Raw genomic sequence first — 55,097 nt, 5'->3', positions numbered from 1 at the left:
CTTCAAACAGGAACTGACCGGCAAGGTTGAAGAAACCAGCCAGGCATTTTCCGCCCTGAAAACCACCCTCGATAAAACCGAAAGTTTCAGCCAGCCGCGACGCACGAAAGCCAGCGGCGGTGGTGGCGATGAGCTGCTGACCGACTGCTGATAAGCCGCAAACCCGAAACCGGGCGGCAACCCCGCCCGATGCAGTGACTAACCGATAAATTCAAACAGGAAATACTATGCGCCCGGAAACCCGTTTTAAGTTCAATGCCTATCTGACCCGCGTCGCTGAGCTGAACGGCATCAGCACTGATGATGTCAGTAAAAAATTCACCGTCGAGCCGTCCGTCACGCAAACGCTGATGAACAAAGTGCAGGAGTCATCCGCGTTTCTGCAGACGATTAATATCCTGCCGGTCGCAGAAATGAAAGGTGAGAAAATCGGCGTTGGTGTGACCGGTACTATCGCCAGCACGACCGACACTTCGGGTGATGATGAGCGTAAGACCGCAGACTTTACCGCGCTTGAGTCCAACAAGTACGAGTGCGACCAGATTAACTTTGACTTCCATCTGAAATATAAAACCCTCGACCTGTGGGCGCGTTTTCAGGACTTCCAGCGCCGTATCCGTGACGCCATCGTCAAGCGTCAGGCGCTCGATTTCATCATGGCCGGTTTTAACGGTACCACCCGCGCCGCCACCTCTGACCGCACCAAAAATCCGATGCTGCAGGATGTGGCCGTCGGCTGGCTGCAGAAATACCGCAATGAAGCCCCGACGCGCGTGATGAGCAACATCACCGACGCTGACGGTAAGGTCGTTTCAGCAGTGATTCGTGTCGGTCGAAACGGCGACTATGAGAACCTCGACGCGCTGGTGATGGATGCGACCAACAACCTGATTGACGAGGTTTATCAGGATGACCCGAAACTCGTTGCCATCGTTGGCCGTAAGCTGCTGGCCGACAAATATTTCCCGCTGGTGAACAAGCCGCAGGAAAACAGCGAAGCGCTCGCGGCAGATATCATCATCAGCCAGAAGCGAATCGGCAACCTGCCTGCTGTGCGTGTGCCGTACTTCCCGGCGAATGCCGTGTTAGTGACCACGCTGGAAAACCTCTCTATCTATTTCATGGATGAGAGCCACCGCCGCAGCATTGATGAAAACCCGAAAAAAGACCGCGTTGAAAACTACGAGTCGATGAATATCGACTATGTGGTCGAGGCGTATGCTGCCGGGTGCCTGCTGGAAAACATCACCCTGGGCGATTTCACCGCACCTGCAGCACCGGAAAGCGGAGCCTAAACCATGACGAGCCCCGCACAGCGTCACATGATGCGGGTCTCGGCCTCTCAAACCGCGCAGCGGGAGCAAGCCCCGCTGCGCCATGCAACCGCCTATGAGCAGATGCTGGTTAAGCTGGCCGATGACCGCCGCACGTTAAAAAACATCCGTTCAAACGAACGTAAAGCCGAGAAAAAGCGCGAGCTGCTGCCGTTCTATGCGCCGTGGGTCGCCGGTGTGCTGGCTGATGGCCGTGGTGCGCAGGATGACATTGTCATGACCGTCATGCTGTGGCGTCTCGATGCCGGTGATATCGCTGGCGCGCTGGAAATTGCCCCCTACGCGCTGAAATACGGCCTCACCTCTGACCATCGCCGCACAACACCTTACATGCTGGTTGAGGAAGTGGCGCTTGCCGCGCAGCGTCTGCGCGATGCCGGTGAGTCTGTCGACCTTTCCTGGCTGCAGACCACTATCGATCTGACCGACGGCGCTGACGTTCCCGATATGGTGCGTGCCCGTCTGCATAAGGTGACTGGCCTGACCCTGCGTGATGCCGGTATGAATGCCGAGGCGCTGGCGCAGTTTCAGCGCGCGATGCAGCTCGACCGCAATGCCGGTGTGCGCAAGGAGATTGAGCGACTGGAACGGGCATTGAAGCCAAAGCCAGAGGCCGCACCCCGTAAAACGACTAAACCGCGCACGCGCAAACCTGCCAGCAAACCGGCAGCAAAGCGCGGGCGTCCACCAAAGGCGGCAAAACCGCCGGTTAACTGAACGCTCCCCGAGCCGGGCGGCACGCCGGTCAAAGCAGGCAAAGACCTGACGGCGACCGGCGTCCACCGCCCAACCTGATGAGGTTGTCATGACGACAGTGATACTGAACCAGCCCGATGAACCGCAGGACGTACCGGGCGTGGTGATTCCCGCACCGGAGACGGGCGGTGCAGTGATTAAAAACACGTTCTTTTTCCCTGATGTGGATCCGAAGCGCGTGCGCGAACTGATGCGCCTTGAGCAGACGGTTTCCGATGCGCGCCTGCGCAATGCCATCAAGACCGGCATGGCCGAGACCAATGCGGAGCTTTACGACTACCGGCTGCGCCAGACTGCCGCCGGGTTTAAGCAACTGGCCGACGTGCCTGCCGAGGAAATCGACGGCGAGAATGTGCGCGTTTTCCACTACCTCAGCGCCGTGACGGCGATGGCGACCGCCACCCTGTATGAGCGTTATCGCGGCGTTGAGGCCACCGGCAAGGGTGACAAAAAAGCCGACAGTGTGGAAACCACCATTGATGACCTGTGGCGGGATATGCGCTGGTCAGTTGCGCGTCTGCAGGACAAGCCGCGCTGCATAGTGGGTCAGCTCTGATGAAAGTCAGGGCAATGCAGGGCGACACCCTCGATGCGATTTGCGCCCGGTATTACGGGCGCACTGAGGGCGTGGTCGAGACGGTGCTGCAGGCTAATCCGGGTCTGTCTGAGCTGGGAGTCATTCTGCCGCATGGTACCGAGATTGACCTGCCCCATGTGCCGTCTTCACCAGTAACTAACACTATCAATCTTTGGGAGTAAACCATGACAGAAGGGGAAAAAGGCGTCCTGTCACTGTTTGTGATTGGCGTGATGATTGTTGTCGGGAAAGTGCTGGCAGGTGGTGAGCCCATCACCCCGCGCCTGTTTGTCGGACGCATGCTGCTCGGCGGTTTCGTTTCGATGGTCGCCGGTGTTGTTCTGGTGCAGTTTCCTGATATGTCACTGCCTGCCGTGTGCGGGATTGGATCCATGCTCGGTATTGCCGGTTATCAGGTGGTGGAAATCGCCATACAGCGCCGCTTTAAGTCACAGAAAGGGGAAGACGATGCCGGTCATTAATACTCACCAGAATATCGCCGCCTTTCTGGACATGCTGGCGTATTCCGAAGGAACAGCGAACCATCCGCTGACGAAAAACCGTGGCTATGACGTCATTGTCACCGGTCTTGATGGTAAGCCAGAGATTTTCACCGATTACAGCGACCACCCTTTCGCACATGGCCGACCACCGAAAGTGTTTAATCGCCGTGGTGAGAAATCCACGGCATCGGGGCGTTACCAGCAGCTTTATCTGTTCTGGCCGCACTATAAAAAACAGCTCTCGTTACCTGATTTCAGTCCACTGTCGCAGGACAAGCTCGCGATCCAGTTAATCCGGGAGCGCGGTGCTATTGACGATATCCGGGCGGGGCGTATTGAGCGTGCTGTTTCCCGTTGTCGCAATATCTGGGCGTCATTACCGGGTGCCGGTTACGGCCAGCGCGAGCACAGTCTCGAAAAGCTGGTCACTGTCTGGCGCACGGCTGGCGGGGTGGTGGCATGAAAGTCCTGATAACGCTGCTTGTGCTGGCTGTGCTCGGGTTGCTGTGGTTGCGCCATGAGAACGGCAATTTATCCCGCTCTTTTGAGGCGGCAAACCGTGTCGCGAGCGAGCAAAAGGCGACGATTGGCATGCTGAAAAATCAGCTCAGTGTTGCCGGTCAGCTCGCCCGACGTAATGAATCCGCGCAGGTGGCACTGCGCGAGCAGCTCGCAAAGGCAAGTGCAGAAGCCAGCCGCCGTGAGCAGACGATAACGAGGTTACTTAATGAAAATGAAGCCTTTCGCCGCTGGTATAACGCTGCTCTGCCTGATGTTGTGCGTCGGTTGCACTCCCGCCCCGCCTGCGCCAGCGCCGGTGATTGTGGTCAACGGATGCCCGAAGGTGAGCCTTTGCCCGATGCCGGGAAGTGACCCGAAAACAAATGGTGACCTGAGCGCGGATATTCGCCGTCTTGAGGGCGCGCTGACTGCCTGTGCGCTGCAGGTCAAAACCGTCAAACACTGTCAGGATGAACTCGATGCAAAAGCACAAAAGCCTGCGCAAAGCGCTGATTAACGCCGTGCCGCAGCTCCGAAATAACCCCGATATGCTGCGCCTGTTTGCCGACAACGGCCATACCGATTCCCGACTGGCGAGCTCGCTGTCGTTTGAAAAGGTGTACGTGCTTAACGTGGTGGTGACTGACTTCACCGGCGACCTCGACTTGATATTTGTGCCGGTGCAGGCGTGGCTGCGTGAGCATCAGCCGGACATTATGACCACCGACGCAGGGAGGGAGAAAGGATTCACCTGGATGATTGATATCAATAACGACGATTCGCTCGATATCAGTATCAGCCTGAGGCTGACCGAGCGCACGCTCGTCAAAGAGGTCGACGGCGCGCTGCATGTCAGCTATGCCCATGAGCCGCCGCTGCCTGAGCCGGTGACGCGTCCGGTCGAGCTGTACGTTAACGGCGAACTGGTGAGTAAGTGGGATGAGTGACTTAACCGCGCTGCAGGAACGTCTTGCCGGTCTGATTGCCAGCCTGTCACCGGCGGCGCGTCGGCAAATGGCGGCTGAGATTGCGAAAAAGCTGCGTACCAGTCAGCAACAGCGTATCAAGCGCCAGCAGGCTCCCGACGGCACCCCGTATGCGGCGCGAAAGCGCCAGCCAGTGCGAAGCAAGAAAGGCCGCATTAAGCGCGAAATGTTCACCAGACTGCGCACCAGTCGCTTTATGAAAGCCAAAGGCAGCGACAGTGCGGCGGTGGTGGAGTTTACCGGCAAGGTACAGCGCATGGCACGGGTGCATCAGTACGGCCTCAAAGACCGGCCAAACCGCAACAGCCGGGATGTGCAGTACGATGCGCGCCCGTTGCTCGGTTTCACCCACGACGATGAGCTGATGATTGAAGACGTCATTATCAGGCGCCTCGGCAAATAAATATTGTGTGAGCCATCACCGGAGCCGCGCGAATTGGCGCGGCTCCAGACCAGAGGCATCCTTGCACTATGAATACGTTATCCACTTTACAGGAGCTCGCGCGCGCAATTCGCAATCTCATCCGCTCAGGTGTGGTGACTGAGGTCGATATTGTGCAGGGGCTGTGCCGCGTACAAAGCGGCGGGATCCAGACTACATGGCTGAACTGGCTGACTACCCGCGCAGGTCGTTCGCGTACATGGTGGGCTCCCTCGGTCGGTGAGCAGGTACTGCTGCTGGCGATTGGTGGCGAGCTTGATACCGCTTTCGTTCTGCCGGGGATTTTCTCAGACGATAACCCCGCCCCGTCTGCCTCGGCGGATGCGTGGCATGTGGTGTTCCCTGATGGCGCGGTTATGGAGTATGAGCCGGAAACCGGTGCGCTGACGGTCAGCGGCATCAAGACTGCCGACGTGACGGCATCGGAGTCCATCACCGCCACCGTGCCGGTGGTGCTGGTCAAAGCGGCAGAACGTATCACCCTCGACACCCCGGAGGTGGTCTGCACCAACAAACTGACGACGGCGACGCTTGAGGTGCAGAAAGGCGGCACCATGCGGGGAAACATCGAACATACAGACGGCACGTTGAAATCAAACGGTGTGCAGGTTGATGACCACGGTCACGGCGGCGTGCAACGGGGCGGGAGCTGGACGGAGGGAACCAAGTGACGGCGCGCTATATGGGGATGAACCGCAATTCCGGCCTCGCTATCCGTGACAGTGAGCATATCAGCCAGAGCATGCGCGACATTCTGCTGACGCCGGTCGGCTCGCGGGTAATGCGTCGTGAATATGGCTCGCTCCTGTCTGCGTTGATTGATATGCCGCAAACCCCGGCGCTAAGGCTGCAAATCATGGTGGCGTGCTATTCCGCGATCCAGAAGTGGGAACCACGCATCAGGCTTACATCCATCAGTTTTGAGCGCGGCGACACTGGCGAAATGTATGTCGATATTACCGGGATGCGTACCGATACCGGTGCGTCAGTTTCAACCACTGTTTCACTGAGTTAAATCACTATGGCAACTGTTGACCTGAGTCTGCTACCTGTTCCCGATGTGGTCGAGGAACTGGACTATGAAACTATCCTTGCGGAGCGCATTGCGACGCTGATTTCGCTCTATCCAGAAGACCAGCAGGAAGCCGTCGCCCGGACGCTCGCGCTTGAGTCTGAGCCGGTTGTTAAGCTACTGCAGGAAAACGCCTACCGTGAGGTTATCTGGCGTCAGCGTGTCAATGAGGCTGCGCGCGCAGTCATGCTGGCTTATGCCATAGACAGTGACCTCGATAATATCGGGGCGAATTTCAATGTTGAGCGCCTTGTCGTCACGCCTGCTGACGACACCACTATTCCACCCACCCCGGCAGAGATGGAACTCGACGCCGATTATCGTCTGCGCATACAACAGGCTTTCGAAGGAATGAGCGTGGCAGGCTCTACGGGTGCCTATGAATTTCATGGCCGCAGTGCTGATGGACGTGTCGCTGATATTTCTGTTATCAGCCCATCCCCTGCGTGCGTCACGATATCTGTGCTCTCGCGTGAGAATAACGGCGCGGCATCTGATGAGCTTCTGAGCATTGTGCGCAATGCGCTTAATGCTGAGGATGTGAGGCCGGTCGCTGACCGCGTGACAGTACAATCAGCTCAGATTGTCGATTATCAGATTAGTGCGACGCTTTTTATCTATCCGGGGCCGGAAAGTGAGCCTGTCAGAGCTGCTGCTGAGGCAAAGCTCAAAACCTATATCAGCGCGCAGCACCGGTTAGGGCGGGATATTCGCCTGTCAGCCATCTATGCCGCGTTACATGTTGAGGGGGTGCAGCGTGTCGAGCTGGCGGCGCCAGTGGCTGACATTGTGCTTGATAAAACGCAGGCCTCCTTTTGCACTGACTATCAGATAGTGATTGGTGGCTCGGATGAGTGATGCGCGCCTGTTGCCTGTAGGCTCATCACCTCTTGAGGTGGCTGCTGCCCGTGCCTGCGCCGATATTGAAAATACACCCATTCCGTTACGCCGCCTGTGGAGTCCTGACGCCTGTCCTGCAAACCTTTTGCCGTGGCTGGCGTGGGCGTTTTCCGTTGACCGCTGGGATGAGAACTGGCCGGAAGAAACCAAACGTGACGTTATTCGCAGTGCGTATTTCATTCACTGCCACAAAGGCACGATAGGCGCAGTCAGGCGAGTTATTGAGCCGCTCGGTTACATCATCAACGTTACGGAATGGTGGGAGACAGGCGACCCGGCAGGCACATTTCGTCTTGATATTGGTGTACTGGAAAGCGGTATTACTGAGGAAATGTATTTAGAAATGGAGCGGCTCATTGCGGATGCAAAGCCAGCCAGCCGCCATCTTATCGGCCTCAATATTATTCAGGATGTACCTGGCTATCTGTACACCGGCGCGTTGACGTATGACGGCGACATCATCACGGTTTACCCGGATAAGTGAGAGGACAATGACAGTAAAATATAAAACGGTCATCACCAAAGCCGGTGCAATCAAGCTGGCTGCAGCGACCGTCCCGAACGGGAAAAAAGTGAATTTTACGGCGATGGCAATCGGCGACGGTGGCGGTACATTGCCGGTACCTGATGCCAACCAGACAAAGCTCGTCAATGAAGTCTGGCGCTATAAACTGAACAAAATCAGCCAGGACAATAAGCATCAAAATTATGTGGTCGCGGAGCTACTTATCCCGCCTGAAACCGGTGGTTTCTGGATGCGCGAAATGGGGCTCTATGACGACACTGGCACGCTGATTGCCGTCGGTAACATGGCGGAAAGCTATAAACCTAAACTTGATGAGGGGTCAGGCCGCGCACAGACCGTGCGTATGGTCATCATGGTAAGCGATATCGAGTCAGTCGAGCTGACGATTGATACCTCAACGGTGATGGCAACGCAGGACTATGTCGACGATAAGCTCGCTGAGCATGAGCAGTCCCGCCGTCATCCTGACGCCACGCTCACTGAAAAGGGTTTCACGCAGCTCAGCAGTGCGACCGACAGCGCGTCTGAGGCGCTCGCAGCAACGCCGAAAGCGGTTAAGGCGGCGTATGACCTTGCTAATGGTAAATATACGGCTCAGGACGCAACCACGGCGCAAAAGGGTATCGTCCAGCTCAGCAGTGCAACCGATAGTACGTCTGAGACGCTCGCAGCGACCCCGAAAGCGGTGAAAATCGCAATGGAGAATGCCAGTGCGCGACTCGCAAAAGAAAGGAATGGCGCTGATATTCCTGATAAGCCTCTGTTTGTTCAGAATATTGGGCTGGGAAATGTGCTTTTCAAAGGTGACGGACGGTTCCTCGCGGGAACATTCGTCAGTGATGCCGTTGACCGGGTCTCTATCGGTGCGCGGGCGGCTACAGGCTGTCAGTTTATGCGAGCGCATCAGTCACCTGATGCACCAGACCAGGTAAGTTTCTGGCAAATTATCACGCTTACGGAGGTTGCAAGCCCTACATCTGTTGTTGACGTACTGGCCATCAGCGGAAATCTCGTGTTGTTTGGTCACGGCACGGGTGCAGGTATTACCTCATGGCGTCATGTGGCGATGCTGGAGGGGGCTGACTTTACGGGAGATATTACTACACCAAATGTGCGCGGAAAAAACTCTGTTACCGTGGGTGATGGTACAGGGGGTATGACTTTAGGAAATAAAGATGGCGCAGGTTTTGATGGTAATAACCTGAATATTAAATCGTGGAATGGTATCGGGTTTCAGGACGCCAGCGATGATGCTATTCGGGCTTATATCAGTACCCGTCTCGGTATTATCGCTGCAAGTGAAAGCGTTTATGCCGGTAGCGCCAATATGTATAAAAACGGCGATATATACGGTGATAAGTGGAGTACGGGGAATGGAGCAAACTGGCTGAGTCTGTATCTTGAGCAACTTGACTCACAAATCAGAAATAACCTCACTTCGTGGACATCTAATAACTTTCCAACAAAGTCAGATGTTTCAGTGGCTCTGTCTGGTAAGCCAGGGCGTCAGTATATCAAAGAGGTCGGCGTATATCAGAATGACAAAACTAAGCCGTTCATGCTTCATGACGATAATTCAGGGATATTTCTGGCGACAACCGGGATGTTACCTACAGCGGGTTTAGGGATTAATGGCTGGCACCGGGATAATGCGACCGGACTGATTACACAGTGGGGGTCTGGAGGTTTTACCAGTGGTCAGCGTATTAATTTCCCGGCGGTATTCCCGAACGTCTGCACTGCTGTTGTGGGTAATGATACCGGCACGGGAACGCTGGCAATTTCAATGACAGCGACCGATACACATGGGTTTACTGTGCGCGGTTCGTCGTCGACTTTCGGTCTGAACTGGATTGCAAAGGGGTACTGAATGACCGGTAATTATTCGTATATTTATGATGCTTCCACGAACGCCTTTTATGCGCTGGCGCTCATGAGCGAATATAAAAAATCAGGGATTTGGCCTGATAATGGGGTGAGGGTTACAAGCGAACAGCACCGGCGCTTAATGGCTGGTCAGTCCGAGGGAAATGTAATTTCAGCAGACGCAGAAGGTAATCCGGTTCTGACACCCGCACTAATTGACTATGTAGCCATTGCGGCGGATGAACGTGACAAACTCATGGCATCGGCTACAGCAAGAATCAATCAGCTTGTAGAAGCTCAGGATGATGACGACATAACGGCTGACGAATTGTCCGAACTCACTGCGTTACGTGAATACCGAACAAAGCTGCGCCGACTGGATTTGCGTTATGCCCCTGATGTTGAGTGGCCACCTTTGCCAGAATAATTCAGGCGGGCACCTGCCCGCTTTTTCTTTATCCATCTGTTGTGTCAGTCCGCAGACAATCCTGATAAATAGCCCCTCACTGAACCAGCCAGGACAATAACACTCGCCCACTAACCACGGAGTTAACCGGATGAGTGATTTTCACCACGGCGTGCAGGTGCTTGAAATTAACGACGGCACCCGCGTCATTTCCACTGTTTCGACCGCTATCATCGGCATGGTCTGTACGGCCAGTGATGCGGATGCGAAGCTATTCCCCCTCAATGAGCCCGTACTGATTAACAATGTGCAAAGCGCCATTGCGAAAGCCGGTAAAAAAGGCACGCTGGCAGCCTCCCTGCAGGCCATCGCCGACCAGGCGAAGCCCGTCATTATCGTTGTACGCGTTGCCGAAGGTACCGGCGACGACGCAGAAGCGCAGACCGTTACCAACATCATCGGCGGCACGGATGAGAACGGAAAATACACCGGCATTAAAGCACTGTTGACTGCCGAAGCGGTTACCGGCGTTAAGCCGCGCATTCTCGGTGTGCCGGGTCTCGATACGCAGGAGGTGGCGGTCGCGCTTGCGTCAGCCGCTATCAAACTACGCGCATTTTGTTATGTCAGCGCGTGGGGCTGTAAAACCATTTCCGAGGCGATGGCCTATCGCGAGAATTTCAGCCAGCGCGAACTGATGGTCATCTGGCCTGACTTCCTCGCATGGGATACCACCGCAAACGCCACTGCCACGGCATACGCCACCGCCCGCGCACTCGGTCTGCGTGCCTACATCGACCAGACTATCGGCTGGCACAAAACGCTGTCTAACGTTGGCGTACAGGGCGTCACCGGCATCAGTGCCTCAGTCTTTTGGGATTTGCAGGCATCCGGCACCGATGCTGACCTGCTCAACGAGGCCGGGGTCACAACGCTGGTGCGCAAGGATGGTTTCCGTTTTTGGGGGAACCGCACCTGCTCTGATGACCCGCTTTTTCTGTTTGAGAACTACACCCGCACCGCGCAGGTACTGGCCGATACGATGGCTGAGGCGCACATGTGGGCGGTCGATAAGCCCATCACCGCATCGCTCATCCGTGACATTGTCGACGGCATTAATGCCAAATTCCGCGAGCTGAAATCTAACGGCTATATCGTGGATGGTGAATGCTGGTTCGATGAGGAATCGAACGACAAGGAAACCCTCAAGGCCGGGAAACTGTATATCGACTACGACTATACACCGGTTCCCCCACTGGAAAGCCTGACCCTGCGCCAGCGCATCACCGGTAAATATCTGGTGAATCTGGCCGAATCGGTCAACAGCTAAGGAGCCTGAAACAACATGGCACTACCCCGCAAACTTAAATATCTGAACATGTTCAATGACGGCCTTAGCTATATGGGCGTTGTTGAATCCGTGACACTGCCGAAGCTGACCCGCAAGCTCGAAAACTATCGCGGCGGCGGCATGAATGGCGCGGCAGCGATTGACCTCGGTCTCGATGATGATGCCCTCACCGTTGAATGGTCTGTCGGTGGCCTGCCTGATGTGGCGCTGTGGGCGCAGTATGCCGCGCCGGGCGCTGATGCCGTGCCGCTGCGTTTTGCTGGTTCTTACCAGCGTGACGACACTGGCGAAATCGTTGCGGTCGAGGTGGTCATGCGTGGCCGTCATAAAGAAATCGACGGCGGCGAAAATAAGCAGGGTGAAAACACCTCGACCAAACTGTCGACCGTTTGCACCTATTACCGCCTCACGATTGATGGTAGCGACATTATCGAAATCGACACCGTCAACATGGTCGAGAAGGTGAACGGCGTCGACCGTCTGGAGCAGCACCGCCGCGCAATCGGGTTGCTGTAATTCCCTGACCGGTCAGCACCGCTGGCCGGTTATTACTCCTATTCAAAGCAGAGAAAAACATCATGGCAAAAGCACCACGCAAAACCCCTGAATTTGTTGATACGGCTGGCAATGAAATTGACACCGTAAACCCGAACGTCGTGACCCTCGACAAGCCGATTAAGCGCGCCGGTCAGACGATTGAAAAGGTCACCCTGATTGAACCGAACGCAGGTACCCTGCGTGGCGTCAGTCTGGCGGCGGTGGCGCAGTCCGAGGTCGATGCGCTGATTAAGGTGCTGCCCCGCATGACCTATCCGGCACTCACCACGCAGGAACTCACCGCGATGAACCTGCCCGATATGCTGTCGCTGGCCGCTAAGGTGATTGGTTTTTTGTCACCGGCTTCGGCGGAATAGATTTCCCGCCCGGCCTGTCGACCGATGACCTGATGGCGGATATCGCAGTGATATTCCACTGGCCGCCATCAGAGCTCTATTCCCTGAGCCTGAGCGAGCTCATCACATGGCGCGAAAAGGCGCTGCAGCGTAGTGGAAACCACAATGAGTAATAACCTGAGGCTTGAGGTATTGCTGAAAGCGGTCGACCAGGCGACCCGACCGCTTAAATCTATCCAGACCGCGAGTAAAACCCTGTCGGGTGATATTCGCACCACACAAAAAGGGCTGCGTGACCTGAATGGTCAGGCGTCGAAAATCGACGGCTTTCGTAAGGCAAGCGCGCAACTGGCCGTAACCAGTCAGGCGCTTGATAAGGCGAAGCGTGAAGCCGGTGAGCTGGCTGTGCAGTTTAAAAACACCACCAGTCCGACCCGTGCGCAGGCGCAGGCACTCGAAGCGGCAAAGCGTGCCGCTTCTGAACTGCAGGCGAAATACAACAGCCTGAGAACATCGGTACAGCGTCAGCGCTCCGAACTGATGCAGGCCGGTATCAATACCCGCACTCTGTCTGCCGATGAACGTCGGCTCAAAACATCCATCAGCGAAACAACAGCGCAGCTTAACCGCCAGCGCGAGGCACTGGCGCGCGTCAGTGCGCAGCAGGCGAAATTAAGCCGGGTGAAAGAGCGATATAAATCAGGTAAAGAGCTTGCCGGTAACATGGCCGCAGCAGGCGCTGCCGGGGTGGGTATTGCGACAGCGGGAACGATGGCCGGGGTTAAATTGCTGATGCCCGGTTATGACTTTGCGCAGAAAAATTCCGAGCTGCAGGCTGTGCTCGGGGTCGATAAGCAGTCGCCAGAAATGGAGGCGTTACGCAAACAGGCTCGCCAGCTCGGCGACAATACTGCAGCCTCTGCAGATGACGCAGCGAGCGCGCAAATCATCATTGCGAAAAGCGGCGGTGACGCTGCTGCTATTCAGGCGGCGACGCCGGTCACACTGAATATGGCACTGTCAAACCGACGCTCGATGGAGGAAAACGCTGCGCTGCTGACCGGGATGAAATCAGCATTTCAGCTTTCAAACGACAAGATTGCGCACATTGGCGATGTTCTCTCGATGACGATGAACAAAACCGCCGCCGATTTTGACGGACTGAGCGACGCGTTGACCTATGCCGCGCCGGTGGCAAAAAATGCCGGGGTGAGCATCGAACAAACCGCCGCAATGGTCGGTGCGCTGCACGACGCCAAAATCACCGGGTCAATGGCGGGCACGGGTAGCCGCGCCATTCTCAGCCGCCTGCAGGCTCCCACCGGAAAAGCGTTTGAGGCCATTAAGGAGCTCGGCGTCAAAACGTCCGACAGCAAGGGGAACACGCGCCCGATATTCTCCATCCTGAAAGAAATGCAGCGCAGCTTTGAGAAAAATAACCTCGGGACAAGCCAGCGCGGCGAGTACATGAAAACCATTTTCGGCGAAGAGGCCAGCTCGGCGGCGGCGGTACTGATGGAAGCAGCCTCAAGCGGCAAACTTGACCGGCTCACCGAAGCGTTTAAAGCCTCGGACGGTAAAACCGAGGAACTGGTTAAGGTCATGCAGGATAACCTCGGCGGCGACTTTAAAGAGTTCCAGTCTGCTTATGAGGCAGTCGGTACCGACCTGTTTGACCAGCAAGAGGGCTCGCTGCGTAAACTCACCCAAACCGCCACGCAATACGTGTTAAAGCTCGACGGCTGGATCCAGAAGAACAAAGGGCTGGCGACAACCATCGGCATCATCGCCGGTGGCGCACTGGCTCTGATTGGTATCATCGGAGGTATTGGTCTCGTTGCGTGGCCGGTTGTTATGGGGATTAACGCCATTATCGCTGCTGCTGGCGTGCTGGGTACGGTATTTACTGTCACCGGTAGTGCCATTGTGACCGCACTCGGCGCGATTACCTGGCCGATTGTCGCAGTTGGGGCGGCGATTGTGGCCGGGGCGCTGCTCATTCGTAAATATTGGGAGCCCATCAGCGCATTTTTCTCGGGGGTGATTGAGGGGGTCATGAGCGCCTTTACCCCTGTCGGGGAAATGTTCGCTCCACTGGCCCCCATTTTTGACGGTCTCGGTGAGAAACTGCGCGGTGTCTGGCAGTGGTTTAAAGACCTGATAGCACCGGTCAAGGCCACGCAGGAAACGCTCGATAGCTGCAAAAATGTTGGCGTCATATTCGGTCAGGCGCTGGCCTCTGCTTTGATGGCTCCGCTCAATGTATTTAACAAGTTGCGCAGCGGTGTCGACTGGCTTCTCGAAAAGCTCGGTATCATCAACAAAGAGTCAGACAGCCTCGACCAGACTGCCGCCAAAACCAACGCGGCCACGCAGAGTAATTCTTATATCCCGGCAACCAGCACATATGGCGGTTATCAGGCTTATCAGCCAGTGACCGCACCGGCGGGACGTTCTTACATCGACCAGAGCAAAAGTGAGTACAACATCACTTTACCGGGTGGTGTTGCGCCCGGGCATCAGCTTGACCGACAGCTACGCGACACACTCGAACAGATCGAGCGTGAGAAGCGTGCACGGCAGCGCGCCAGTATGAGCCATGACTGAGGGGGAATAAATAATGATGCTTGCACTTGGAATGTTTGTGTTTGAACGCCGCACCCTGCCTTATCAGTCGATGCAACACTCGAAGGATTACCGCTGGGTGTCTAATGACAGGGTTGGTAAACCTCCCGCTTATCAGTTTCTCGGTGAGGGGGAAACCTCTATCCAGCTTGCCGGTACGCTTTATCCTGCCATTACCGGAGGCCGTATATCACTGAGGGCAGTTGAACTGATGGCCGACGAGGGCAGAGCGTGGCCGCTGATTGAGGGTACCGGCAATATCCTCGGGATGTATATCGTCGATAAAGTCTCGACTACACACACCGAGTTTTTCAGTGATGGCGCGGCCAGAAAGATTGATTTCACACTTTCGCTGAAACGGGTCGACGAATCACTGGCGGCGATGTTTGGCGACCTGAATAAGCAGGCCAGCGAACTGCTTGACTCTGCCGGTAATCTGACCGATAAGCTGCAGGGTATGCTCGGAGGGCTGACCGCATGATGACGGGCATGACCATTGATGCCGGGGCGAGCCTTGCACCGGCATTTATGCTGACGCTGAACAGCCATGACATTACCAGCAATTTTAGTGATCGGCTGATTTCTCTCACCATGACCGACAACCGGGGTTTTGAAGCTGACCAGCTCGACATTGAGCTCGACGATACTGACGGCAAAGTCGAGTTACCCCTGCGCGGGGCGGTGCTGACGCTGTGGCTTGGCTGGCAGGGTTCGGCACTTCTGAATAAGGGCGATTTCACAGTTGATGAGATTGAGCACCGGGGCGCGCCTGATACGCTGACCATTCGTGCGCGTAGTGCAGATTTTCGCGGAACACTCAATTCACGGCGTGAGGAGTCATGGCACGACACCACTCTCGGTGAACTGGTCAGTGCCATTGCAAAACGCAATAAACTGACGGCCAGCGTCGCGGATTCGCTGAAAAAAATCCCGGTACCGCATATCGACCAGTCGCAGGAATCCGACGCAGTATTTCTGACCAGACTTGCTGAGCGGAACGGGGCGGCAGTATCAGTGAAAGCGGGGAAACTGTTGTTTCTGAAAGCCGGTAGCGCAGTGACGGCCAGCGGCAAACCAGTCCCACAAATGACACTGACCCGCAGTGATGGTGACCGCCATCAATTTGCTATTGCCGACCGTGGGGCTTATACCGGCGTAACGGCAAAATGGCTACACACCAAAGACCCGAAACCGCAAAAGCAGAAGGTCACGCTGAAACGTAAACCAAAAGAGAAGCACCTGCGCGCACTGGAACACCCGAAAGCAAAGCCAGTCAGCAAAAAGACAAAGGCTAAAAAAGAGCAGGAAGCGCGCGAGGGTGAGTATATGGCCGGTGAGGCTGATAACGTGCTGGCGCTGACGACGGTTTACGCTTCAAAGGCTCAGGCGATGCGAGCAGCTCAGGCTAAGTGGGATAAGTTGCAGCGCGGTGTTGCGGAGTTTTCAATTACGCTGGCGCTTGGTAGGGCTGACTTGTTCCCTGAAACACCGGTGCGCGTGTCGGGCTTTAAGCGCGTCATAGACGAGCAGTCTTGGTTAATCAGTAAGGTAACTCACAATCTGAATAATAATGGATTCACGACGGGCTTAGAGCTTGAGGTCAAGCTCTCCGATGTGGAGTACAGTGCTGAACCGGATGATGAATAAAATATATTCACAAAAAGTGAATTGATGTTTATCATTGATTCACGAATTGAGAATAGTAGGGTGGGTTATGTTTCATTGTCCAAAGTGTCATCATGCCGCACATGCACGAACAAGCCGCTATTTAACAGAAAATACAAAAGAGCGCTACCACCAATGCCAGAACATCAACTGTAGTTGTACGTTTATGACAATGGAAACGATAGAGCGCTTTATTGTTACTCCAGGAGCTATCGACCCGGCACCGCCGCACCCGACTGTCGGTGGTCAGCGGCCATTGTGGCTCTGATAAATTTCCGTTAAATGCCCGCCGTGTGCGGGTTTTTTTATACGCTCAGGAAAATGGCGGTATAAAATCCACCGCCATTTTATCGCCACTTAAAAACGAGACAACAAAAAAGCCACTCTTTCGAGTGGCTTAATTATATGATTTTAAAGCTAAAATTTGGTGGCCCCTGCTGGACTTGAACCAGCGACCAAGCGATTATGAGTCGCCTGCTCTAACCACTGAGCTAAGGGGCCGTGGCGGTGAATTATAAAGTAACTCCCTGCAGCAATCCAGCCATTCACTCCTGCTTGCTGTTTTTATAAACAACGCATAATCAATCCTTTATACTTCCATAACGATGTATCAGTGGGAGTAAAGATGATCAATGATATTCTTGCACCTGGCCTACGGGTGGTGTTTTGCGGTATCAACCCGGGAAAGTCCTCGGCGCACACCGGTTTTCACTTTGCCCATCCGGGAAATCGCTTCTGGAAAGTGATCTACCAGGCCGGGTTCACCGACAGGTTACTCAAGCCCGAAGAGGAGCAGCACCTGCTGGATACGCGCTGCGGTATTACCATGTTGGTCGAGCGACCAACCGTGCAGGCGAGCGAGGTTAACCTGCATGAACTGCGCAGCGGCGGGCGAGAGTTGGTCAGGAAAATTGAAGACTACCAGCCAGCCGCACTGGCGATCCTCGGTAAGCAGGCTTACGAGCAGGCGTTTAGCCAGCGCGGGGCTAAGTGGGGTAAGCAGAGCATCACTATCGGCGTGACGCAGGTGTGGGTGCTGCCGAATCCGAGTGGGCTGAACAGGGCGACGCTGGATAAGCTGGTGGAGGCGTATCGGGAACTGGATGAGGCGCTGATGGTGCGGGGTCTGTAATCCTCTGCGGCCTGATGCCCTCACCCTGGCCCTCTCCCACAGGGAGAGGGAATAAACAAAAAAAAGCTCCCGATTGGGAGCTTTTTAACTTTCAGGACCGATTAGTCGTCCAGGAAGCTACGCAGCACTTCAGAGCGGCTTGGGTGACGCAGCTTACGCAGCGCCTTCGCTTCGATCTGACGGATACGTTCGCGGGTCACGTCGAACTGTTTACCCACTTCTTCCAGCGTATGGTCGGTGTTCATGTCGATACCGAAACGCATACGCAGCACTTTTGCTTCACGGGCGGTCAGGCCAGCCAGAACGTCGTGCGTTGCAGCTCGCAGGCTCTCGGTAGTGGCAGAGTCCAGCGGCAACTCGAGGGTGGTATCCTCGATGAAATCACCCAGATGCGAATCTTCATCATCACCGATTGGCGTTTCCATGGAGATTGGCTCTTTGGCGATCTTCAGCACTTTACGGATCTTGTCTTCCGGCATCAGCATGCGCTCGGCCAGCTCTTCCGGCGTCGGCTCGCGGCCCATCTCCTGCAGCATCTGGCGGGAGATACGGTTGAGCTTGTTGATGGTCTCAATCATATGCACCGGAATACGGATGGTGCGCGCCTGGTCCGCGATAGAGCGGGTAATCGCCTGACGGATCCACCATGTTGCGTAAGTGGAGAACTTGTAACCACGACGGTATTCGAACTTATCTACCGCTTTCATCAGACCGATGTTGCCTTCCTGAATCAGATCCAGGAACTGCAGACCGCGGTTGGTGTATTTCTTGGCGATAGAGATAACCAGACGCAAGTTCGCTTCAACCATCTCTTTCTTCGCTCGGCGGGCTTTCGCTTCACCGATGGACATACGACGGTTGATGTCCTTGACCTGCTCGATGGTCAGACCGGTCTCTTCTTCAATCTGCTGCAGCTTCTGCAGACCGCGATAGACATCGTCCTTTACGTCGTGCAGTTTTTCAGACCACGGCTTGTTCATCGCGATAGCCGCGTTGAACCAGGTTTCGCTGGTTTCGTTGCCGGTGAAGAGGGTGATGAAGTTCTTCTTCGGCATTTTGCACTGCTCAACGCACAGCTTCATGATGATGCGTTCCTGGGTGCGTACGCGATCCATCATTACGCGCATGCTGTTTACCAGGTAGTCGAACTGTTTTGGCACCAGGCGGAACTGTTTGAACACTTCAGACAGCTTCAGGATCTCTTCCTGAGCGGCAGCATGGCTGCGGCCTTTCGCTTTAATGGTGTCACGCGTTACTTCGTACTGGGTACGCAGTTCGGCAAACTTCTCACGCGCCAGTTCCGGGTCGATGCTGTTGTCATCGTCCGCGCTGTCGTCGTCTTCTTCCTCATCTTCGTCTTCGTCGTCATCCATCTCTTCCTGAGACAGCTCAGAACCGACGTGAGTGGCGGTTGGCGCCATATCTTCTTCAGCGTTCGGGTCGACAAAACCGGTGATCAGGTCAGACAGGCGCGCTTCTTCCGCTTCAACGCGATCGTACTGCTCCAGCAGATAGGTGATCGCTTCCGGGTATTCGGCGACAGAGCACTGAACCTGGTTGATCCCGTCTTCGATGCGTTTTGCGATGTCAATTTCGCCTTCGCGGGTCAACAGTTCAACGGTACCCATTTCGCGCATGTACATGCGGACCGGGTCAGTGGTACGCCCGATTTCAGATTCCACGCTGGACAGTACCTGTGCAGCAGCTTCTTCCGCATCTTCGTCAGTGTTGTTGGAGGTTTCAGCCAGCAACAGATCATCGGCATCAGGTGCTTCTTCCATCACCTGAATGCCCATGTCATTGATCATTTGGATGATGTCTTCGATTTGATCTGAATCGACGATATCTTCCGGCAGATGGTCATTGACCTCGGCATAGGTCAGATAGCCTTGCTCCTTACCGCGTTGGACAAGAAGTTTCAGCTGTGACTGCGGGTTTTGCTCCATAAGACGGTATCCACACTTAATTCGTTTGATTGGTGTCGGCGATGGGGCTGCCAACCTTTAAAGCGAGGGCGTACTTATATTTTTGCCGCTGCCTCTCAGTGCGGCTGCCGGGGGCTTCCCGATCGATATTCGGCACTTAAGCCGTTAAATTTTTTATTTCTTCGCCAGTTCCTGGTTAATCATCCAGAGCTCTCGGCGTTCTTCGCTGCTTAAGCCGTGCGTGCGCTCGCGAGCTATCAACTCTTCCTGGCGCAGCTCAAGCATCGAATCAAACATATGGTTGAGCGAGTCGGTGAACGTTTTTTCTGCAATATCCTTATCTGCTATATCGTCCCACATCGACAGTTTTTCAAGGGTAGCGGCCTCTTTTGTGCCGCGATAATGCTCTAAAAGTTGTCCGGTGGTCAGACCTGGCTGAGACAAACAAGTGTTGACCAGTTCTGAAAATAAGCCAAGTCCGGGCAACTTTTCGTGGTTCAAACCCGCCAGCGACGGCACTTGCGGAGCAAGCTCGGGGTTTTGTACCAGCAATCCTATCAGTATACGCATGGTTGTGCGTTTTAGCTGAGGCGCGGGGCGAACCGTGCCGTTTTCAGCCTGTTTAGGCATTAAACGTTCAAGCTGGCTGTCATCCAGAATGCCGAGCTTGTTGCCTAACTCCTGACGCAGGTAGATGCGCAGCGTTTCGCCGGGCACCTGGTTGATTAACGGCAGCGCCAGCGTACTGAGCTGCGCGCGCCCGTCAGGGGTACTCAAATCAACCTGCGGCATCAGGCTATTAAACAGAAACGTGGAGAGCGGCTGTGCCTGCTCCATCCGCGCTTCAAATGCCGCTTTGCCCTCTTTACGCACCAGCGTATCCGGGTCTTCACCGTCGGGCAGGAACATAAAGCGTAGCTGACGCCCGTCGGTCATATACGGCAGCGCGGTTTCCAGCGCTCGCCAGGCGGCGTCGCGTCCGGCCCGGTCACCGTCGTAACAGCAGATGACGTTGTTGGTCACCCTGAACAGCAGTTGAATATGATCGGCGGTGGTGGACGTACCTAGCGACGCAACGGCGTAGTTAATGTCGTACTGCGCCAGCGCAACGACGTCCATATAGCCTTCGACGACCAGCAGACGCGGAGGTTCCGCGTTGTCCTGCTGCGCCTCATAAAGACCGTAAAGCTGGCGGCCCTTATGAAAAATATCGGTTTCCGGAGAGTTGAGGTATTTCGGCAGGGCATCACCCAGCACGCGACCACCAAAACCAATTACCCGGCCACGCTTGTCGCGGATCGGGAACATCACCCGTTCACGGAAGCGGTCGTAGCTTCGTCCCTGGTCGTTGGTGACCAGCATGCCTGCGTCGATGAGAGATTTACGATCTTCGCTATTGCCGCCAAAACGCTTTAACACGTTGTCCCAGCCGGGCGGGGCGTAACCAATAGCGAAACGCGCAATCACATCGTCGCTCAGTCCGCGCTTGTTCAGATACTGACGCGCAGGCTCAGCCGCAGAGTGCTTAAGAGACTGTTGGTAAAACGAATTCAGGCCATCCATCAGTTGATACAGCGTTTGCCTCTGATGGCGCTCGATCTGACTTGGCCCACTGCCTGCTTCATACGGCACTTCAAGGTTATGCATCGCCGCCAGCTCTTCGACGGTTTCAACGAACTCGAGCTTATCGTAGTTCATCAAAAAATCGACGGCATTACCGTGTGCGCCACAGCCGAAGCAATGGTAAAACTGTTTTTCACCGTTTACGGTGAAGGAGGGGGTTTTTTCGTTATGGAACGGACAGCACGCATGGTAGTTCTTACCCTGCTTTTTCAGCTTTACCCGCGCGTCGATGAGATCGACGATGTCGGTTCTGGCGAGCAGGTCATTGATGAAAACGCGTGGGATTCTTCCGGCCATATGCCCCAAAAATTTAAGCGACTTATAAACGAAAACAAGCCGCGCATTCCTTCCGGAAGCACGGCCTTACGACTACTACTCTGTCTGTCAATTGAGGGCGTTGACCCTCAAGAGATTAGTACAGACGAGTACGGCGTGCGTTTTCGCGAGCCAGTTTCTTCGCGTGACGTTTCACAGCGGAAGCTTTAGCGCGCTTACGTTCGGTCGTTGGTTTTTCATAAAACTCACGACGACGAACTTCAGCCAGAACACCTGCTTTCTCGCATGAACGTTTGAAGCGACGCAGTGCTACGTCGAACGGCTCGTTTTCACGTACTTTAATTACCGGCATGTAACTCTCACCTTTAATAAATTCGGTTTGCCGCTGGCATCAACGCCAGCTTATTTCAAAATGGTGCGGAATTTTACTGCAAATGCTGCTGCTTTGTAAAGCACCGATGCGATTTTGAAAGGGACTTTAATAAGGGTGAGGAGTATACACGAGCCTTCTTCCTGGGGCGAACAAAGTTTTACATCAACCCGCCCAGGCTCTACACTGCGCGGTATTGAAACGAGGTAAAACAAGTCATGCGTGTACTGGGTATTGAAACATCCTGCGATGAAACCGGCATCGCCATTTACGACGACGAAAAAGGGCTTCTGGCCAACCAGCTGTATAGTCAGGTGAAATTGCACGCTGACTACGGCGGTGTCGTACCTGAACTGGCCTCTCGTGATCACGTGCGTAAAACGGTTCCCCTGATTCAGGCGGCGCTGAAAGAGGCCGGGTTAAGCTCAACCGATATTGACGCCGTAGCCTATACCGCGGGGCCAGGTCTGGTCGGCGCGCTGCTGGTCGGCGCGACGGTTGGCCGCTCGCTGGCGTTCGCGTGGGATGTACCGGCGATCCCGGTCCACCACATGGAAGGGCATCTGCTGGCACCGATGCTGGAAGAGAATCCGCCCGAATTCCCGTTTGTGGCGCTGCTGGTCTCCGGCGGCCATACGCAGCTGATTAGCGTAACGGGCATTGGCAAGTACGCGCTGCTGGGCGAGTCGATCGACGACGCTGCCGGTGAAGCCTTCGACAAAACCGCCAAGCTGCTGGGGCTGGATTACCCAGGTGGCCCGATGCTCTCCAAAATGGCGTCGCAGGGAACGGAAGGGCGCTTTGTCTTCCCGCGTCCGATGACCGACCGTCCGGGGCTGGATTTCAGCTTCTCCGGGCTGAAAACCTTTGCGGCGAATACTATCCGCAATAACGACGACAGCGAGCAGACCCGCGCCGATATCGCCCGCGCGTTTGAAGACGCGGTGGTGGATACGCTGATGATCAAGTGCAAGCGCGCGCTGGATCAGACCGGCTTTAAGCGCCTGGTGATGGCAGGTGGCGTGAGTGCCAACCGCACGCTGCGCGCGAAGCTCGCCGAGATGATGCAAAAGCGTCGCGGGGAAGTGTTCTATGCCCGTCCGGAATTCTGTACCGATAACGGGGCGATGATCGCCTACGCCGGGATGGTGCGCCTCAATGCGGGCGCAACGTCCGACCTGAGCGTGTCCGTGCGTCCGCGCTGGCCGCTGGCGGAACTGCCGGAGGCGTAACCCCCTCACTCTGGCCCTCTCCCCAAAGGGGAGAGGGAAATTTACGACTACACCCGCAGCATCCCTTTCTCTTCCAGAAACGCAATAATCGTCGCTAAACCGTCACCCGCCTTCAGGTTGGTAAACGTCCACGGACGCTCGCCGCGCATGCGGTTGGTGTCGCGCTCCATCACCTCCAGCGACGCCCCCACGTACGGCGCGAGATCGGTTTTGTTGATCACCAGAAAATCGGATTTGGTGATCCCCGGCCCGCCCTTGCGCGGGATTTTTTCCCCTTCGGCCACGTCGATCACGTAAATGGTCAGATCCGCCAGTTCCGGGCTGAACGTGGCGCTCAGGTTATCGCCGCCGCTTTCCACGAAGATCAAATCCAGATTGCCGAATTTCTCGCTTAACGCTTCCACCGCCGCCAGGTTCATCGAGGCATCTTCGCGGATAGCAGTATGCGGGCAGCCGCCCGTCTCCACGCCCACGATGCGCTCTGGCTCCAGCGCGCCCGCCTCGGTCAGGATGCGCTGATCCTCTTTGGTGTAGATATCGTTAGTGACCACCGCCAGATGGTACGTGTCGCGCATCGCCTTGCAGAGCGCTTCCAGCAGCGCGGTTTTCCCCGACCCTACCGGGCCACCCACGCCTACGCGCAAGGGATGTTTGTAATCAGCCATGTTGACTCCTCAGGAACGGAATAGTCGTGAATATTGGGTTTCGTGGCGCGCGGAGGCGATGGCCGACAGCGGCGTTGCTGCCCCCAGCGCGTCGTCGCGACGTAAAAATGCCTGTTCAAAACCAGCGGCGTAGTGGTCGCTCAGTTCGATAATCAGCTGCTGCGCGGCCTGTTGCCCAAACGGCACCAGCTTGACGCCCGCCATCACCGCGCTCTCTATCCAGCTGTAGCCGAGGCTCAGCGCCAGCTCGCGCGCGCCGATGCCCCAGCGCACGCCGAGCCAGGCCATGCCGCAGAGCTGGCTTTGCATAAATAGCGGCAGCCATTCGGGCGGACAGTCAGGTTCCCAGCTCTTAATCAGGCGCGTAAAGGCCGCCCCGCGGTTGCGTTCCTCTTCCCGCAGCTCGCGCGTTTCCCGGCAGGCGAGAAGGTATGCCGTCCAGTGTTTTGCATTTGTATGATCGCGTTGCTCACAGGCCTGATAAAGACGGATAAACAGCGGCAGGTCGACGCAGAAAAAGCTCTGCTCCATCTGCTGGATCTGCCAGCGCCTGAAGGCCTCGGCGTCCGTGACCCAGCCTGCCTCCACGGCCCACTCCAGCCCCTGGGACCAGGTAAACGATCCCACCGGCAGGCTGCTGCTGGAGAGCTGCATCAGGCGCAGCCGCTGGCGGGCGTGCTCCATCAGCTCATCAGCGCCAGCAGGGCGGAGGCAATCAGCCCGCCGCCGAAGGTTTTACGCAGCCCGTCGTGACGGCGCAGCAGCAAGCCTGCGGCGAAACTGGCGCACAGCACCGTGGCGCTGGCGAACATAAAACCGCTGGTGAAGAGCCAGAAGCTGTGGCCGGACATCTCCACGCCGTGCGCCCAGCCGTGGAACATCGCCAGGGCAGGCACCGCCAGCAGCAGACGGTTTTCAGTTTTAAACATCATCACGCCGCAGACCGCCAGCGAGGCGATAATCAGCATCTCCATGCCGCTGAAGCCGCCGAGGAGGCTGCCCGCAATGGCGCCAACAAGCATCATGCCGAGGGTGGCAAACGGCAGCAGGAGCTTGCGGCCGCTCAGGGCAGACAGCACGCCAGCCCCGGTCAGCATCAGCAGGTGATCCAGCCCGGTCAGCGGATGGAAAAACCCAGCCTGAAAGCTGTCGGCGCCGTGGCCGGGATGCGCGAGCGCGGGAACGGAAAAAGCCAGCAGTAACAGCGGTAAATACTTACGCATGATTGATCCTTAATGTGAATGAGCGTGAGAGTGACTGTGGGCATCGCTGGCGTAAGCGCCCGCTTCCGGTTCAAACGGCAGGCTGGCGAAGGTTACCTCCAGCCCGAACTGGCGCAGCATGTCGTCGAGAACATGGTCGTGGTGATAGCGCAGCTCGCCGGGCATGATCTGCAATGGTACGTGGCGGTTGCCCAGGTGATAGCAGGCGCGGGCGAGCAGGAACGGATCGGCGCAGCGCACCACGGAAACCGACTCCGGGGCGGCGATCACTTCTATGACCTCGCTGCCGTCGTCGGTGGTCAGCAGGTCGCCCCCGCGCAGCAGCAGGCCGCGCGGCAGCATCAGCCCGGCTTCGCGACCGTCGTTCAGCGATACGCGGGCGCGGCTTTTCACCCGCACGTCAATCGGCAGCGTGACGCTGGCGGTTACAGGGTGGGCATGGTCCAGGCGTTGGGTTAAGTAGATCATCTTCACTCCTCAAAACAGGAAATAGCGTTGCGCCATCGGCAGAACGTCGGCCGGTTCGCTGGTTATCAGTTGGCCGTCGACGCGCACCTCGTAAGTTTGCGAATCGACGGTGATATTCGGCTGCAGGCCGTTGTGGATCATGTCCGCCTTTTTCACCGTCCGGCAGCCCTTCACCACCGCCGTGGCGCTTTGCAGGTTGAGCTGCTGCGGGATGCCGTTCGCACTGGCGGCCTGCGAGATAAACGTCAGCCGCGTGGCGTGGCGGGCGGCACCCAGCGATCCAAACATCGGGCGGTAATGGACCGGCTGCGGCGTGGGGATCGAGGCGTTGATGTCGCCCATCGGCGCGCAGGCGATCATCCCGCCCTTAACGATGGTGGCGGGCTTGACGCCGAAGAACGCCGGGGACCAGACCACGAGATCCGCCAGCTTGCCCACCTCAATCGAACCGACCTCGTGGGCGATGCCGTGAGTGAGCGCCGGGTTAATGGTGTACTTGGCGACATAACGCTTCACGCGGAAGTTGTCGTTCTCGCCCGTCTCTTCCGGCAGCGCGCCGCGCTGAACCTTCATGCGGTGCGCCACCTGCCAGGTGCGGATAATCACTTCCCCGACGCGGCCCATTGCCTGTGAATCTGACGAGGTGAGCGAGAACGCGCCGATATCGTGCAGCACGTCTTCGGCGGCGATGGTCTCCCGGCGAATGCGGGATTCGGCAAACGCCACGTCCTCGGCGATATCCGGGTCGAGGTGATGGCAAACCATCAGCATGTCGAGATGCTCGTCGATGGTGTTCACCGTGTAGGGCAGGGTCGGGTTAGTGGAGGAGGGCAGAATATTCGGGTGCGCGCAGGCGGTGATGATATCCGGCGCGTGGCCGCCGCCCGCCCCTTCGGTGTGGAAGGTGTGGATGGTGCGCCCGCCAATGGCAGCCAGCGTGTCTTCAACAAATCCGGACTCGTTCAGCGTGTCGCTGTGCAGCGCCACCTGAATATCCATCTCTTCGGCCACCTCCAGCGAGCAGTTAATCGCCGCGGGCGTCGCGCCCCAGTCCTCGTGGATCTTCAGCCCGATGGCGCCCGCGGCGATCTGCTCGCGCAGGGCGTCCGGGTTGGAGCCGTTCCCCTTGCCGAGCAGGCCAATATTCACCGGCAGCGTATCGGCAGCCTGCAGCATGCGGGCGATATACCACGGCCCCGGTGTGCAGGTGGTGGCGTTGGTGCCCGCCGCCGGACCGGTGCCGCCGCCGATCATGGTGGTGACGCCGGAGACCAGCGCCTCTTCCGCTTGCTGAGGGCAGATCCAGTGGATGTGGGTGTCGATCCCGCCGGCGGTGACGATCTTCCCCTCGGCGGCAATCACTTCCGTCGCAGCACCGATCGGGATCGTCACCCCGGGCTGAATGTCCGGGTTTCCGGCTTTGCCAACGGCGAAGATCCGCCCGTTCTTGACGCCGATATCGGCTTTCACGATCCCCCAGTGGTCGACGATCAGCGCGTTGGTGAGAACCAGATCCACGCAGCCGTCAGCGGTCATCTGCCCCTGGCCCATGCCGTCGCGGATCACTTTCCCGCCGCCGAACTTGACCTCTTCGCCGTAGACCGTGAGATCGTTCTCCACTTCGATCCACAGCTCGCTGTCCGCCAGCCGCACCTTATCCCCGGTGGTGGGGCCGAACATGTCGGCATACGCCCGGCGCGAAATTTCAGCCATGTTTCACCTCGCCCATGACCTCGCCGCGAAAACCGAAAATGCGCTGCGCGCCCGTGACCTGAACCAGCGTCACCTCCCGCTTCTGGCCGGGCTCGAAGCGCACGGCGGTACCCGCCGGAATGTTCAGCCGGTAGCCTCGGGTCACTTCACGGTCAAACTTCAGCGCCGGGTTGACCTCGTAAAAGTGGTAGTGCGAGCCGACCTGGATCGGCCTGTCGCCGTGGTTTTCAACAATCACGGTTCGGGTTTCGCGCCCGACGTTGATCGCAATAGTACCGGGCTGGATCTGGTATTCACCTGGGATCATCACGCGCTCCTTAGACGATCGGGTTGTGGACGGTGACGAGCTTGGAGCCGTCCGGGAAGGTGGCTTCTACCTGAATATCCGGGATCATCTCCGGCACGCCCTCCATCACCTGATCCCGCGTCAGGACGTGGCGGCCCGCCTCCATTAGCGAGGCGACGGTTTCGCCATCGCGCGCACCTTCCATAATAAAGGCGCTGATCAGCGCGACCGATTCCGGGTAGTTGAGCTTTACCCCGCGCGCAAGGCGGCGTTCGGCAACCAGCGCGGCGGTGAACAGCAACAGCTTGTCTTTCTCTCTGGGGGTCAGTTCCATAACGTTTCTCTTATGTCTGCCAGATGCGCGGCGAACAGGCGGTTTTGGTAGTGAGAAGCGGGCGAAGCGACTGCCAGATGTCGCGCATCACCCGCTGGCAAATCAGATTGTCGTGGGAGAGAAAACGCAACGACAGCAGATCGTCGGTGAGCGTTGCCCCCGCAAAATGGCCGAGAGGCGCGAGCAGCGCGCGCACCGTGTCGAGATGTTCTTCCCGGGCCGGATAGAACAGCAGGGTGCCGATCCATGGGTGTCCGGCAACGGGTGTGAGATCGCCGTCGCTGAGGTGCTGGCGCTCTATCAGGCGCGGCTCGTCAGCCACCCACACCTCAAGACGGCTCTCCAGCGTGCCGTGGCTGAAGGTCTCACCGATCACCGGGCGGCCCAGGCAGTACAGCTCCCACGCCAGCAGCGTGCTGGAGGACGTAAGGTGGAAGACGGAACGCAGCGCGGCGTTCGCGCCGGGAAAGATAATGGTGTCCTGCGGCAGCCACTCCAGCGTGGCGTTTTCATCAAGGTAAAAGTGCTGGCTCAGACGGGCCTGCGGGCCGCTGCTGCGGTAGAACTTGCTGGCGCCGGGCATGGTGATAAGCGCGTGGCTATTGGCGTTTAGCCGAACGGAAATATCCAGCGTATCGCCGCCCACAACGCCGCCGGGCGGGTGCAGCAGGTAAAGGTGGCAGGTCTCGCCTTCAGGGTAAAACGGCCGCTGAACCGTAAGCGGCCCGACGTGGTGCGCGGAATGCAGGAGGGTTTTCTCAGGGGTGTGACAAAACTGCAGGGCAAGCGACGCCTGCCAGCCTTTATACGTATTATCAGTGACCTGAGCTGCTAACATGCTGCTTCCATCTGCGTATCATCGGGGTCGTTTCAGTATGCCCTGGCGGAAATGAAGGCTGTCATATGAGTCGCTTATGGATAGAGAAAATTAAAAAGCACGGCCCGGGGCCGTGCTCTGTGTGAAGCATGACGATCCTATTTCAGGTGGTCATGCAATGCTGCACCTGCCTGCTCAAGGGCGACTTTAACCGTTGGCTCCTGGCTCAGCGGGTTAAGCAGGCCGTAATCGTGGATCATGCCGTTATAGCGCGTGACGGTCACCGGGACGCCAGCCGCATCCAGTTTACGCCCGAATGCTTCACCTTCATCCCGCAGAACGTCCAGCTCAGCTGTCTGAATCAGCGTCTCCGGGAAGCCTTTCAACTGTGAAGTGCTGGCGCGAAGCGGAGAGGCAAGGATATTGTTACGATCGGCAGCGCTGGTGGTGTAGTTATCCCAGAACCATTTCATCATGTTTTTCGACAGGAAATAGCCGTTCTCGAACTGGTTATACGAGGCAGTATCAAAATTCGCATCGGTAACCGGCCAGAGCATAACGTTGTAGCGAATTTTTGGCCCGTTGAACTGTTTTGCCTGCAGCGCCACGGAAGCCACCATGTTGCCGCCCACACTGTTACCTACCAGGCCCAGACGGCTACCGTCCACGCCAATTTCCTGGCCGTGCTCGGCGACCCATTTTGTCGCTTCATAGGCCTGATTGATTGCCACCGGGAAATGGGCTTCAGGTGACGGTGTGTAATCAACGTAAACCGCTGCGGCGCCTGATGCGCGAACCAGATCGCGGATTAAACGTTCGTGGGTTGGAAAATCACCCAGCACCCAACCGCCACCGTGGAAGAACATAAATACCGGGAGCGTACCGGCAGCATGTTCAGGCTTCACAATTTTAAGGGCGATCGTCTGGCCATTGACCTGGATCGTTTTTTCCGTCACCTGAGCGGGCGGCAATTTTGCTCCTTGTTGAGCGCCGATCAGCACCTGGCGGGCCTCCTGCGGGGTCATCTGTTCCATCGGTTTCCCTTTGCCAGCATTCAGGACATCAAGAAATGCCTGTACGCCTGCGGTCGGGGCTGGAGTATTGGTGGTTTGAGCGGATGCCGCGGCTGACGCGAAGACGGAAGAAATCAGGATGGCGGTTAATGTTTTCATGGTGGTACCTCTTTTAACGTATTTGATTGGATAACTAAATAGTGCGCTATTTAATTGTTAGTATAATACTTGCGCGCAAGATACTTTTAGTCAAACATTATTTATAATTTTTTTAGACAACAGATTCAGGGTTGATAGAAAAATGAAAGAAAACAAAACGCTAGATGATTTATTGTGCTTCTCGCTGTACTCGGTCACCAATGCGTTCGTGCGCCAGTATCGCCCCCTGCTGCAGGAGATGGATCTGACCTATCCGCAATTTGTTGTTTTGATGGCGCTTTATGAAAAAGACAACATCCCGCTTCGCGATCTCAGCGATAAAACCAATTTTGATTCAGGCACATTGACCCCGCTGGTTCAGAAGCTCGAGGCAAAAGGGTTTCTCAACCGTATCGCGGTTGTGGGGGATGAAAGGATGAAAAATGTCGTATTGACGGATAAGGCGAAAGAACTGAAAAAGCAGGTGATGGCGCTGCCGGACCAGATTCGCTGCAGCATGCGGATGAATGATGATGAGCTGGAAATGCTAAAAAAACTCTCCCGAACGCTGCTGGAAGATTTGTAAGTGCACTTCGGTGGGGTGAACCCACCGAAGCGATGTGTCGTTACCGGTAATCCTCCGCATCCACATCATATCCGGACGGCTCCCAGCGGATCGCCAGCAATGACGCCAGACCGATAAACGGCGCCAGCGCAATCACCCAGAACACGGCGGTGTCGAGAGACGCGACCAGCAGCGGGAACAGGAACAGCGACAGTGTGGAGCTGCTGCGCATCAGCGTCTGGTTGAGACCCACGCCCACGCCGCGCAGGGAGGTCGGGTAGCTCAGCGAGGCAAATGTCATGGTGTGTGCACCCGGGCCAAATCCCTGACCGAACAAGAAAAGCGCCAGCATCGCGACGGCGATCGCGCCTTCTGTTGCACCATCAGGACGACCAATCAGCGCCAGCCCGAGCAGCGCCACAAGCTGACAGGCGTAACCCGCCAGCGACATCCGCCACGCGCCGAAGCGCGGCACGTAGCGCACCGCCAGTAATCCGCCGATAAACGCAAACAGCAGATTCAGCGCCAGCGAGATCAGAATGGTGGTCAGCATAGACTGCACAAAGAAGCTTGAAATAATCACCGGCAGGCCAAAGGCCACGGCGTTATAGGCGAACGAGGAGACGACTGACAGCAGCGTGGCGAGCGTGGTACGCCGCAGATAGATGCCGCGGAACAGGTTCAGATAGTTCGACCATTTGGCTTTATTCACGACAGGCGCTGGCTGGGTAAGCGCATCCTGCGGGACGTGGGCGTTAATATTGTACGACTGCCGCAAAATGGACGCCGCCTCTTTCAGGTTGCCCTGATTCGCCGCCCAGACCGGCGATTCGCTCATGTAGCGGCTGCGGATGGCGATAATCACCAGCGCGGGCACTGCACCAAAGCCGAGAATCAAACGCCACAGCCAGTCGCTGTGGCTTTCCGGCAGCACGGCGTAGAAGAACAGTACCAGCAGATAGGAAATACTGATCGCGGCATACCAGGTAGGGCACCACATCGCGACGCTGGAGGCCTTATTGCCCGGCCCTTTGAGCCTGGCGAACTCGCTCAGGAACGCCATCGCCACGGGAAGATCGATCCCCACGCCGAGCCCCATCACAAAGCGCGCGCCCGCCAGCACATATTCATTCGGGGCCAGCGCGCAGGCGATAGCGGCGACCACGAAGAACACCATATCAGCCATAAACACGCGGTAGCGCCCGATTTTATCCGTGAGGTAGCCGCCGAGCAGCGCCCCGACAATGGCACCAAAGGTAATCGCCGAGGCCACCATGCCGGTACCGGCGGGCGTCAGGTTAAATTCGCGGGTAATGTCTTTAATGCCGAACGCCAGCGCGCCGAGATCGTAGGCGTCGAGGAAAATCCCGCCCAGCGCGATACCCACCACGATCCGGGCGTTGGCCCGGCCCTGTGAGCCGTCATTAACGAGACGTGAAACGTCCGATGCGCTGCGCACCCACTTGATGTCGCCATCCGGGGTGCTTCCTGCCGTTGAAAGGGGAGCTGATTCTGTGATTTCTGTCATTTTTCTTTTTGTGTGGTTGTGTTGTGTCTCTAACAGTTACCACAGGCAGAAGGTGACCAAAATCACATTTGGTTATAAGGCATAACGAACGCTTTATTTAGCGTCTTTCTTCTTACGCTTAAGCTTCGTCCAGATCTTGGTTTCCTGACGACGCCACAGGCGCTGGATATTGTCGTGATGACGCAGCAGGATCAGGCAGGAGAGCATCGATACCGGGAAGGTGAACTGGGGTTTAAACCACCAGACGTAGAACGGGGCGATCAGCGCGCTGACGATGGCCCCCAGCGACGAATAGCCGCTCAGCAGAATGGTCAGCAGCCAGGTCCCGGCCATGACGCCGGTTAAGTCCCAGCCGATGGGCGCAATGGCACCAAAGGCGGTTGCAACGCCTTTGCCGCCTTTAAAACCAAAGAATACGGGCCAGATATGGCCGACGCAGGCGGCGATGGCAATAAGACCGAGCCAGAACGGCGTGACGCCCAGCGCATACGCGCCCCATACGGGTAGCATCCCTTTCAGAACATCAAAAATCAAAACCGCTACGGCTGCTCCCTTGCCGCCAATTCGAAGCACGTTGGTCGCTCCCGGATTCCCGGAACCACTTTCACGCGGGTCAGGTAACCCGGCAATGCGGCAGACCAGAATGGCGCTGGAGATTGAGCCGCAAAGATAGGCGAGGAGGATCATTCCAGGCGCGATTGCACTCATAACGCTGTTCCGTTTTGAAAATGTATCTGTATTCTCAGCATCTGTGGATAATACGCATAATTCGCCGGAAGTGGTATCCGGTTTAGCCAAAAAGCAGGCAGGTCGTGATGGATATTGTATTTATAGAGCAACTTTCGGTAATCACCACAATTGGTGTTTACGACTGGGAACAGACCATCGAGCAGAAACTGGTGTTCGATATCGAAATGGGATGGGATAACCGCAAATCGGCAAAAAGCGATGACGTGAACGACTGTCTGAGCTATGCCGATATCAGTGAAACGGTTATCGCCCACGTGGAAGGGCAACGTTTTGCGCTGGTGGAACGGGTGGCGGAAGAGGTAGCGGACCTGCTGCTGACCAAATTCAACTCACCGTGGGTGCGCATCAAGCTGAGCAAGCCGGGTGCAGTGGCGCGTGCGGCCAACGTAGGCGTGATTATCGAGCGTGGCACAAATCTGAAAGGGAAGATTTAACGTCATAATTGCTAAACCATTTTAGGTTATACCGGTCTCAAGACTGTATCTTATCGGTTGTCCGAATGGGGCACCGTTTTTTTATATCTTTTTAGGGGTTTATAGATGAGCGATATGCACTCGCTGCTGGTGGCGGCAATTCTGGGTGTGGTCGAAGGATTGACGGAGTTTTTGCCGGTTTCCAGTACGGGCCATATGATTATCGTTGGCCATCTGCTGGGCTTTGAAGGCGATACCGCAAAGACGTTTGAGGTGGTGATTCAGCTGGGCTCGATTCTGGCGGTAGTGGTGATGTTCTGGCGTCGCCTGTTTGGCCTGATCGGCATCCATTTTGGCCGCCTGCCGCAGCGTGAAGGTGAAAGCAAGGGCCGCCTGACGCTGATTCATATCCTGCTCGGGATGATCCCGGCGGTGGTGCTGGGGCTGGTCTTCCACGACACGATTAAGTCGCTGTTTAACCCGATTAACGTCATGTACGCGCTGGTGGTGGGCGGCTTCCTGCTGATTGCCGCCGAAGTGCTGAAGCCAAAAGTCCCGCGTGCGGAAGGTCTGGATGACATGACCTACCGTCAGGCGTTTATCATTGGCTGCTTCCAGTGTCTGGCGCTGTGGCCGGGCTTCTCCCGTTCAGGGGCCACGATTTCAGGCGGGATGCTGATGGGCGTGAGCCGTTACGCCGCGTCTGAGTTCTCGTTCCTGCTGGCGGTGCCGATGATGATGGGCGCAACCGTACTCGACGTCTATAAGAGCTATCACTTCCTGAGCACCGGCGACATTCCGATGTTTGCCGTGGGCTTTATCACCGCGTTTATCGTGGCGCTGATTGCCATCAAAACCTTCCTGCAGTTGATCAAGCGTATCTCGTTCATTCCGTTCGCGATCTACCGCTTTATCGTCGCCGCAGCGGTGTACGTGGTCTTCTTCTGATGACGGGTTGCCCTCACTCTTTCGGCTGAGGGCAACGTTTTTCCTTCCACGCGGCTACCGCGTCAATCCGCCGTTTCGTCAACTCCTCGCGAATGTCCGGCCCCTTAAATCCTGCCTCGACCACGTCTTTCGTCGGCACCGCTTTTGCGATTTTCCACGCTTCGCGCAGCAAGCGCCCCTGCGGGTAATCAGAGGCTTCAAACCCGGTGCGGCCGCGAACGTCGGCTTCGCTGGTGAGCGCAATTTGTTCCACGCGCTGCGGCTTGCGCCAGGCGTCGATATTATCGAACAGCTTAACGATGGTGGCGGGCTTCAGGATCGGGAAGGTATGGATCAGGTCGTGGAACTCGGCGACCAGCTTTGCCAGATCGCGGATGTCATTCGGCACGCGCAGGCGCTGGCAGAGCCCGTCAACCAGTTTTACGCCCGCCGGACCGTGCCCGTGATGGCGCGGCCAGAACTCTTTCGGCGTTAAGCCTTTGCCGAGATCGTGGCACAGGGTGGAAAAGCGTACGTCCACTTCAGGGCTGAGCATGGCGGCCATGCTTAGGGTCATCAGCGTGTGTACACCGGTATCAATTTCCGGGTGCCATTTTGCCGGCGCGGGGACGCCAAACAGCGCGTCGATTTCCGGGAACAGCACCTTCAGCGCGCCGCAGTCGCGCAGGACCTGGAAAAAGACCTGCGGGTTACGGGTGGTGAGGGCGTTTTCTGTCTCTTTCCAGACGCGCTCCGGCGTCAGGTGTTCCAGCTCGCCCGCCTCGGTCATGGCCGTCATCAATGCCATTGTCTCATCGGCAATACGGAAGCTCAGGTGGGCGTAACGCGCGGCAAAGCGCGCCACGCGCAGGACGCGGAGCGGATCTTCAGAGAATGCAGGGGAGATATGGCGCAAAAGACGGTCGCGCAGGTCATCCTGCCCGCCGTAGGCGTCGATAATATGGCCGTTTTCGTCCTGGGCGAGGGCGTTAATGGTGAGATCGCGGCGCAGCAAATCCTGCTCCAGCGTTACATCCGGCGCGGTGTAGCAGGTGAATCCCGTATAGCCGGAACCGGATTTCCGCTCGGTACGCGCCAGGGCGTACTCTTCCCGGCTTTTCGGGTGCAGAAACACGGGAAAATCGCGGCCTACCTGCTGGTAGCCCGCGTCGAGCATCTCTTCCGGGGTGGCACCCACCACCACCCAGTCTTTATCTTTGACCGGCAGACCTAACAACGCATCACGTACCGCACCACCGACCAGATAACTCTTCACGCCCAACTCTCCCGTTTTCTCTTTTCGCAAGATAATACGTAAGTCTGGCAGAGAAGACGAATTAGTTCATCCAGCGATCTTTACGCTTACGGCTTGGGATCAGATGTGGCAGAACCAGACCCAGCACCAGACCTACGCCCAGCACGCCGCCGCCATACATAAACCACTGCATGATAATGGTACGCTGTTTGTCATCAAGCTGCAGGTTCGCGGCGTTCACTTTTTTCTGCGCGACGATCAGCTCGTTTTTGAGCTTTTGATTCTCTTCTTTCAGACCGTTAATCACGCCGTCGCTCTGCGCCACCTTCTGCTGCATTTCGGCGGTGCGCTGGTTCCAGGTGCCGTCGATGTTGTTCAGCTTGTCGGTCAGGGTCTTCACCTGGTTTTCCAGATCCGGCACGCGGGTGCGCAGGCTTGGCACGGTGCTCAGCTCTTTCATCGGGATCCAGGAGGTACGGCCGGAACTGTCGCGAACCTGACCGTAATTGGTCTCCGAGTTGGTCTGTAACAGGGTGACTTCCTCGCCGGCATTCACCGTGCCCACGAGGCGATAATTATCTCCGGGGCCACTGCGTACCCAGGTGTTCAGTTCGTCAGAAACGTAACGCTTCTCTTCAGCGTGCACTGCGGTTGCGGCGCTAAAAGCGAGTAAAGTAAGTCCAATCAGGCGTAATTTAAGCATCATTAGTCGTTATTTTCATAAATAGTGGAACGATAGTAGTGGCAACAGTGTCTCTACGCAAAGCATTCATCAGCAATCAGAATCATCTGTGTCACGACTCTACACATTTACGCCCGACAAATTGCTCATTGCATGGCAATTTGGCGCAAAATACTATGTACTGACAAACAAATGGCGAGGAAGTTCGCCCTCATTGACGCGTCTGTGACGCCCGCAAAAGTACAAGGCTATGGCTCAGGAAATCGAATTAAAATTTATCGTCGAAAAAGACAGCGTTGACGCGCTCCGTCAGCATCTGAATACCCTCTCCGGCGAGCACCATGAACCCGTACAGTTGCTCAACATCTACTACGAAACGCCGGACAACTGGCTGCGCAACCACGATATGGGGCTGCGCATCCGCGGCGCGAACGGGCGCTACGAGATGACGATGAAAATCGCTGGCCGCGTGGTCGGCGGTTTGCATCAGCGCCCGGAATACAATATCGACATCAGTAAGCCAGAACTTGAGCTCGAACGTTTCCCGGCGGAAGTCTGGCCGGAAGGCGAACTGCCCGCCACGCTGGCAGGGCAGGTACAGCCGCTGTTCAGCACCGATTTCGCTCGTGAGAAATGGCTGGTGACGGAAGGCAAGAGCCGCATTGAAATCGCGCTGGATTTAGGCGAGGTGAAGGCGGGTGAGTTCCAGGAACCGATCTGTGAGCTGGAACTGGAGCTGCTGGAAGGTGATGCGAGCGACGTGCTGAAGCTGGCGCGTAAGCTGGTGAGCCAGCCGGGTTTACGTCAGGGGAGCCTGAGCAAAGCGGCGCGCGGCTATCACCTGGCTGCCGGAAATGCGCCACGCGTGCTGAGAGAGATCCCTATTCTGCGCGTCGTCCCGAAAGCCAGCATTGAGCAGGGCATGGAAGCAGCGCTGGAGCTGGCGCTCTCCCAATGGCAGTACCATGAAGAGCTGTGGGCGCGTAACGTCAAAAATGGCAAAAAACAGGTGCTGGCCGCCATCGGGCTGGTGCGTCATACCCTGACGCTGTTTGGCGGTATCGTTCCACGAAAAGCTAGCGCTCACCTACGCGATCTGCTGACCCAGACCGAGACGCTGCTGCTTTCCGACGTGTCGGCGCAAACCGCGCTTTACAGCCCGCAAAATGCCGCGGCAAAACTGGCCCTGACCGAGTTTCTGGTGACGCGCGGCTGGCGCGCCTTCCTCGATGCAAAAGCGCAGACCAAAATCGCGGATAACTTTAAACGCTTCGCGGATATCCATCTTTCCCGCCACGCCGCCGAGCTGAGAACCACCTTCGCGCATCCGCTGGGCGACCAGTATGGCGACCAGCTTCCTCGTCTGGCACGTAATATCGACAGCATGTTGCTGCTGTCCGGTGCGTATGAGGGCGTGAAGGCGCAGGCCTGGCTGGAGAACTGGCAGGGACTTAAGCATGCCATTGAGACCCGTCAGCAGATTGAGATCGAGCATTTCCGCAACGAAGCCATTTCGCAGGATCCGTACTGGCTGCACAGCGGAAAACGTTAATTCTGGCAAGGAACCCCTGATATGCCGCTTTCTTCGCAGTTACAGCAGCACTGGCAGACCGTTTGCGAACGTCTGCCCGAGTCGTTACCCGCGTCATCGTTAAGCGAGCAGGCGAAAAGCGTGCTCACGTTCAGTGATTTTGTGCAGGAGAGCGTCAGCGCCAACCCGGACTGGCTGGCGGAGCTGGAAAGCGCGCCGCCGCAGGCTGACGAGTGGCGACATTATGCTGGCTGGCTGCAAACCGCGCTGGCAGAGGTGGCGGATGAAGCCACGCTGATGCGCGTCCTGCGTCAGTTCCGTCGCCGGGTGATGGTGCGCATTGCCTGGGCGCAGGCGCTGGAGCTGGTGAGCGAAGAGAGCACCTTGCAGCAGCTGAGCGAGCTGGCGCAGACGCTGATTGTCGCCGCGCGGGACTGGCTCTACGACGCCTGCTGTAAAGAGTGGGGCACGCCGTGCAGCGACGAAGGGGTTCCGCAGCCACTGTTGATTCTGGGGATGGGCAAGCTGGGCGGCTGTGAGCTGAACTTCTCCTCCGATATCGACCTGATCTTTGCCTGGCCAGAGAACGGCTCCACGCGCGGCGGTCGTCGCGAGCTGGATAACGCTCAGTTCTTTACCCGCCTCGGCCAGCGTCTGATTAAGGCGCTGGACCAGCCGACGCAGGACGGCTTTGTTTACCGCGTCGACATGCGTCTGCGCCCGTTTGGCGACAGCGGTCCGCTGGTGCTGAGCTTCGCCGCGCTGGAAGACTATTACCAGGAACAGGGGCGCGACTGGGAACGCTACGCGATGGTCAAAGCGCGGATCATGGGGGACGGCGACGATACCTGGGCTAACGAGCTGCGCGCCATGCTGCGCCCGTTCGTGTTCCGCCGCTACATTGACTTCAGCGTGATCCAGTCCCTGCGCAATATGAAAGGAATGATTGCCCGCGAGGTGCGCCGTCGCGGTCTGAAGGACAACATCAAGCTTGGCGCGGGCGGCATCCGCGAAATCGAATTTATCGTCCAGGTCTTCCAGCTTATTCGCGGCGGGCGCGAGCCGTCGCTGCAGTCTCGTTCATTGCTGCCGACGCTGTCCGCCATTGAGCAGCTTCACCTGCTGCCGGATGGTGACGCGCAAACGCTGCGCGAGGCCTATCTGTTCCTGCGCCGCCTGGAAAACCTGCTGCAAAGCATCAACGACGAACAGACCCAGACCCTGCCGGGCGATGACCTTAACCGGGCGCGCCTGGTCTGGGGCATGCGCGTGAACGACTGGTCAACGTTGACTGAACGGCTGGATGCCCATATGGCAGGCGTGCGCCGCATCTTCAACGATCTGATTGGCGACGACGAAAGTGAATCGCCGGACGATGCGCTTTCCGAACACTGGCGCGAGCTGTGGCAGGATGCGCTTCAGGAAGATGACACCACGCCGGTGCTGACGCACTTAAGCGACGATGCCCGCCATCGGGTGGTGGCGTTGATTGCCGATTTCCGCCTTGAGCTGAACAAACGCGCCATTGGCCCGCGCGGTCGTCAGGTGCTGGATCACCTGATGCCGCATCTGCTCAGCGAGGTGTGCTCGCGCGAAGACGCGCCGGTGCCGCTGTCGCGCATGATGCCGCTCCTGAGCGGGATTATCACGCGTACCACCTACCTTGAACTGCTGAGTGAGTTTCCGGGGGCACTGAAGCACCTGATTACCCTCTGCGCCGCGTCGCCAATGGTGGCCAACAAGCTGGCGCGCTACCCGCTGCTGCTGGATGAACTGCTCGACCCGAACACGCTCTACCAGCCAACGGCGACGGATGCCTATCGTGACGAACTGCGTCAGTACCTGCTGCGCGTGCCGGAAGAAGATGAAGAGCAGCAGCTTGAAGCGCTGCGCCAGTTTAAGCAGGCGCAGATGCTGCGCGTGGCGGCGGCGGATATTGCCGGCACGCTGCCGGTGATGAAAGTGAGCGATCACTTAACCTGGCTGGCGGAGGCGATTATCGACGCGGTTGTCCATCAGGCGTGGGTGCAGATGGTGGCCCGCTACGGCCAGCCAAAACATCTTGCCGACCGTGAAGGCCGTGGTTTTGCGGTGGTGGGTTACGGCAAGCTGGGCGGCTGGGAGCTGGGCTACAGCTCCGATCTGGATCTGATCTTCCTGCACGACTGCCCGGCCGACGTGATAACCGACGGCGAGCGTGAAATCGACGGGCGTCAGTTCTACCTCCGCCTGGCCCAGCGCATTATGCACCTGTTCAGCACCCGCACCTCGTCAGGCATTCTGTACGAAGTGGATGCGCGGCTGCGCCCGTCCGGCGCGGCGGGCATGCTGGTTACCTCGACGGAATCTTTTGCCGATTACCAGAAGAACGAAGCCTGGACGTGGGAGCATCAGGCGCTGGTGCGCGCCCGCGTGGTGTACGGCGATCCGCAGTTGCACGCGCAGTTCGATGCGATCCGCAGGGAGGTTATGACTACCCCGCGCGAAGGCAGCACGCTGCAAACGGAAGTGCGGGAAATGCGGGAAAAAATGCGCGCCCATCTCGGCAATAAGCATCGCGATCGCTTTGATATCAAAGCTGATGAGGGCGGAATTACCGATATTGAATTTATCACTCAGTATCTGGTGCTGCTGCACGCTCACGATAAACCGAAGCTGACGCGCTGGTCCGATAACGTGCGCATTCTGGAACTGCTGGCGCAAAACGACATTATGGATGAGCAGGAGGCGCAGGCCTTAACCCGCGCCTACACGACGCTGCGCGATGAGCTTCACCACCTGGCGCTGCAGGAACAGCCGGGGCACGTGGCGCTGGACTGTTTTGCTCATGAACGTGCCCAGGTAAAGGCCAGCTGGCAGAAGTGGCTGGTGGAACCGTGCGTAACAAATCAAGTGTGATATTATCGCGCGCAAATTGTGAATCTTTCTGGAGTCAGGAATGAAAGTAACACTGCCAGAGTTTGAACGTGCTGGAGTTATGGTTGTCGGGGATGTGATGCTGGATCGCTACTGGTATGGGCCGACCAGCCGTATCTCTCCGGAAGCACCGGTACCGGTGGTTAAGGTCGATACCATTGAAGAGCGTCCTGGCGGCGCGGCAAACGTGGCGATGAATATAGCCTCGCTGGGCGCGCATTCGCGTCTGGTGGGCCTGACCGGCATTGACGATGCGGCGCGTGCGCTGAGTCAGTCGCTGGCGGACGTGAACGTGAAGTGCGACTTCGTTTCTGTTCCGACACACCCAACCATCACCAAGCTGCGCGTGCTGTCGCGTAACCAGCAGCTGATCCGCCTCGACTTTGAAGAAGGGTTCGAAGGCGTTGATCCTGAGCCGCTGCACGAGCGCATCAACCAGGCGCTGGACAATATCGGCGCGCTGGTGCTGTCTGATTACGCCAAAGGCGCGCTGGCGAGCGTGCAGACGATGATCCAGCTGGCGCGTAAAGCCAGCGTGCCGGTGCTCATCGACCCGAAAGGCACCGATTTCGAGCGCTATCGCGGCGCGACGCTGCTGACGCCAAACCTCTCTGAGTTTGAAGCGGTGGCGGGCAAGTGCAAAACCGAGGAAGAGCTGGTTGAGCGCGGCATGAAAATCATCGCTGATTTCGAGCTGTCCGCGCTGCTGGTAACTCGCTCCGAGCAGGGGATGACGCTGCTGCAGCCGGGCAAAGCGCCGCTGCATATGCCAACCCAGGCGCAGGAAGTGTACGACGTGACCGGTGCCGGTGATACGGTGATCGGCGTGCTGGCGGCAACGCTGGCAGCGGGTAACTCCCTGGAAGAGGCGTGCTACTTTGCTAACGCCGCGGCGGGTGTGGTCGTCGGTAAACTGGGTACTTCAACCGTTTCGCCAATCGAGCTGGAAAACGCGGTGCGCGGCCGCGCCGACACCGGTTTTGGGGTGATGACCGAAGACGAGCTGAAGGTGGCCGTCGCCGCCGCGCGCAAGCGTGGTGAAAAAGTGGTGATGACCAACGGTGTGTTTGACATTCTACATGCGGGCCACGTTTCGTACCTGGCGAACGCGCGCAAGCTGGGCGATCGCCTGATTGTGGCGGTCAACAGCGATGCGTCGACCAAACGCCTGAAAGGAGAAACGCGTCCGGTGAACCCGCTGGAGCAGCGCATGATCGTGCTCGGCGCGCTGGAAGCGGTGGACTGGGTGGTGTCGTTTGAAGAAGATACCCCGCAGCGCCTGATTGCCGGCATTCTGCCTGACCTGCTGGTAAAAGGTGGGGATTACAAGCCGGAGCAAATCGCAGGTAGCGAAGAGGTCTGGGCCAACGGCGGTGAAGTGATGGTGCTCAACTTTGAGGACGGGTGTTCAACCACCAACATCATCAAGAAGATCCAGAAAGACAGTCAGTAAAAAAAACGGGCCAGTTGGCCCGTTTTTTTTCACCCTCTCCCTGTGGGAGAGGGCTGGGGTGAGGGCATCAGGCCGCAGTTATGCCTGGTCATCCACCGGTGGAATAGCCGGAGCCGGCTTCACTTCTTCCGGCGCATTACGGTTTTCCAGCTCGCTCAGACGCTGTTCCAGCAGCGCCAGCTTCTCGCGGGTGCGCAGCAGAACCTGGGTCTGCACGTCAAACTCTTCGCGGCTGACTAAATCAAGGCGAACCAACTGCGCCTGCAGCGTCTGGCGGATTTTCTTCTCTACGTCATCACCAAATTCACGAATGCCTTTCGGCATGGACTCATGAACCTGACGCGCGATCTGCTCAATTTTCTTTGGGTCAATCATTGTCGTTTCCCTTGATGAAAAGGTGTTAGTGCCTATTGTAGCGCGTCATGCCGCGGGTTAAACAAAATTGTTTGAAGCTTATGCATTGCCCAGGGTAATCAATAGCGTTATAGTTATCTCGCTTATTCTCAGGGCGGGGCGAAATTCCCCACCGGCGGTAAATCAGCTTAACGCTGAAAGCCCGCGAGCGCTTTGGGTGAATTCTCAAAGGTCAGCAGATCCGGTGTAATTCCGGGGCCGACGGTTAAAGTCCGGATGGGAGAGAGTAACGATCCAGTCGGGCATGGCCCGCTCACGTTATTTTTTTGCCGCTTGTACGGCGCTCCTAAGACTGCCCTGATTCTGGTAACCATAATGTTAATGAGGTTTTTTTACCATGAATCAGACGCTACTTTCCTCTTTTGGCACTTCAATTCAACGTGTTGAACATGCACTGGATGCACTGCGCGAAGGCCGCGGTGTGATGGTGCTTGACGATGAAAACCGTGAAAACGAAGGCGACATGATTTTTGCCGCCGAAAACATGACCGTTGAGCAGATGGCGCTGACCATCCGTCACGGTAGCGGCATCGTATGCCTGTGTATCACCGAAGACCGTCGCCAGCAGCTTGAACTGCCGATGATGGTTGAGAACAACACCAGCGCCTTCGGGACCGGTTTTACCGTAACCATTGAAGCGGCGCATGGCGTAACTACCGGCGTGTCGGCGGCTGACCGTTTGACCACCGTACGTGCAGCGATTGCCGACGGTGCTAAACCCTCCGACCTGCACCGTCCCGGCCACGTTTTCCCGCTGCGCGCACAGCCTGGCGGTGTGCTGACCCGCGGTGGTCATACCGAAGCGACTATCGATCTGGTCACGCTGGCTGGCTTCAAGCCTGCAGGCGTACTGTGCGAGCTGACCAATGATGATGGCACCATGGCGCGCGCGCCGGAGTGCATCACCTTTGCGCGTCTGCACAACATGCCGGTAGTGACAATTGAAGATCTGGTGGAGTATCGCCAGGCGCACGAGCGCAAAGCCAGCTGAAAGTGCTGATGTGAAAAAGCCGGGGCAACCCGGCTTTTTTGTCTCTAGTGATAGTTAATTTTGAACAGCACCACCGTTTCGAACGGACCGGACTGGATCGCTTTTCCTTCTACGGGAGACAGTTCTGCGGTGTAATCCTGCTGATACTGCAACGTGCTGCCCGTAAAATCGGCATATTCTTCATAATGGTTGAAGGTATAAGGCTGAGTGCCATTCAGTATTCGCAACTTCAGGCCATTCCCAATGAGTAATGCCGTGTCATCTGCGGAAAGTGCCTCAGTGGTATAAAACGACGAGTCCATTTTGAACCCATCCGAGCACTGCGCGTCCTGCACCTTGGTCGTCTTCACCGAAAAGGTCCGTTTACGCGTCTGTTGATTCACAATATCGCGCGCGCTGAAGGTGCCAAAATCAATCTCCTGGTTTTCCGGGAAAATACTGAAGGTCGCCCCACAGTCCAGCACGGTGATGTTTTGCAGACCGTTGATGTGATATTTGAGGTTTTTCGCATCCGCCATCTGGTTAACGCCGCCCTTACCGTCAAACTGGACAACGATGTAATCACTCAGCGAGCTGACGTAGCCGTGGGGCGGCATCGCTTTGATTTTGACGTATAAGCGCAAGCGAGCAACAAAAGTGCGCGAGGTGTGAATATCGTCCGGGTTACCGGAACAGATTCGATTTTCCCATCCCATTTGTCGGATCTGGTCAGGGGTATAAATTGTGATGTTTTGATTGTCCAGACACTGTCGGGTATCGACGCCGTTGGGCTGGCCTGTTGCATCGTAGTCTATCCCTTCATAGGTTACACCAAGTTCATAATAGGGATCGGTGGTTGAAGGATAAGGATTCACCCAGCCAAAAATATCTTCAGGTTCAAAGCTGCTTGTGACATTGTGGTCGCAAGTCACCGGGATTTTGATGTCATCCGACTCCCAGATTTTTTCACCCACCTGCGCATTGCTGGGAATAGCAAACGGCGAGATCGTTTTGGCCTCTTCAACGGGGCCGCCGGAACCGCCCAGGTAGCAATCGAGCGCCAGCGCTCCTTTAAAAGGTAGTGCAGAGAATAACAATATAAACAATAAGTTATATAGTTTTCGCATCTTTTTCGATCTTCCGTTCGCTAAGCGTGCACTGCGCCGTTCCTGCGCACTGCACGTCGACTTTTTTCAGGGCACCGTAGTCGTCGATATAGCCGATGCTGTAATAATTACCGTGGTAGCCACCAGTGGAGGTCGTCGCCGTCGCGAAGGGGGCAATCATCAGGCTGTCAAAGCCCGGCAGCATGGTTTTCGCATTTTTACTGAGCCACGCCAGAGTAATGTAATACGGCGTCGGATTGTGCACGGTCAGCCCTTTCGCATTGGCTGAAATTTCCATCCGCATTTCCGCCTGCTCGCCTGACTTTTTGGTGATGGCTTTAGGTCGCCAGAACAGTTTGATCCTGCTCTGCATCGCCACCTGCATGACGCTGCGTTCATCGCTGGCGCTGGCGCTTTTCGGCGGTACTTCGCGCAGGTTGAAGTAAAACAAGGATTCCCTGTCTTTCGGCAGCTGGCTGGTGGCGGCTTGCTTAACGATCCTGACCTGCGACGCGGAGCCCGCTTCGATGCGCTGAATCGGAGGAAGCGCCATGAAGTGCGTATCCTCCTTACGGCCTTTTTCATCTTCAATCCATGAGAGCGCCAGATAGGGCAGCGCTTTGCTCTGATTTTCAATCTTCAGGCTGCTGGCCTTATCGCTTTCCGGAAAAACAATGCGCGTGCGGTCCAGGTTAACGGCTGCGTGGCTGGCAAATGCGGTGCTGAGCAGCATCAGGCACAGGCTTTTGAGTGGGGTGAGTTTCATCATGGTTTCTTACTGACATGGCAGTATCAACTGCATACTGTTTTCAAGGTGTGAAGGTAACGCGAAGCGACACTGTTGATTGTCCCCCCACGTTACGCGGAACTGTTGTTCTGGCTCTACGGCGCCCAGCCAGACGTGGCCATCATCGGCAACCATCCCAATCTGTCGGTCATTTTCCAGCAGATGAACCGTCGCACCCAGCGGCGGTGTGCCGGACGGCGTGCGTAAGATGCCCGTGACATCGTTTCCTGCACGAGTGGCAATCTGACGGTATCCGATGGCGCCTTCTGTCCAGGTTGAGGTCACCACGCGGGTGTCTACGTCCACGCCATCGGGCAGATTATTCATATTGACCTGCACGCTGGAGGGCGAATAGCTGGAAATAGACGGTAAAACGCCAATGCCGAACCGGTTGGTTTCATCCCGCGACATGTTCAGCGGAATGTTACCCACGCCGTCGGTACTGACCATCACGCGCGGCTCGTTACCGTAACTGCGACGGTGCAGCGCAGCGCCTCTGGCCGTTGAGGTAAAGGATCCATTCCAGCTGGCGCTCAGGGAGTTGTATTCATGAGCCTTATAACTCCCGGAAAGATTCAGATCGCCATAAGGGGAACAATGCTGATAGTTGCCGCTTACCTGCGCGCCTGCATCTGACTTCTCGCTCTCGGTGCCTGCTGAAACGCCCCAGGTATTATTGCGATCTGATGTGTCATACCACGAGACGTTCTGGCTCAGGCTGTCGCTGTTGCGCAGGTCATAATTCAGACGATGATCGGGATCGAGCGGGACGCTCAGCGAGAGGTAGAACTGCGTATCGTCGTCTTCGTCTTCATAGTGCGTTTTACTCCATGACACGGTGACGCCCAGGTTTTTCCAGCGTCCTATGTCAAAGTTATAGCCTGCGGTCACGCTGCCCGTCGTGGAGGGCGAATCGTCCCACCAGGTCTGGCGCAGCATGTTTACATAGAGGTTGAGCGATAACGCAGAAATGTACTGGCTGGCCGTCACGCTGAGCGTCTGCTTCTCAGACTGGCGGTCACCGTTGTCATCATCCAGAAAACGGGCGTAGCTCAGGAACTGCGGGTCTGAGTAGCGATAGCTGGCGAGCGTGAGCTGGCTGCCGGTGGTATCGAAACGCTTACTGTAGTTAAAGCGGTAGCTGTAACCGGTTTGGCTGGTCTGATAAGGCAACTGGCTGGTTGCCTGAGTCACGTCAAATGAGAGGGCACCCAGGTACTCCATGTTTTGCCCGATCCCGGCGGCGATGGAGCGGTAATGATCGCCATCGGCGAGCGTACCGCCATAAAGGGACGTCTGAGACAGCATCCCCCAGGAGAATTCGCCGCTCATAAACGCATTATCTTCAACGTCATGGGAGGCATCTTTGCGTGCTTTCCCGCCTGCCAGCTTATAGCGAACCTGACCTTTGCGTGTTAAAAACGGCACGGATTCCGCCGAGACCTGGAAAGTGCTGACGCGCCCGTCTTCTTCCGTCACTTTGACGTCCAGCGTGCCCTGTACCGACTGGTTAAGATCCTGAATAACAAACGGTCCTGGCGGAACTTTGCTTTGATAAATCACACGATCGGCAAGGCTGACCGTTACCGTGGCGTTGGTTTGCGCGATCCCGGTAATTTGCGGCGCGTAGCCACGCAGGGACCATGGCAGCATGCGTTCATCGCTAATCAGGGAGGCGCCGGTATAGGTGAAAGCATCAAAAATGGCGGACTGAAAATCGGTTTCGCCCAGGGTCAATTTCGCGCCGAGCGAAGGCAGGGGGCGGAACATGTAAATACGCGAAAAGCGCCCGTCATGTTCAGAGCCGGCATCGGTATGCGTTTGCGTGTACTGATAATCGCTGCGCAACCGCCACGCGCCCATATTGGCACCTGCGGTCCCGTAGGTGTTGGCGTTGTCCGTGCCTGAGCCGCTATTGGGCTGGTAATGGCTGGCGAACAGGTTGTAATCCAGCAATACGCCTGGGACGCCGTTGTCCCAGGTGGAAGGTGGCATCCAGTCTGCGGCGCGGTACTGTAGCCATGCCTGCGGGATGGTCACTTTTAGCGTTTGGGTGGCTTGCTCGAATTTAAAGGTAATATCGGGCCTGGAGGCGAAATCAATGCACCCGTCCTTTTCCGGCAAGGCATCACGAATATTCTCTTTTAACGCAAAGGTATCAGCCAGTTCAGGGGGAATACATACCTGTACGGAATTATTAATCTCTTTCCAGTTAAGCTGCCAGCCGTTAGCCAAAGGTGCGTCGTTTATTGAAACGGTAACAAAATAGTTTCCGGGGATGACGGAAGTTTCATCTTTAAAGAGGGAGAGATCGACGCTTCCTCGCTGGTCTTTATCAATGGCGTTGATATTAAACTCAGTGGCGGAGGTGATTTTCGTCATTAACAGGGATGCAATGATGAGTACTGATAGTAATTTATATGTCATCATCCTGTTACTCAAAGTAATATAACGGACCGACTGACGCCTTAAGTCAGTCGGTCTATTTTGCTGCGTGCTCTTATTTGTACATCAGAACATAGTTAGCGGTGGCTTCAACCTGGCCGGCAGTGGCGGTTTTACCGGCAGGAACTTCCATTAACGCTTTAAAGTGCAGTGTCTGGGTGGTGGAGCCAGCCAGAAGATCGACTTCATTAGGCTCGCCCAGCGTAATGTTGGATTCAGCGTTATCCAGCAAACGAACACCCACGTTCTGTGCGCCGCTGGCATAGGTGTTGGTCATGAGACTGGTGTCAGTCGCGTCTGTTGCTGCGCTGGTGAAGGTAACATCAACTTTGGTAATTGGTGTGTCGGTCTCATCCGCCGGATCGTCAAGCTGGCAGTTTTCCAGGTTGATATCAACCGGAACCGCGGTAGACTTTTTGTTGGCATTGATTACGGCAGTGGTCACTTCACCCAGGTCAACTTCTTTGTCAACGCTGTCAGGTGCGATGCTGCATGGCGCATCAATAACCACGCCTTTAAATTTGATTTTGCCTGACCCCTGGTCTTCAGCAAAAGCAGAACCCGATACAATGGCAGCCATAGCAACCGCTAACAGTACTTTTTTACCCATATACATGAAAATATCCTTTTTCAAATGAATTCATACTCTGAATATTAATTTCAGGATGCGAGTCAAGTATACGGGAGGAAGAAGAGATAATGCGATTACTCTAACTTAAAGCTATTTTAAGATTGTTTTAATATATAACGCATGTTGATTGTAAGTGCGGGCTAACTCTCATAATTTAGGGGTTTGTCTGAGAGGGTTGTATTAGTTTTTATTATGGAATAATGGTCATTAAAAAGGTTGCTGTAAATAGTAAATCATGTGTTGGTATAAAGATAAATAATTATATGCTTCTTTTTGTTTTGTTACCCTGCCTCCGTATTAAACGGAGGCAGGGTAACATTACCCAATACCCACAGATTGTAACAGTACCAGGCTTAACCCCATCACCGACATGCCGCACAGTACGCCATAGCTGGGATTGTTATTCGGATCGATCTCTTTCGCCAGCGGCATTAGCTCATCGACGGAGAGCGCAACCATGATCCCGGCGACGGCAGCCATAATCGCCGCCATAACGACAGGGGAAACGAGGCTTCCGAGGATCAGCCACGCCAGCAGGCCGCCAAGAATTTCGGCCATCCCGGAAATACCCGCCCAGAACACGGCGGTGCGTTTCGAGCCAGTGGCCGCATAAACCGGCCCGGCAACCGCCAGTCCTTCAGGAATATTGTGTAAGGCTACCGCCAGCGCCACGCCAAAGCCCATCTCCAGATTGCTGCTGGCCGTGACATACGTGGCGACACCTTCCGGGAAGTTGTGCAGGCTGATGCCCAGCGTCAGCAGGATCGCCGTGCGCTTGATGTTGCCCGGGATCGGGGTAACGCTTTTGTGCATTAAATCCTGAGGGTGTGCGTGGGGCAGCATACGGTCGAGCCCAAAATAGCCCAGCAGGCCGACGATGAACATGCCGTAGCCGAGTACCGGTGACATTCCCTCTGCATGAAGCGCTGCGGGCAGCATCTCCATCAGTGAAATAAGCAGCATAATACCGGCGGCGAAACCCAGCGAGAAAGCCAGAAGGCGATTGGAAGGCTTTTGTCCGAGCACGCCGAGGAACGCACCGATAAAGGTCGCGGCACCCGCAAATATAGTCAAGATCAAGGGTACTGACATGCACTCTCCTTAAGCAGTATCTGACATTCAAATTTCCTGATGATGATCTTCACGGTTATCTGCGTTCATCTTCACCTGAATGCGCGTAATGTAGAACCATCAAATTGACACCTTCTCTAAGGATATCACCATGTCTTCTTCTCGTATGCCAGCACTGTTTTTAGGCCATGGCAGCCCAATGAACGTTCTGGAAGATAACGTCTATACCCGCGCCTGGTGTCATCTGGGCGAGACGTTGCCGCGACCGAAGGCGATTGTGGTGGTGTCCGCGCACTGGTTTACCCGTGGCACTGGCGTGACGGCCATGGAAGCGCCTAAGACTATTCATGATTTCGGCGGTTTCCCGCAGGCGCTGTATGACACGCATTATCCGGCTCCCGGCTCGCCTGCGCTGGCACAGCGGCTGGTAGAGCTCCTCGCACCTGTCCCGGTTGCGCTGGACAAAGAAGCCTGGGGCTTTGACCATGGCTCGTGGGGCGTGCTGATTAAGATGTACCCGGATGCAGACATTCCGATGGTGCAGTTGAGCATCGACAGCACCAAACCGGCTTCCTGGCACCTGGAAATGGGGCGTAAGCTGGCGACCCTGCGTGATGAAGGCGTCATGCTGGTGGCAAGCGGCAACGTGGTTCATAACCTGCGTACGGCGCGCTGGCACGGTGAGAATACGCCATATCCGTGGGCGACCTCTTTCAACGATTATGTGAAAGCCAATCTGACCTGGCAGGGGCCTGGCGAGGAACATCCGCTGGTGAATTATCTTGATCATGAAGGCGGCTCGCTCTCTAACCCGACGGCGGAACACTTCCTGCCGCTGCTGTATGTTTTAGGCGCATGGGACGGTCAGGAGCCGGTTACGATCCCGATCGACGGTATTGAGATGGGGAGTCTGAGTATGCTGTCGGTGCAGGTAGGGTAATAAAAGCAAAACGGCAACATCAGTTTGCCGTTTTTAGTGTTTGCACCCTCTCCCACGGGGAGAGGGCATCAGGCCGCAGCCTTATTCAACAAAAATATGCGGATAGAACCGTGACAGATCCTGCGTGATCAGCGCACGATCTTCGCGAATGCCAATCCCGGCAGGCCGATCGTTAATCAGCCAGCTGCCAATCAGGGTATAGCTGTCGCCAAACTTGGGCAGTTGATAAAACTGCTGGACGATCATCCCTTCTTCACCGTACGGCCCTTCAACCGCTTCCAGCGTTTTACCGTTTTCGATAATGGAGACGTTAGCGCCTTCGCGGGAGAAGATCGGCTTAACGACGTATTTCTCCATCGGCGGGAAATCATCTTCGGCAAAGTACGCAGGCAGCAGGTTCGGGTGGTTCGGGAACATCTCCCACAGCATCGGCAGCAGGGCTTTGTTGGAGATAATGCTCTTCCACGCCGGTTCCAGCCAGCGCACGCCCGCGTCTTCCAGCTTGGTAGAGAACATCTCGCGCAGCATGTATTCCCACGGATAGAGCTTGAACAGGTTGCTGATCACCTGATCCTGCATGTCCGTAAACTGACCTTTTTCACCCAGACCGATATCTTCGATATAGAGGAATTCAGTCGCCACGTCTGCTTCGGCAGCACAGTCCTGCAGATACTGAACCGTACCGCGATCTTCTTCCGTGTCGCGACAGCAGGCAAGATGCAGCAGGTTGAAGCCAAATTGCTCGCGCAGTTCGGCGAAACGCTCAATCAGCTTTTCCTGCAGGCTATTTAACTGGTCGCTGCCTTCCGGCAGATTTCCGGCGTTCATCTGATCTTCCAGCCAAATCCACTGGAAGAAGGCCGCTTCGTAAAGCGAGGTTGGCGTATCCGCGTTATTTTCTAAAAGCTTCGGCTCACCCACACCGTCCCACGCCAGATCGAGGCGAGAGTAAAGCGATGGCTGATTCGTTTTCCACGACTGACGGACGAAACTCCAGGTGTGCTTCGGAATACGGAATTTAGTCATCAGCTCGTCGCTGTCGATGACTTTATCCACAACCTTCAGGCACATCTGGTGCAACTGGGCCGTCACCTCTTCCAGTTTTTCCACCTGGTCGAGCGTGAGTTTGTAGTAAGCATCTTCACACCAGTACGGCTCGCCGTACATGGTGTGAAAGTTAAAACCGTATTCAGTGGCTTTTTCGCGCCAGTCCGGGCGCTCGGTGATACTGACTCGTTCCATGATCAGCCGCCCATTGAGCGAGTAGAAGTGCCTGTTGCACTACGCTGCATGCTGGTCTGTTTCGCCACAGACTCACCGAACCCACCGCGGGTGATGGTGCTGGTGGTTGCTGGCTTCGGCGCCATCGCGGTTTTCGGCACGGTCGTTGTACGGCCAGGCGTTGCTGCGCCGTAGCTTTTACCGCTGGCGTCGGTGTATTTACCGTAAGCAGGGCTGTTAGGGTTTTTCGAGCTAAAGAGCGGCTGCTGCTGGTAGCCCGCGCCGCCGCTCATCAGACGACCCATCATATAACCCGCCATTAACGGCATCCAGAAGCTGCCGCTGGACTGTGCCTGCGCCTGATTTTCTGGCGCCATGCCCGCCTGAGCAGGAGCCTGCTGGCACTGGCCTTCACCGAACTCCGCTACGCAGTCTTCGCGTGATGCATATTTTGGCGCGGTACGTTCTGCTTCTTTCAGGGCGCTGTTATAGGCAGTCGTACACTCTGCGGCTTTACCGGTGGCAGCCGAACAGTCGTCCGCGTTTTGGTACATCGAAACCGTTTCGTCGCTCTGCTCACAGCCCGCCAGCATAAACACAGCGGTGATCGCAAATGCGACAGGGGTGAGATGGCGTGCGTTCCAGCTTTTGCGGAACGACGCGTGATTAATCGTTTTTGTCCGTTTCATGTTTGTCTTCCAGGACCCAGTGGTAATAACGCTCAGGATAGAGGATGAGTGGTTGAAAATGAAGCGAAGAGAGGCGGAATCAGGGGGATCTTTACGTTGGCTTACGTTCGGATGTGATTTAGATGCGCCCTCTCCCGGTGAGAGAGGGCGTGATAACAATCTTAGTTACGGAACGGATTTGTGCCTTTGCTGGCGGACGTAGTAGTACGCGCTGCCGCTGGTTGTGCAGCTGGCGCGCTGCCGTTAGCGTTGAAGTTATCAACGGCGGCAACCTGATCCGGGTTCTCTGGCGCGACGCTTTCTGGCGACGTTGAAACCGGTTTGCCCAGGGTGCTGTTCAGCATCTGCAGATCCTGCTCGTTCAGCGTACCCAGAGCCTGCTTGATGTTCAGCTGGTTAATCAGGTACTGGTAACGCGCGCTGGAGAGCTGCTGTTTCGCGTTGTACAGCGTGGTGGTCGCATCCAGCACGTCAACGATAGTACGTGTACCGACGGAGTAACCGGCTTCCATCGCGTCCAGAGAGCTCTGGGCAGACACCACGGCCTGTTTATAGGCGTTGATGCTGCTGATTGAAGCGTTCACGTTGTTGAAGGACGAACGCACGGTCTGCACCACGTTGCGGTGCGCGCTTTCCAGCTGCTCGCTCGCCCCAACAAAGTTGTACTGCGCCTGTTTCACCTGGGAGTTAACCATACCGCCCTGATACAGCGGCAGGGAGAAGCTCAGGCCCACTTTGTTCTGACCCATATTGCTGTCGTCATACTGAGCAGAGTTGGTCTTGGAGCCGCTATAGGTTGTATCAGAGACGCCGGTAGATGCGCTCAGGCTCAGGGTTGGCAGGTGGCCATCCTGCGCCTGACGAATTTGCTCGCGTGCCAGGTCCTGGCTCAGACGCGCCTGCAGCAACGTCAGGTTGCGGTTTTCCGCCTCTTTCAGCAGGGCGTTAACGGCCTGCGGCTTATCCGTTTTGAAGCTGTCCACGTTCAGGGACGCCAGCTCAGGGTAGTAATTTCCGGTGACCTGACGCAGGGATTCCAGCGCGTTGTCGAGGTTGTTACGCGCGGTCACTTCGTTAGCCAGCACGGTGTCATACTGTGAACGGGCGTTCTGCACGTCGGTGATCGCCACCAGACCCACGTTGAAGCGCTGGGTGGTTTGATCCAACTGGCGGTAGATCGCCTGTTTCTGCGCTTCGGTGTAGGAGAGCGCGTCAATGGCGCTCAGTACGTTAAAGTACGCGGTGGCAGTATTCAGAATCAGCGTCTGCTGGTCGGTCTGATAGGTCACATCCTGAATGCCCGCGCTCTTTTCCTGCAGGGTCAGGGTACGCCATTTGGACATATCAAACAGCGTCTGTGTTAATTGCAGTGAGGCGCTGGTAGCATTGGAGTTAACGCCGTTAGCATCGCGGAAACCGTTGCTGTAGGTATAATCTGCACCTAAACCTAACTGTGGCAGCAGTGGGCTACGCGCTTCGTTAATCTTTTCAAACGCAGCATCACGATCGGCCGCTGATTTACGTAAATCAGGGTTGCCCAGACGTGCCTGCTGGTAGACCTGTAACAGGTTTTCCGCCTGGCTCATTGCACTGAAGCCCGTCAGGCTCAGGCCGATAAGGATGGGGAGCAATTTCTTCATTTGCATTCCTTGTTGTGAAGCAGTATTAGCGCTGATCTAATTAAAAAATAATTGCCGATTCTAACAGAATCATCCACACCAAAAGGTTGGCGTTACGTGCCATCTGGCGGTAATTTGCACCAATCTACCATATAGCCTTACAAACGGCAGCCAAACAGCCTTGAAATTCACAATTTCATCACCATTGCTACCAGGACTCGACTCATGCAAAAACCAGAAAAGTTGCCCGTGACATTCGCCAAAAACGATGTAGAAATTATTGCACGAGAAACGCTTTATAGCGGTTTTTTTTCAATGGATCTTTACCGTTTCAGGCATCGCCTGTTTAACGGTGAAATGAGCGGCGAAATCCGACGTGAAATATTTGAGCGCGGGCATGCGGCTGTCTTGCTACCCTTTGACCCAGTGCGCGATGAAGTGGTACTGGTGGAGCAGATCCGTATCGCCGCGTATGACACCAGCGAAAGCCCGTGGTTACTGGAGATGGTGGCCGGGATGATTGAAGAGGGCGAGTCGGTCGAAGACGTCGCCCGTCGCGAGGCACTGGAAGAGGCCGGGCTGATGGTGGGCCGCACAAAGCCGGTGTTGAGTTATCTGGCAAGCCCCGGTGGCACCAGCGAGCGTTTGTCCATAATGGTGGGCGAAGTGGACGCCACGACGGCGGAAGGGATTCATGGTCTGGCTGATGAAAACGAAGATATTCGGGTTCATGTGGTGAGCCGGGAACAGGCTTATCAGTGGGTAGAAGAGGGGAAAATCGACAACGCAGCGTCTGTCATCGCCCTGCAATGGCTACAGCTGCATTATCAGACATTACGACACGAGTGGAAAAAATGAAGCGCTATACGCCTGACTTCCCAGAAATGATGCGCCTGTGCGAAACCAATTTCGCACAGTTGCGCCGCCTGCTGCCGAGAAACGACGCACCCGGCGAAACGGTAAGCTATCAGGTGAGCAACGCGCAGTATCGGTTAACGATAACAGAATCAACGCGCTACACTACGCTGGTGGAAATAGAACAAACTGCGCCCAGCATTAGTTACTGGAGCCTGCCGTCAATGACGGTGCGCCTTTATCATGACGCAATGGTCGCTGAAGTGTGTTCAAGTCAGCAGATCTTTCGCTTCAAGGCGCGGTATGATTACCCGAATAAAAAGTTGCATCAACGCGACGAAAAGCATCAAATTAACCAGTTTTTAGCCGACTGGCTAAGATATTGTTTAGCACATGGAGCAATGGCGATTCCGGTTTGTTAGCGTCATAAACCTACCTAAGGACACCATTTGGAAAGCCTGTTGAACCTGACTGTTGCTGGTGGGGCGCCAGTCAGGATATTACAAATCACCGATACCCACCTTTTTGCCGAAAAGCATGAGACTTTGCTGGGGGTCAATACCTGGGAGAGTTATCAGGCGGTACTGAGCGCCATTCACGCTGAAAATCGCGCCTGCGATCTGATTGTCGCAACGGGCGATCTGGCGCAGGACCAGTCCTCCGCGGCCTACCAGCATTTTGCTGAAGGCATCGCGAGCTTTAGCGTGCCTT

Annotated in this window: 62 protein-coding genes, 1 tRNA gene, 1 pseudogene and 1 riboswitch (2 of these 65 cut by a window edge); of the genes and pseudogenes, 38 read left to right on the top strand and 26 right to left on the bottom strand. The window is 56.2% G+C overall.

The genetic code is table 11. The annotated features are described in order from the left end of the window. The 25 genes and pseudogenes from D5066_RS15165 to D5066_RS15045 form a co-directional block, all read left to right on the top strand. Positions 1 to 151 (top strand): annotated as a pseudogene (locus tag D5066_RS15165) (GPO family capsid scaffolding protein); it begins 704 nt to the left of the window's first position. Positions 152 to 227: 76 nt separating this feature from the next. Beyond that, on the top strand, positions 228 to 1,295 hold the full coding sequence (locus D5066_RS15160) for a phage major capsid protein, P2 family (RefSeq protein ID WP_001247243.1): 1,068 nt from the start codon (positions 228 to 230) through the stop codon (positions 1,293 to 1,295). A 3-nt stretch (positions 1,296 to 1,298) separates the two neighbouring features. Then, the gene (locus D5066_RS15155; protein WP_057517721.1) at positions 1,299 to 2,051 is read left to right on the top strand and encodes a phage terminase small subunit; all 753 of its coding nucleotides are present in this window, start codon (positions 1,299 to 1,301) and stop codon (positions 2,049 to 2,051) included. An 88-nt stretch (positions 2,052 to 2,139) separates the two neighbouring features. After that, a complete protein-coding gene (locus D5066_RS15150) occupies positions 2,140 to 2,646 on the top strand; it encodes a head completion/stabilization protein (protein WP_000214253.1) in 507 nt (168 codons plus the stop codon). Beyond that, a complete protein-coding gene (locus tag D5066_RS15145; RefSeq protein WP_057517720.1) occupies positions 2,646 to 2,849 on the top strand; it encodes a tail protein X in 204 nt (67 codons plus the stop codon). The genes D5066_RS15150 and D5066_RS15145 overlap by 1 nt, the downstream gene beginning before the upstream one ends. Before the next feature lie 3 nt (positions 2,850 to 2,852). Then, positions 2,853 to 3,149, top strand: a complete 297-nt coding sequence (locus tag D5066_RS15140) for a phage holin family protein (protein WP_023135264.1) — start codon at positions 2,853 to 2,855, stop codon at positions 3,147 to 3,149. Continuing rightward, positions 3,136 to 3,633 (top strand): glycoside hydrolase family 24 protein, encoded by a 498-nt coding sequence (locus D5066_RS15135; RefSeq protein ID WP_023135263.1) that lies wholly within the window; start codon positions 3,136 to 3,138, stop codon positions 3,631 to 3,633. The genes D5066_RS15140 and D5066_RS15135 overlap by 14 nt, the downstream gene beginning before the upstream one ends. Further along, positions 3,630 to 4,043 carry an Rz-like lysis system protein LysB gene (gene lysB, locus D5066_RS15130; RefSeq protein WP_119916425.1) on the top strand — a complete coding sequence of 138 codons (414 nt, stop codon included), beginning with the start codon at positions 3,630 to 3,632 and terminating at the stop codon, positions 4,041 to 4,043. The genes D5066_RS15135 and lysB overlap by 4 nt, the downstream gene beginning before the upstream one ends. Continuing rightward, a complete protein-coding gene (gene lysC, locus D5066_RS15125) occupies positions 3,943 to 4,188 on the top strand; it encodes an Rz1-like lysis system protein LysC (RefSeq protein WP_230121663.1) in 246 nt (81 codons plus the stop codon). The genes lysB and lysC overlap by 101 nt, the downstream gene beginning before the upstream one ends. After that, complete coding sequence (locus D5066_RS15120) at positions 4,151 to 4,618, top strand: phage tail protein (RefSeq protein WP_119916424.1); 468 nt, start codon at positions 4,151 to 4,153, stop codon at positions 4,616 to 4,618. Before lysC ends, D5066_RS15120 begins: the two co-directional genes overlap by 38 nt. Further along, positions 4,611 to 5,060, top strand: a complete 450-nt coding sequence (locus D5066_RS15115) for a phage virion morphogenesis protein (RefSeq protein ID WP_119916423.1) — start codon at positions 4,611 to 4,613, stop codon at positions 5,058 to 5,060. Before D5066_RS15120 ends, D5066_RS15115 begins: the two co-directional genes overlap by 8 nt. Before the next feature lie 68 nt (positions 5,061 to 5,128). Further along, on the top strand, positions 5,129 to 5,770 hold the full coding sequence (locus D5066_RS15110) for a phage baseplate assembly protein V (RefSeq protein WP_023135261.1): 642 nt from the start codon (positions 5,129 to 5,131) through the stop codon (positions 5,768 to 5,770). Next, a complete protein-coding gene (locus D5066_RS15105) occupies positions 5,767 to 6,114 on the top strand; it encodes a GPW/gp25 family protein (RefSeq protein WP_023135260.1) in 348 nt (115 codons plus the stop codon). The genes D5066_RS15110 and D5066_RS15105 overlap by 4 nt, the downstream gene beginning before the upstream one ends. Positions 6,115 to 6,120: 6 nt before the next feature. Next, on the top strand, positions 6,121 to 7,029 hold the full coding sequence (locus D5066_RS15100; protein WP_023135259.1) for a baseplate assembly protein: 909 nt from the start codon (positions 6,121 to 6,123) through the stop codon (positions 7,027 to 7,029). Further along, entirely contained in the window at positions 7,022 to 7,555 is a 534-nt protein-coding gene (locus D5066_RS15095; protein ID WP_119916422.1) for a phage tail protein I, read from the top strand. Before D5066_RS15100 ends, D5066_RS15095 begins: the two co-directional genes overlap by 8 nt. A 7-nt stretch (positions 7,556 to 7,562) precedes the next feature. Next, the gene (locus tag D5066_RS15090; protein WP_119916421.1) at positions 7,563 to 9,467 is read left to right on the top strand and encodes a phage tail-collar fiber domain-containing protein; all 1,905 of its coding nucleotides are present in this window, start codon (positions 7,563 to 7,565) and stop codon (positions 9,465 to 9,467) included. After that, the gene (locus D5066_RS15085; protein ID WP_119916420.1) at positions 9,468 to 9,890 is read left to right on the top strand and encodes a tail fiber assembly protein; all 423 of its coding nucleotides are present in this window, start codon (positions 9,468 to 9,470) and stop codon (positions 9,888 to 9,890) included. Between the two features lie 130 nt (positions 9,891 to 10,020). Continuing rightward, the gene (locus tag D5066_RS15080) at positions 10,021 to 11,199 is read left to right on the top strand and encodes a phage tail sheath protein (protein WP_119916419.1); all 1,179 of its coding nucleotides are present in this window, start codon (positions 10,021 to 10,023) and stop codon (positions 11,197 to 11,199) included. Between the two features lie 15 nt (positions 11,200 to 11,214). Beyond that, a complete protein-coding gene (locus D5066_RS15075) occupies positions 11,215 to 11,736 on the top strand; it encodes a phage major tail tube protein (RefSeq protein WP_001550210.1) in 522 nt (173 codons plus the stop codon). Positions 11,737 to 11,798: 62 nt separating this feature from the next. Then, positions 11,799 to 12,134 (top strand): phage tail assembly protein, encoded by a 336-nt coding sequence (locus tag D5066_RS15070; RefSeq protein WP_052946300.1) that lies wholly within the window; start codon positions 11,799 to 11,801, stop codon positions 12,132 to 12,134. A 14-nt stretch (positions 12,135 to 12,148) separates the two neighbouring features. Further along, positions 12,149 to 12,286: a GpE family phage tail protein gene (locus D5066_RS15065; RefSeq protein ID WP_077910118.1), complete on the top strand. Its 138-nt coding sequence runs from the start codon at positions 12,149 to 12,151 to the stop codon at positions 12,284 to 12,286. Further along, entirely contained in the window at positions 12,279 to 14,720 is a 2,442-nt protein-coding gene (locus tag D5066_RS15060) for a phage tail tape measure protein (protein ID WP_057517711.1), read from the top strand. The genes D5066_RS15065 and D5066_RS15060 overlap by 8 nt, the downstream gene beginning before the upstream one ends. Before the next feature lie 13 nt (positions 14,721 to 14,733). After that, entirely contained in the window at positions 14,734 to 15,219 is a 486-nt protein-coding gene (locus tag D5066_RS15055; protein ID WP_000978867.1) for a phage tail protein, read from the top strand. Further along, positions 15,216 to 16,385 carry a phage late control D family protein gene (locus D5066_RS15050; protein WP_074011534.1) on the top strand — a complete coding sequence of 390 codons (1,170 nt, stop codon included), beginning with the start codon at positions 15,216 to 15,218 and terminating at the stop codon, positions 16,383 to 16,385. The genes D5066_RS15055 and D5066_RS15050 overlap by 4 nt, the downstream gene beginning before the upstream one ends. Before the next feature lie 67 nt (positions 16,386 to 16,452). Further along, complete coding sequence (locus D5066_RS15045; protein WP_023135249.1) at positions 16,453 to 16,671, top strand: DNA-binding transcriptional regulator; 219 nt, start codon at positions 16,453 to 16,455, stop codon at positions 16,669 to 16,671. A gap of 157 nt (positions 16,672 to 16,828) precedes the next feature. Here the strand turns inward: D5066_RS15045 and D5066_RS15040 are convergent. Then, a tRNA-Ile gene (locus D5066_RS15040) sits at positions 16,829 to 16,904 on the bottom strand. A 124-nt stretch (positions 16,905 to 17,028) separates the two neighbouring features. On the opposite strand from D5066_RS15040, the gene mug reads away from it, so the two are divergent. Further along, positions 17,029 to 17,535 carry a G/U mismatch-specific DNA glycosylase gene (gene mug / locus D5066_RS15035; RefSeq protein WP_080328246.1) on the top strand — a complete coding sequence of 169 codons (507 nt, stop codon included), beginning with the start codon at positions 17,029 to 17,031 and terminating at the stop codon, positions 17,533 to 17,535. 101 nt (positions 17,536 to 17,636) lie between these two features. On the opposite strand, the gene rpoD is transcribed toward mug, so the two are convergent. The 3 genes from rpoD to rpsU form a co-directional block, all read right to left on the bottom strand. Beyond that, a complete protein-coding gene (rpoD, locus tag D5066_RS15030; RefSeq protein WP_028014473.1) occupies positions 17,637 to 19,481 on the bottom strand; it encodes an RNA polymerase sigma factor RpoD in 1,845 nt (614 codons plus the stop codon). Positions 19,482 to 19,634: 153 nt separating this feature from the next. Then, entirely contained in the window at positions 19,635 to 21,380 is a 1,746-nt protein-coding gene (dnaG, locus tag D5066_RS15025; RefSeq protein ID WP_119916418.1) for a DNA primase, read from the bottom strand. A gap of 115 nt (positions 21,381 to 21,495) precedes the next feature. Further along, positions 21,496 to 21,711 (bottom strand): 30S ribosomal protein S21, encoded by a 216-nt coding sequence (gene rpsU, locus D5066_RS15020; RefSeq protein WP_001144069.1) that lies wholly within the window; start codon positions 21,709 to 21,711, stop codon positions 21,496 to 21,498. A 236-nt stretch (positions 21,712 to 21,947) separates the two neighbouring features. Between rpsU and tsaD the strand changes: the two genes are divergently transcribed. Next, complete coding sequence (gene tsaD, locus D5066_RS15010; protein WP_119916416.1) at positions 21,948 to 22,961, top strand: tRNA (adenosine(37)-N6)-threonylcarbamoyltransferase complex transferase subunit TsaD; 1,014 nt, start codon at positions 21,948 to 21,950, stop codon at positions 22,959 to 22,961. A 47-nt stretch (positions 22,962 to 23,008) separates the two neighbouring features. Here the strand turns inward: tsaD and ureG are convergent, their stop codons facing one another. The 9 genes from ureG to D5066_RS14965 form a co-directional block, all read right to left on the bottom strand. Then, on the bottom strand, positions 23,009 to 23,626 hold the full coding sequence (gene ureG / locus D5066_RS15005; RefSeq protein ID WP_014071813.1) for an urease accessory protein UreG: 618 nt from the start codon (positions 23,624 to 23,626) through the stop codon (positions 23,009 to 23,011). 9 nt (positions 23,627 to 23,635) lie between these two features. Beyond that, complete coding sequence (locus D5066_RS15000) at positions 23,636 to 24,310, bottom strand: urease accessory protein UreF (RefSeq protein WP_119916415.1); 675 nt, start codon at positions 24,308 to 24,310, stop codon at positions 23,636 to 23,638. After that, on the bottom strand, positions 24,310 to 24,849 hold the full coding sequence (locus D5066_RS14995) for a HupE/UreJ family protein (RefSeq protein WP_119916414.1): 540 nt from the start codon (positions 24,847 to 24,849) through the stop codon (positions 24,310 to 24,312). The genes D5066_RS15000 and D5066_RS14995 overlap by 1 nt, the downstream gene beginning before the upstream one ends. Positions 24,850 to 24,858: 9 nt before the next feature. Further along, on the bottom strand, positions 24,859 to 25,317 hold the full coding sequence (gene ureE, locus D5066_RS14990; RefSeq protein WP_119916413.1) for an urease accessory protein UreE: 459 nt from the start codon (positions 25,315 to 25,317) through the stop codon (positions 24,859 to 24,861). 9 nt (positions 25,318 to 25,326) lie between these two features. Continuing rightward, positions 25,327 to 27,030, bottom strand: coding sequence for an urease subunit alpha (gene ureC, locus D5066_RS14985; protein WP_119916412.1), 1,704 nt, complete (start codon positions 27,028 to 27,030; stop codon positions 25,327 to 25,329). Further along, a complete protein-coding gene (locus tag D5066_RS14980; protein ID WP_119916411.1) occupies positions 27,023 to 27,337 on the bottom strand; it encodes an urease subunit beta in 315 nt (104 codons plus the stop codon). The genes ureC and D5066_RS14980 overlap by 8 nt, the downstream gene beginning before the upstream one ends. A gap of 10 nt (positions 27,338 to 27,347) precedes the next feature. Continuing rightward, positions 27,348 to 27,650: an urease subunit gamma gene (locus D5066_RS14975; RefSeq protein WP_003862556.1), complete on the bottom strand. Its 303-nt coding sequence runs from the start codon at positions 27,648 to 27,650 to the stop codon at positions 27,348 to 27,350. 10 nt (positions 27,651 to 27,660) lie between these two features. Continuing rightward, positions 27,661 to 28,488 (bottom strand): urease accessory protein UreD, encoded by an 828-nt coding sequence (locus D5066_RS14970; RefSeq protein ID WP_119916410.1) that lies wholly within the window; start codon positions 28,486 to 28,488, stop codon positions 27,661 to 27,663. Between the two features lie 137 nt (positions 28,489 to 28,625). Next, entirely contained in the window at positions 28,626 to 29,639 is a 1,014-nt protein-coding gene (locus D5066_RS14965) for an alpha/beta hydrolase (protein WP_119916409.1), read from the bottom strand. 142 nt (positions 29,640 to 29,781) lie between these two features. On the opposite strand from D5066_RS14965, the gene D5066_RS14960 reads away from it, so the two are divergent. Beyond that, positions 29,782 to 30,204, top strand: a complete 423-nt coding sequence (locus D5066_RS14960) for a MarR family winged helix-turn-helix transcriptional regulator (protein WP_061097027.1) — start codon at positions 29,782 to 29,784, stop codon at positions 30,202 to 30,204. 40 nt (positions 30,205 to 30,244) lie between these two features. Here the strand turns inward: D5066_RS14960 and D5066_RS14955 are convergent, their stop codons facing one another. Further along, entirely contained in the window at positions 30,245 to 31,711 is a 1,467-nt protein-coding gene (locus D5066_RS14955) for an MFS transporter (protein WP_080328239.1), read from the bottom strand. A gap of 93 nt (positions 31,712 to 31,804) precedes the next feature. Continuing rightward, complete coding sequence (gene plsY / locus D5066_RS14950) at positions 31,805 to 32,419, bottom strand: glycerol-3-phosphate 1-O-acyltransferase PlsY (RefSeq protein WP_061097029.1); 615 nt, start codon at positions 32,417 to 32,419, stop codon at positions 31,805 to 31,807. Between the two features lie 107 nt (positions 32,420 to 32,526). Between plsY and folB the strand changes: the two genes are divergently transcribed. Beyond that, on the top strand, positions 32,527 to 32,895 hold the full coding sequence (folB, locus tag D5066_RS14945) for a bifunctional dihydroneopterin aldolase/7,8-dihydroneopterin epimerase (protein ID WP_080328238.1): 369 nt from the start codon (positions 32,527 to 32,529) through the stop codon (positions 32,893 to 32,895). Positions 32,896 to 33,000: 105 nt separating this feature from the next. Next, entirely contained in the window at positions 33,001 to 33,822 is an 822-nt protein-coding gene (bacA, locus tag D5066_RS14940; protein ID WP_119916408.1) for an undecaprenyl-diphosphate phosphatase, read from the top strand. 13 nt (positions 33,823 to 33,835) lie between these two features. Here the strand turns inward: bacA and D5066_RS14935 are convergent, their stop codons facing one another. Together D5066_RS14935 and D5066_RS14930 are read right to left on the bottom strand one after the other, a co-directional pair. Next, a complete protein-coding gene (locus D5066_RS14935) occupies positions 33,836 to 35,077 on the bottom strand; it encodes a multifunctional CCA addition/repair protein (protein ID WP_119916460.1) in 1,242 nt (413 codons plus the stop codon). Positions 35,078 to 35,138: 61 nt separating this feature from the next. Next, positions 35,139 to 35,759 carry a TIGR04211 family SH3 domain-containing protein gene (locus tag D5066_RS14930; RefSeq protein WP_119916459.1) on the bottom strand — a complete coding sequence of 207 codons (621 nt, stop codon included), beginning with the start codon at positions 35,757 to 35,759 and terminating at the stop codon, positions 35,139 to 35,141. Positions 35,760 to 35,988: 229 nt separating this feature from the next. On the opposite strand from D5066_RS14930, the gene D5066_RS14925 reads away from it, so the two are divergent. The 3 genes from D5066_RS14925 to hldE are packed head-to-tail and all read left to right on the top strand — an operon-like array spanning position 35,989 to position 41,638. After that, positions 35,989 to 37,290: a CYTH domain-containing protein gene (locus tag D5066_RS14925; protein WP_119916407.1), complete on the top strand. Its 1,302-nt coding sequence runs from the start codon at positions 35,989 to 35,991 to the stop codon at positions 37,288 to 37,290. Between the two features lie 21 nt (positions 37,291 to 37,311). Continuing rightward, entirely contained in the window at positions 37,312 to 40,167 is a 2,856-nt protein-coding gene (gene glnE / locus D5066_RS14920) for a bifunctional [glutamate--ammonia ligase]-adenylyl-L-tyrosine phosphorylase/[glutamate--ammonia-ligase] adenylyltransferase (protein WP_119916406.1), read from the top strand. A 40-nt stretch (positions 40,168 to 40,207) separates the two neighbouring features. After that, entirely contained in the window at positions 40,208 to 41,638 is a 1,431-nt protein-coding gene (gene hldE / locus D5066_RS14915) for a bifunctional D-glycero-beta-D-manno-heptose-7-phosphate kinase/D-glycero-beta-D-manno-heptose 1-phosphate adenylyltransferase HldE (RefSeq protein WP_080328234.1), read from the top strand. Between the two features lie 78 nt (positions 41,639 to 41,716). On the opposite strand, the gene ubiK is transcribed toward hldE, so the two are convergent. Continuing rightward, the gene (gene ubiK, locus D5066_RS14910; protein ID WP_045371366.1) at positions 41,717 to 42,013 is read right to left on the bottom strand and encodes a ubiquinone biosynthesis accessory factor UbiK; all 297 of its coding nucleotides are present in this window, start codon (positions 42,011 to 42,013) and stop codon (positions 41,717 to 41,719) included. A gap of 120 nt (positions 42,014 to 42,133) precedes the next feature. Continuing rightward, positions 42,134 to 42,284: riboswitch (FMN riboswitch) on the top strand. A 105-nt stretch (positions 42,285 to 42,389) separates the two neighbouring features. On the opposite strand from ubiK, the gene ribB reads away from it, so the two are divergent. Beyond that, entirely contained in the window at positions 42,390 to 43,043 is a 654-nt protein-coding gene (ribB, locus tag D5066_RS14905; RefSeq protein ID WP_080328233.1) for a 3,4-dihydroxy-2-butanone-4-phosphate synthase, read from the top strand. A 44-nt stretch (positions 43,044 to 43,087) separates the two neighbouring features. On the opposite strand, the gene D5066_RS14900 is transcribed toward ribB, so the two are convergent. The 5 genes from D5066_RS14900 to zupT all read right to left on the bottom strand — a co-directional run bounded on the left by D5066_RS14900 (position 43,088) and on the right by zupT (position 49,083). After that, positions 43,088 to 44,149: a fimbrial protein gene (locus tag D5066_RS14900; RefSeq protein WP_119916405.1), complete on the bottom strand. Its 1,062-nt coding sequence runs from the start codon at positions 44,147 to 44,149 to the stop codon at positions 43,088 to 43,090. Then, entirely contained in the window at positions 44,133 to 44,894 is a 762-nt protein-coding gene (locus tag D5066_RS14895) for a fimbrial biogenesis chaperone (protein WP_119916404.1), read from the bottom strand. The genes D5066_RS14900 and D5066_RS14895 overlap by 17 nt, the downstream gene beginning before the upstream one ends. A 9-nt stretch (positions 44,895 to 44,903) precedes the next feature. Continuing rightward, positions 44,904 to 47,297, bottom strand: coding sequence for a fimbria/pilus outer membrane usher protein (locus D5066_RS14890; RefSeq protein WP_419179119.1), 2,394 nt, complete (start codon positions 47,295 to 47,297; stop codon positions 44,904 to 44,906). 118 nt (positions 47,298 to 47,415) lie between these two features. Continuing rightward, on the bottom strand, positions 47,416 to 47,976 hold the full coding sequence (locus D5066_RS14885) for a fimbrial protein (protein WP_080328230.1): 561 nt from the start codon (positions 47,974 to 47,976) through the stop codon (positions 47,416 to 47,418). A gap of 333 nt (positions 47,977 to 48,309) precedes the next feature. Next, complete coding sequence (gene zupT, locus D5066_RS14880; RefSeq protein WP_080328229.1) at positions 48,310 to 49,083, bottom strand: zinc transporter ZupT; 774 nt, start codon at positions 49,081 to 49,083, stop codon at positions 48,310 to 48,312. A 130-nt stretch (positions 49,084 to 49,213) separates the two neighbouring features. On the opposite strand from zupT, the gene ygiD reads away from it, so the two are divergent. Then, positions 49,214 to 50,002: a 4,5-DOPA-extradiol-dioxygenase gene (ygiD, locus tag D5066_RS14875; RefSeq protein WP_119916403.1), complete on the top strand. Its 789-nt coding sequence runs from the start codon at positions 49,214 to 49,216 to the stop codon at positions 50,000 to 50,002. Positions 50,003 to 50,083: 81 nt separating this feature from the next. Here ygiD and D5066_RS14870 read toward each other — a convergent pair whose 3' ends face one another. The 3 genes from D5066_RS14870 to tolC all read right to left on the bottom strand — a co-directional run bounded on the left by D5066_RS14870 (position 50,084) and on the right by tolC (position 53,552). After that, positions 50,084 to 51,244, bottom strand: coding sequence for a glutathionylspermidine synthase family protein (locus D5066_RS14870; RefSeq protein WP_119916402.1), 1,161 nt, complete (start codon positions 51,242 to 51,244; stop codon positions 50,084 to 50,086). A gap of 2 nt (positions 51,245 to 51,246) precedes the next feature. Beyond that, entirely contained in the window at positions 51,247 to 51,912 is a 666-nt protein-coding gene (locus D5066_RS14865) for a DUF1190 family protein (RefSeq protein ID WP_080328226.1), read from the bottom strand. Between the two features lie 161 nt (positions 51,913 to 52,073). Then, a complete protein-coding gene (gene tolC, locus D5066_RS14860) occupies positions 52,074 to 53,552 on the bottom strand; it encodes an outer membrane channel protein TolC (RefSeq protein ID WP_119916401.1) in 1,479 nt (492 codons plus the stop codon). A 204-nt stretch (positions 53,553 to 53,756) separates the two neighbouring features. On the opposite strand from tolC, the gene nudF reads away from it, so the two are divergent. The 3 genes in view from nudF to cpdA are tightly spaced (at most 27 nt apart) and all read left to right on the top strand, a layout consistent with a single transcriptional unit that may run on beyond the window. After that, positions 53,757 to 54,389 (top strand): ADP-ribose diphosphatase, encoded by a 633-nt coding sequence (gene nudF / locus D5066_RS14855; protein ID WP_119916400.1) that lies wholly within the window; start codon positions 53,757 to 53,759, stop codon positions 54,387 to 54,389. Continuing rightward, the gene (locus D5066_RS14850; protein WP_003862516.1) at positions 54,386 to 54,808 is read left to right on the top strand and encodes a DUF1249 family protein; all 423 of its coding nucleotides are present in this window, start codon (positions 54,386 to 54,388) and stop codon (positions 54,806 to 54,808) included. Before nudF ends, D5066_RS14850 begins: the two co-directional genes overlap by 4 nt. Before the next feature lie 27 nt (positions 54,809 to 54,835). Next, on the top strand, positions 54,836 to 55,097 hold the 5' portion of the coding sequence (gene cpdA, locus D5066_RS14845) for a 3',5'-cyclic-AMP phosphodiesterase (protein WP_080328223.1). The gene runs 566 nt beyond the window's last position; 262 of the gene's 828 nt are visible here — the first part of the coding sequence; the start codon lies at positions 54,836 to 54,838; the stop codon falls past the right edge of the window.

Origin of the sequence: Enterobacter chuandaensis (assembly GCF_003594915.1) — a bacterium.
Lineage (GTDB): Bacteria > Pseudomonadota > Gammaproteobacteria > Enterobacterales > Enterobacteriaceae > Enterobacter > Enterobacter chuandaensis.
Note: the sequence above shows the minus strand (reverse complement) of the source record. Positions and strands in the feature narration are given on the sequence as shown.

Bases quoted from the DNA above. Each gene is read 5' to 3' on its own strand.
- D5066_RS15160 (WP_001247243.1), top strand. From the start codon at position 228: ATGCGCCCGGAAACCCGTTTTAAGTTCAATGCCTATCTGACCCGCGTC.
- D5066_RS15155 (WP_057517721.1), top strand. From the start codon at position 1,299: ATGACGAGCCCCGCACAGCGTCACATGATGCGGGTCTCGGCCTCTCAA.
- D5066_RS15150 (WP_000214253.1), top strand. From the start codon at position 2,140: ATGACGACAGTGATACTGAACCAGCCCGATGAACCGCAGGACGTACCG.
- D5066_RS15145 (WP_057517720.1), top strand. From the start codon at position 2,646: ATGAAAGTCAGGGCAATGCAGGGCGACACCCTCGATGCGATTTGCGCC.
- D5066_RS15140 (WP_023135264.1), top strand. From the start codon at position 2,853: ATGACAGAAGGGGAAAAAGGCGTCCTGTCACTGTTTGTGATTGGCGTG.
- D5066_RS15135 (WP_023135263.1), top strand. From the start codon at position 3,136: ATGCCGGTCATTAATACTCACCAGAATATCGCCGCCTTTCTGGACATG.
- lysB (WP_119916425.1), top strand. From the start codon at position 3,630: ATGAAAGTCCTGATAACGCTGCTTGTGCTGGCTGTGCTCGGGTTGCTG.
- lysC (WP_230121663.1), top strand. From the start codon at position 3,943: ATGTTGTGCGTCGGTTGCACTCCCGCCCCGCCTGCGCCAGCGCCGGTG.
- D5066_RS15120 (WP_119916424.1), top strand. From the start codon at position 4,151: ATGCAAAAGCACAAAAGCCTGCGCAAAGCGCTGATTAACGCCGTGCCG.
- D5066_RS15115 (WP_119916423.1), top strand. From the start codon at position 4,611: ATGAGTGACTTAACCGCGCTGCAGGAACGTCTTGCCGGTCTGATTGCC.
- D5066_RS15110 (WP_023135261.1), top strand. From the start codon at position 5,129: ATGAATACGTTATCCACTTTACAGGAGCTCGCGCGCGCAATTCGCAAT.
- D5066_RS15100 (WP_023135259.1), top strand. From the start codon at position 6,121: ATGGCAACTGTTGACCTGAGTCTGCTACCTGTTCCCGATGTGGTCGAG.
- D5066_RS15095 (WP_119916422.1), top strand. From the start codon at position 7,022: ATGAGTGATGCGCGCCTGTTGCCTGTAGGCTCATCACCTCTTGAGGTG.
- D5066_RS15090 (WP_119916421.1), top strand. From the start codon at position 7,563: ATGACAGTAAAATATAAAACGGTCATCACCAAAGCCGGTGCAATCAAG.
- D5066_RS15085 (WP_119916420.1), top strand. From the start codon at position 9,468: ATGACCGGTAATTATTCGTATATTTATGATGCTTCCACGAACGCCTTT.
- D5066_RS15080 (WP_119916419.1), top strand. From the start codon at position 10,021: ATGAGTGATTTTCACCACGGCGTGCAGGTGCTTGAAATTAACGACGGC.
- D5066_RS15075 (WP_001550210.1), top strand. From the start codon at position 11,215: ATGGCACTACCCCGCAAACTTAAATATCTGAACATGTTCAATGACGGC.
- D5066_RS15070 (WP_052946300.1), top strand. From the start codon at position 11,799: ATGGCAAAAGCACCACGCAAAACCCCTGAATTTGTTGATACGGCTGGC.
- D5066_RS15060 (WP_057517711.1), top strand. From the start codon at position 12,279: ATGAGTAATAACCTGAGGCTTGAGGTATTGCTGAAAGCGGTCGACCAG.
- D5066_RS15055 (WP_000978867.1), top strand. From the start codon at position 14,734: ATGATGCTTGCACTTGGAATGTTTGTGTTTGAACGCCGCACCCTGCCT.
- D5066_RS15050 (WP_074011534.1), top strand. From the start codon at position 15,216: ATGATGACGGGCATGACCATTGATGCCGGGGCGAGCCTTGCACCGGCA.
- D5066_RS15045 (WP_023135249.1), top strand. From the start codon at position 16,453: ATGTTTCATTGTCCAAAGTGTCATCATGCCGCACATGCACGAACAAGC.
- mug (WP_080328246.1), top strand. From the start codon at position 17,029: ATGATCAATGATATTCTTGCACCTGGCCTACGGGTGGTGTTTTGCGGT.
- rpoD (WP_028014473.1), bottom strand. From the start codon at position 19,481: ATGGAGCAAAACCCGCAGTCACAGCTGAAACTTCTTGTCCAACGCGGT.
- dnaG (WP_119916418.1), bottom strand. From the start codon at position 21,380: ATGGCCGGAAGAATCCCACGCGTTTTCATCAATGACCTGCTCGCCAGA.
- rpsU (WP_001144069.1), bottom strand. From the start codon at position 21,711: ATGCCGGTAATTAAAGTACGTGAAAACGAGCCGTTCGACGTAGCACTG.
- tsaD (WP_119916416.1), top strand. From the start codon at position 21,948: ATGCGTGTACTGGGTATTGAAACATCCTGCGATGAAACCGGCATCGCC.
- ureG (WP_014071813.1), bottom strand. From the start codon at position 23,626: ATGGCTGATTACAAACATCCCTTGCGCGTAGGCGTGGGTGGCCCGGTA.
- D5066_RS15000 (WP_119916415.1), bottom strand. From the start codon at position 24,310: ATGGAGCACGCCCGCCAGCGGCTGCGCCTGATGCAGCTCTCCAGCAGC.
- D5066_RS14995 (WP_119916414.1), bottom strand. From the start codon at position 24,849: ATGCGTAAGTATTTACCGCTGTTACTGCTGGCTTTTTCCGTTCCCGCG.
- ureE (WP_119916413.1), bottom strand. From the start codon at position 25,317: ATGATCTACTTAACCCAACGCCTGGACCATGCCCACCCTGTAACCGCC.
- ureC (WP_119916412.1), bottom strand. From the start codon at position 27,030: ATGGCTGAAATTTCGCGCCGGGCGTATGCCGACATGTTCGGCCCCACC.
- D5066_RS14980 (WP_119916411.1), bottom strand. From the start codon at position 27,337: ATGATCCCAGGTGAATACCAGATCCAGCCCGGTACTATTGCGATCAAC.
- D5066_RS14975 (WP_003862556.1), bottom strand. From the start codon at position 27,650: ATGGAACTGACCCCCAGAGAGAAAGACAAGCTGTTGCTGTTCACCGCC.
- D5066_RS14970 (WP_119916410.1), bottom strand. From the start codon at position 28,488: ATGTTAGCAGCTCAGGTCACTGATAATACGTATAAAGGCTGGCAGGCG.
- D5066_RS14965 (WP_119916409.1), bottom strand. From the start codon at position 29,639: ATGAAAACATTAACCGCCATCCTGATTTCTTCCGTCTTCGCGTCAGCC.
- D5066_RS14960 (WP_061097027.1), top strand. From the start codon at position 29,782: ATGAAAGAAAACAAAACGCTAGATGATTTATTGTGCTTCTCGCTGTAC.
- D5066_RS14955 (WP_080328239.1), bottom strand. From the start codon at position 31,711: ATGACAGAAATCACAGAATCAGCTCCCCTTTCAACGGCAGGAAGCACC.
- plsY (WP_061097029.1), bottom strand. From the start codon at position 32,419: ATGAGTGCAATCGCGCCTGGAATGATCCTCCTCGCCTATCTTTGCGGC.
- folB (WP_080328238.1), top strand. From the start codon at position 32,527: ATGGATATTGTATTTATAGAGCAACTTTCGGTAATCACCACAATTGGT.
- bacA (WP_119916408.1), top strand. From the start codon at position 33,001: ATGAGCGATATGCACTCGCTGCTGGTGGCGGCAATTCTGGGTGTGGTC.
- D5066_RS14930 (WP_119916459.1), bottom strand. From the start codon at position 35,759: ATGCTTAAATTACGCCTGATTGGACTTACTTTACTCGCTTTTAGCGCC.
- D5066_RS14925 (WP_119916407.1), top strand. From the start codon at position 35,989: ATGGCTCAGGAAATCGAATTAAAATTTATCGTCGAAAAAGACAGCGTT.
- glnE (WP_119916406.1), top strand. From the start codon at position 37,312: ATGCCGCTTTCTTCGCAGTTACAGCAGCACTGGCAGACCGTTTGCGAA.
- hldE (WP_080328234.1), top strand. From the start codon at position 40,208: ATGAAAGTAACACTGCCAGAGTTTGAACGTGCTGGAGTTATGGTTGTC.
- ubiK (WP_045371366.1), bottom strand. From the start codon at position 42,013: ATGATTGACCCAAAGAAAATTGAGCAGATCGCGCGTCAGGTTCATGAG.
- ribB (WP_080328233.1), top strand. From the start codon at position 42,390: ATGAATCAGACGCTACTTTCCTCTTTTGGCACTTCAATTCAACGTGTT.
- D5066_RS14900 (WP_119916405.1), bottom strand. From the start codon at position 44,149: ATGCGAAAACTATATAACTTATTGTTTATATTGTTATTCTCTGCACTA.
- D5066_RS14895 (WP_119916404.1), bottom strand. From the start codon at position 44,894: ATGAAACTCACCCCACTCAAAAGCCTGTGCCTGATGCTGCTCAGCACC.
- D5066_RS14890 (WP_419179119.1), bottom strand. From the start codon at position 47,297: ATGACGAAAATCACCTCCGCCACTGAGTTTAATATCAACGCCATTGAT.
- D5066_RS14885 (WP_080328230.1), bottom strand. From the start codon at position 47,976: ATGTATATGGGTAAAAAAGTACTGTTAGCGGTTGCTATGGCTGCCATT.
- zupT (WP_080328229.1), bottom strand. From the start codon at position 49,083: ATGTCAGTACCCTTGATCTTGACTATATTTGCGGGTGCCGCGACCTTT.
- ygiD (WP_119916403.1), top strand. From the start codon at position 49,214: ATGTCTTCTTCTCGTATGCCAGCACTGTTTTTAGGCCATGGCAGCCCA.
- D5066_RS14870 (WP_119916402.1), bottom strand. From the start codon at position 51,244: ATGGAACGAGTCAGTATCACCGAGCGCCCGGACTGGCGCGAAAAAGCC.
- D5066_RS14865 (WP_080328226.1), bottom strand. From the start codon at position 51,912: ATGAAACGGACAAAAACGATTAATCACGCGTCGTTCCGCAAAAGCTGG.
- tolC (WP_119916401.1), bottom strand. From the start codon at position 53,552: ATGAAGAAATTGCTCCCCATCCTTATCGGCCTGAGCCTGACGGGCTTC.
- nudF (WP_119916400.1), top strand. From the start codon at position 53,757: ATGCAAAAACCAGAAAAGTTGCCCGTGACATTCGCCAAAAACGATGTA.
- D5066_RS14850 (WP_003862516.1), top strand. From the start codon at position 54,386: ATGAAGCGCTATACGCCTGACTTCCCAGAAATGATGCGCCTGTGCGAA.